Below are 41,050 nucleotides of genomic sequence, written 5' to 3' on the forward strand. Positions count from 1 at the left end.
GCCGCCATCTATCTCAATACCCGCGACAGTCAACTCGGCCGCGGCGAACCGGTGGAAGATGCCGGTCAAGTGATGTCACGCATGTGCGACATCATCATGATCCGCACCTTTGAGCAAGAAATGATAGAACGTTTCGCCGCCAATTCACGCGTACCGGTGATCAATGGGCTGACCAATCAGCACCATCCATGTCAAGTGCTGGCCGATGTCTTTACCTACATCGAACATCGCGGCTCGATTGCCGGCAAAAAAGTGGCATGGATAGGCGACGCCAACAATATGCTTTATTCGTGGTTGCAAGCGGCGCGCATTTTCGGCTTCCATCTGCATGTCTCTACCCCCAAGGGTTACGACATGGACATGAGCTTGGTCGGCCCGGAAACTGCTCACTACACGCTGTTCGATCAACCATCCGATGCCTGTGCCGGCGTTGACCTGGTCAACACCGACGTCTGGACCAGCATGGGCTATGAGGCGGAAAATCAAGCGCGCTTACAAGCCTTCGATGGCTGGATCGTCGATGAAGCGAAAATGGCACGTGCCCATCCCGATGCCTTGTTCATGCACTGTCTGCCAGCCCATCGCGGCGAAGAAGTCTCGGCCGGCGTGATCGACGGCCCGCAATCGGTAGTCTGGGACGAAGCGGAAAACCGCCTGCATGTGCAAAAAGCCCTGCTCGAATATCTGGTGGTCGGCGAAATTAGCTGAAGCCCGCGCGCCTGACATACATCAATCAGTTTCACTAAAATTTTTTGAAAGCGAACTATGAGTGATATTAAAAAAGTTGTCCTCGCCTATTCCGGCGGACTCGATACTTCGGTCATCCTGAAATGGTTGCAAGATAATTATCAATGCGAAATCGTGACGTTCACCGCCGATCTCGGCCAAGGTGAAGAGCTCGAACCGGCGCGTGCCAAAGCGATCAAATTCGGCATCAAACCGGAAAACATTTACATCGACGATGTGCGCGAAGAATTCGTGCGCGATTTCGTCTTTCCTATGTTCCGCGCCAATACGATTTATGAAGGCGAATACCTGCTCGGCACCTCGATTGCGCGTCCGCTGATTGCCAAACGTCTGATCGAGATCGCCAAAGAAACCGGTGCCGATGCGATTTCCCACGGTGCTACCGGCAAAGGCAATGACCAAGTCCGTTTCGAACTCGGTGCCTATGCCTTGATGCCGGGCGTGAAGATCATCGCCCCATGGCGCGAATGGGATTTGCTGTCGCGTGAAAAATTGATGAAATATGCCGAAGATGCCGGCATCGCCATCGACCAGAAGCATAAAAACGGCGGTGCGCCGTATTCGATGGATGCCAATCTGCTGCACATCAGTTTCGAAGGCCGCCATTTGGAAAACCCAAGCGCCGAAGCGGAAGAATCGATGTGGCGCTGGACCGTCAGCCCAGAACAAGCACCGGACGCGCCGGAATACCTCGATTTGGAATTCGAACGCGGTGACATCGTCGCCATCAACGGCGTACGCATGTCGCCTGCCACCGTACTGACCGAACTCAATCGTGTCGGTGGCAAGCACGGCATTGGCCGGCTCGATCTGGTCGAAAACCGTTATGTCGGCATGAAATCGCGCGGCTGTTACGAAACCCCGGGCGGCACCATCATGCTGCGCGCGCATCGCGCCATCGAATCGATCACGCTCGACCGCGAAGTCGCGCATTTGAAAGATGATCTGATGCCGCGTTACGCCAGCATGATTTACAACGGCTACTGGTGGGCTCCGGAGCGCGTAGCACTGCAAACTTTGATCGACCATACACAACATACAGTCAACGGCTGGGTGCGTCTGAAGCTGTACAAAGGCAATGTCATCACGGTCTCGCGCGATTCCAAAACTGATTCGTTATTCGACATGAACATCGCCACCTTCGATGAAGATGGCGGCGCATACAACCAAGCCGATGCCGGTGGGTTCATCAAACTCAATGCGCTGCGTCTGCGTATTGCCGCCAATGCCCGCGCTAAACGCGGTCAATAATCGAGCGACAGCACTGTTTCTCTCCTGAGCCCGCGCAACACTGATGCGGGCTCTTTGTTTGGATAAAAAATGAGCACACAATTCGATCAAGTCAGCGTCGTCAAAAAAGCCAATCTGTATTTCGATGGTAAATGCATCTCGCATACCGTCCTGTTCGCTGACGGCAGTAAAAAAACCATCGGTGTGATTTTCCCATCGAGCTTGGTATTCAATACCGGCGCGGCGGAAATCATGGAACTCAATGGCGGCCAGTGTCGCATACGCTTGGCTGGTGACAGCGCTTGGCATACCTACCAAGGCGGCGAACAATTCAGCGTTCCGGCCAATTCCAGCTTTGAAATCGAAACACTGGAAACGCTCGATTACGTTTGCCATTTCGTGTAAGTTGTCCTTCACGAATAAGCAAAAAGCGCAGCCACGGCTGCGCTTTTTGCTTATTCAATCAGATCTCAATCGCGATGATCGCCACGGCCGCCACGGTCACCATGATCGCCGCGATCGCCACGGTCACCATGATCACCACGGTCATTGCGCCGCTCATCACGTCGTTCATCATGCCGTTCATCACGGCGCTGTTCAAAATGCTCTTCGCGGCGTTCCTCATGACGCTCTACCGCGCGGCCATTGTTCCACTCACGCCCACGTTCACGGTACTGCGGTACGAATACATTGTTGTACCAATTATTGTGAACGAAATACACTTGACGGCCGCATGCACCGTAATTGCCACAATACCGACGCCAGTTACGCGACTGCGCTTCCGGTACCCGCAGATACATTGGCTCTTCAACATATCCATACGATGGGCGAGCAATCAAGATCGGCTGATTGTAAATCAACTGCGGGCGACCGCCATTGCCGATATCGATTTGTCCATAGAAACCCGGTTCACCGATAGACACGGAAACACCGACGTTACCGGCAAATACAGGGCTGACTGCCAAAACGGTCAAGGCAGCAAGTAGTAATTTTTTCATGATGGTCATCCTTTGACTGGTTATTGACTTAACGCAACAGCAAGGCAATCCGATGACAAGAATGGAAAATAAGTGCCTCGGCATAGCGGGTCAGGACCAAGGGATGTTGACGTATTGCTGCCTGCAGGAGTAGGATTGAATCCTATCGAATCGGAGATTCAACATGCGAACTACCCGGCAATTGAATATCACTTTGCCAAATGAACTGGCGGATATCATCAAAACGAAAGTGGCGGCAGGCGAGTATGCCACCGAGAGCGAAGTCATCCGTGACGGCTTGCGCGCCCTGATAGCTCGTGACCATGCTGTGGATAACTGGCTGATCCAAGAAGTGGGACCCTCCTATGATGCCCTGAAAGCAGACCCGGCACGGGCAGTAACGATCAAACAATTACGGGCATCCCTCGCGGCGGAACACAAAAAGGTCAAAGCAATAGTGTGATGCAATCTCAGATCTTGGCGAGCTTACGGAAATCGCGCGGCCGAAAGCCCATCACACCGAGCGCCGCAAAATAACTGCCGGCAGACGCCACGATCAGCCCCAGCAATATCGCCGCGCGCAGCAACGGTGCCTGCTTCATACCCAGCCAATCGACTTGATCTGAAATCAGCGAGGCTACTGCCGCCATGAGCATGAGTGCGGCAGCCAGCTTAAGTAAAAACATAGGCCAGCCTGGTTTCGGGGTAAAAATGCCGCGTCGACGCAGGCCGATGAACAAGAACAAAGCATTGATACAGGCACCCAAACCGACCGACAAAGCCAGGCCGGCATGAGCAAAGCGCGGTACGAAGATGAGATTCATCAATTGGGTGGCGATCATCACCGTAACAGCAATTTTCACCGGCGTGCGGATGTCTTGACGTGCGTAAAATCCCGGTGCCAGAATTTTCACGACAATCAAACCGATCAAGCCCAGACCATAGGCGACCAAGGCATGCGACGTCATCTGCACCGCATGGGCATCAAATTTACCATGATGGAATAAGGTCGCCGTCAAGGCTTGCGGGATCGTTGCCAGCGCCACGCCAGCCGGCATCGCCAACAAAAATGTCAGGCGCAAACCCCAGTCGAGCAAAGCCGAATACTCGACGGTATCGCCATCGGCATTGGCTTTCGACAGACCGGGCAAGAGAATGGTGCCGAGTGCCACGCCCAGCAAGGCGGTCGGAAATTCCATCAAGCGGTCAGCACTGGCCAGCCAACTGGTACTCCCGGCCGCCATGTTCGAAGCTAAGCTGGTATTGATGAGGATGCTGATTTGCGAAGCCGACACGGCGAGAATCGCCGGCAGCATATTGCGCAAGATGCGGCGCACGCCCGGGTCTTCCCATGCCGTACCGGGACGCCAACCTATGCGTGGCAACATGCCGATCTTGATCAGTGCCGGCACCTGTATCGCCAATTGCAATACCCCGCCGACAAACACGGCAATGGCCAGCGCATAAATCGGTTGCGCCAGATAGCGCGATAAAAACAAGGAACCGGCAATCGAGCTGAGGTTATACACCACCGGTGTGAAGGCCGGTACTTTGAATTCGCGCCAAGTATTCAAAATCCCACCGGCCAGCGCCACCATGGACATGAAGCCGATGTAGGGGAACATGATGCGCGTCATCACCACGGTCGCATCGAACACGCCGGGCTGGGAAGTCAGGCCACTGGCGGCGAAATACAAGATCAGCGGTGCGCCGATGATGCCTAGCACACAGGTCAACAGCAAGGCCCAAGTCAGCAAGGTGGCGACATGGTCGACCAATTGTTTGGTCGCGCGCGCGCCCTGCTGGCTTTTGTATTCGGCTAAGATAGGCACAAAGGCTTGGGCAAACGCCCCTTCGGCGAACAGGCGGCGCAACAGATTCGGAATGCGAAACGCGATATTGAAGGCGTCGGTCAGCGCATTGGCACCGAATTGCGTGGTAATGAGCACATCGCGCGCCAGACCGGTGATACGCGAGAGCATGGTCATGCCGCTGATGGAAGCGAGGGTTTTTATTAAATTCATGGTGCCGCATTATATATCGTGCACCGCAATATCTTTCGAAACTGCGTGGATTTGCTACACTGGAGTCTGTCCATCACCTACTGGAGTTCATCGATGTCGCGTTTTCAAGCTGCTTTGCGCTGCATACTGTTACTGGCCACGTTCTGTTGCAGTGCCGCCCGGGCTGCGGCACCCGTAACAACGCCGCTCGACGCCGCGGCACAAGCGCTGTTTCAATCAGGCTTTCAAGGTGCGGTGCTGGCCGCACGCGGCGAGCGCATCCTGCACCAGAGCGCCAGTAAGAACTTCGGCCCACTCACGCGCAGCTTCCGTTTCGCCTCTATTACCAAGCAAATGACCGCGATCATGCTGATGCAAGAAGTCGAGGCAGGTCATCTGCAACTCGATGCGCCGCTGTCAACTTGGTGGCCCGATTATCCGAATGTGGCCGCGCGTGCGATCACGCTGCGCCAATTCATGATGCATTATTCCGGCCTGGCTAATGACAATGCCGACCCCGGCTTTCACATGCAAAATGCCGGCAATGGTGACGACATGCAGAAATTTGCCACCGGCTTGTGCGCCGCTCCGCTCAAGAGCGTGCCCGGCAGCAGTTTCGATTACAATAATTGCGATTATCTGGTGCTCGGCGCTTTACTTGAACGCGTGACTGGTCAATCCTTCACCGATTTACTCACACAGCGGATCTTCCAAGTGGCCGGCATGCGCCATGCCGGCTTGTACAGCGCCGCGCATGTCGACGATGCCAGCCATCTGCATGGCATCCTCGATGGCAAACCCGAGCCGGCCGTGAATTTCGCCAGCTATGCGGCGGCCGGCGGCAGCTATGGCACGCTACAAGATTTGCTGGCCTTCGACCGCGCCTTCCTCAATGGCAAACTGCTGTCTTCCTCTGCCCGCACCGTGATGACCACGCCCAATGCTGTCGGTGGTGCGCTCGGAGTGTGGGTCTATCCTTTCCGCGCAGCCAATGCCGAGCAGCCTAGCGTGATCGTCGAACGTCAGGGTTGGATCGCCGGCGTGCGCATACTCAATCTCATCGATCTGCAGAGTGGAAATATTCTCATTCTGGTCAGCGCCGATGGCGACCTCGATCTGAGCCAAACCTGGGCCGAGCACGGGCCGGCTGCGCCCTTGCTCAAGGCTTTGTTGCTGAGCAAGTAAGCGAAAAAACCTGCCAGCGTCCCGGATTTTGCCTACGGCGCGGTCGTTGCTTACTGTTTTGAACGCATACGATACAATAGATTCAGTAGCCTGTAAAAATGAGCTGACAGTAGTATGCTTGTTTTTTAAAACTCGCTAAGCTTGACGCTTGTTACAAATGATGAAAGGTAACACCATGATTGATTACCATCCAATTATCACCATGGAGCCAGGAAAACGTTCCGGTAAGCCATGCATTCGAGGCCTGCGCATCACTGTGCAAGATGTTCTCGACTGGTTGGCCTCGGGCATGACTACCGAGGAAATTTTGCTCGACTATCCGGAATTACAACGCGACGACGTACTCGCTTGTCTTGCCTATGCGGCAGGAAGGGAACGCCATGGTGCTATCTTCCAAATGACAGCATGAAATTACTACTCGACGAGAATCTGTCATATCGCATTGTCGCATCGCTGCAAGGAAGCTATCCTGGCACGACGCATGTCAGGCTGACAGGCTTGGAACGTGCCGATGACAAGGCGATTTGGCAGTTCGCCAAAGAAAACGATTATGTAATCGTCACCAAAGATGAAGATTTCCACGGTTTATCCGGGCTGATCGGCCATCCTCCTCGAGTGGTAAGCCTATGCTTAGGCAACAGCTCAAACCAAGCCGTCGTCAATACCCTGCTCAATAATGCCGATACCATCATTGCTGCTTTTCTCGATCTGGACATTGGTTTTTTGGAAATCAGCTGACTTTTTTCACTTACCCGATCATACGCTCCCCTTGCGCTTGTCGGTTGGATCAGATACGGGCATGAGCAAGATCTGAACGCCGTCCGTATATGGCGATCGAACGAGCTGCACGAGAAGACCGCCTGTACACTATGCTGCAAGTGCCCCTCAAGCCATCCCCTCCGCCATCAGACTCACCGCAATTTGATGCGTATCTTTCAGTGTTTGCAAGACGATGTTAGAGCGGATATCAAGCACGCCGGTGGTTTTATACAGGCGCTCGAGTACGAAGCTGGAATAGTGTTTGAGATTTCTGGCGCGCACGCGCAGCAAATAATTGGCGTCACCGGTGATGATGTAGGAACCGATCACTTCCGGCCACTGCTGCAAGGCTTGCGAAAAATTTTCATGCCATTGCTCTACATCGCGCCGCATCGTCACCTGCACAAAGGCATCGACCTCAAGGCCAACCGCTGCCGCATCGATCACTGCGCAGTAATGGTGAATAATGCCGCCCTCTTCAAGCATGCGCACGCGGCGCAGACAAGCGGAAGGTGAGAGGCACACGGTATCGGCTAATTCTTGATTGCTGATGCGGCCGTCGCTTTGTAAGCTATGCAGAATTTTTAAGTCGGTGGCGTCGAGTTGCATAGTCATTTTTTCCTGAAGTGTGCGCTGCATCAAGTCATTTTCAATTTATATTTTAAAATAATACTTATTCTTCGCAGTATATTCGAAATAAGGCAAAATTCACGCTGCAGTTTGCAAGAATTCTCCAAGCATTCCGGCATAAAATAAGGGTATTCCCTATTTACAAAGAGCGGAGCGTTTTTCATGCAACAGCAAATCCTGTGGGACATCAGTCCGACGCTGCGGCTCGGCATGCCGGTCTGGCCTGGCGACAGCGCCTATACCAGTGAAACCACGTGGCAGATTGCTGATGGCTGTCCGGTCAAGGTCAGCAAGCTGAGTATGTCGACCCATACCGGCGCGCATTGCGATGCGCCTTCACATTACGATGCGCACGGCCGCGCCATCGATGAAGTCGCGCTGGACAGCTATCTCGGGCCCTGCCGCGTGATTCATTGCCTGGGCGTGAAACAAGTCGATATGGCACAGATTCTGCCATTTCTCGCGCAACTGCCGCCACGCGTTGTATTTCGCACCTATCAAACGGCGCCGCAAGCGCACTGGGATCCTGACTTTGCCAGCATCAGCCCGGCCGCCATCGATTTACTCGCCAGCCATGGTGTGCGCTTGGTTGGCATCGACACGCCCTCGCTCGATCCGCAAGAAGCCAAAGTACTGATGGCACATCAGCGGGTACAGGCACACGGCATGGCCATCCTCGAAGGAATAGTGCTCGATGAAGTCGCCGCCGGCGACTATGAATTAATTTGTTTACCTTTAAAGCTAGCCGGCCTCGATGCCAGTCCGGTACGCGCCCTACTCAGGAGATTCGTATGAACCCCATTTTGACCCGAGACGATTGTGAGCAGCTCGATCGCGACGATGCGCTGGCCGCCTTGCGCAATGAATTTCTGTTACCACCAGAGGTGATTTATTTGGATGGCAATTCGCTCGGTGCCCGCCCGAAGGCGGCACTCGAACGCGCGCGCCAAGTCATCGCCGACGAATGGGGCCAAGATTTAATCAAGAGTTGGAACAGTGCCGGCTGGTTCGATCTGCCATCGACCTTGGGCGACCAACTCGCCCCCTTGATCGGTGCCGCCGCCGGTGAAGTGGTGGTGACCGATTCGACTTCGATCAATTTGTTCAAAGCCATCGCCGCTGCACTGCAGATGCAAGCCGCTGACAGCCGTCGCAAAACCATCATCACCGAGCGCAGCAATTTTCCTACCGATATTTACATGGCCGAAGGTTTGACGCGCTGGTTAGATCGCGGTTACCGGCTGGTGCTGATCGACCAGCCGGAACAATTGGCCGAGGTGATCAATGAAGAAACGGCGCTGGTCATGCTGACCCATGTTAATTATCGCAGCGGTTATCTGCACGACATGACGGCAGTGACTGCTCTGATTCACGCCCACGGTGCGCTGGCACTGTGGGATCTGGCGCATTCAGCCGGGGCCGTGCCAGTAACGCTCAATGCCGCCGCGGCCGATTTCGCGGTCGGTTGCACTTACAAGTACCTCAACGGCGGCCCCGGTGCACCTGCCTTTATCTGGGTACCCGCGCGCCATCAAGCGGCGTTTTCGCATCCGCTCTCGGGCTGGTGGGGGCATGCCAGCCCCTTCGCCATGGAAGCGGGCTTCACGCCGACGCCAGGGATTCGCCGCGCGCTCTGCGGCACCCAGCCTATGCTGTCGTTGGCCTTGGTCGGCTGTGGTTTGGATGTATTCGGCCACACCGATATGACGGCGATTCGGGCTAAATCGCTGGCACTGACCGACCTCTTCATCAACTTGGTCGAAGCACGCTGCGCCGCCCATGGGCTGGAACTGGTAACGCCGCGCGCGCATGCGCAACGTGGCAGCCACGCCAGCTTCAAGCATCCGCATGCGTATGCGCTGATTCAGGCGCTGATAGGACGCGGCATCATCGGTGATTACCGTGAGCCAGCGGTGATGCGCTTCGGTTTCACCCCCTTGTATCTGCGTTTCGTCGATGTCTGGGATGCGGTCGAAGGCTTGCGCGACATTCTCGATCATGCCGCCTACGATACCGATTTGAAACGCAATGCAGTTACCTGAGAAAGCACAGCACATGACCGATACGACTCCAACTGGAAAATGCCCGATGGCTTGGCATGGCGCGCAACTCGATTTTTCGACATCGATGAGCTATGGCGACTATCTCGGCCTCGACCAGATCCTGACGGCGCAGCATCCGCGTTCGCCGAATCATAATGAAATGCTGTTCATCATCCAGCATCAAACCAGCGAATTATGGATCAAACTGATGCTGCACGAATTGCACGGCGTGCGCCGGCATATCCATGACAATGATTTGCCACCGGCTTTCAAAATGCTCTCGCGCGTGGCGCGCATCATGGATCAATTGGTGCATGCCTGGGATGTGTTGGCGACCATGACACCGAGCGAATACACGGCGATCCGCCCCTACCTCGGGGCCTCGTCGGGTTTTCAATCGCATCAATATCGCGAACTGGAATTCTTATTGGGAAACAAGAATGCCACCATGATGGCAGTCCATGAAAGTCATCCCGGCAACTATGCCACGCTCGACGCGGCGCTGCGTACACCATCGATTTATGATGAAGCGATCGCCCTGATGGCGCGCCAAGGTTTTGCCATCGACAGCCATTGTTTAGAACGCGATTGGGCGCAGCCGCTGGCCGCTAACGAATCCGTCAAAGCCGCCTGGCTACAGGTGTATCAAGCGCCGGAACAGCATTGGACGCTGTATGAATTGGCGGAAAAACTGGTCGACATGGAAACCGCCTTTCGCATCTGGCGCTTCCGTCATGTCACCACGGTAGAACGTATCATCGGCTTTAAAACCGGTACCGGTGGCACGGCCGGCGTCAGCTATCTGCGCAAGATGCTCGACGTGGTGCTGTTTCCGGAACTGTTCTCGCTGCGCACCGCCCTATAAGCGGACACAAATAAGCGGACGCAAGCGAGACGGCGCTCAGGCTTCGGCCATGCGACGCAGCCGGTCTTGTTCATCAAGAATGGCTGATTCGATTTCCTCGAGCACAGCATCGAGATCGACCGGTGTGGTATCGGCGGCCACTTGGCCGCTGAGCACCACATCGGGGTTCAGTTCGCCGGCAATATACAGACTCCAAATTTCCTTGCCATACTGGGTAGCTGTCAATTGCGGCGCAAATTGCCCGAAATAATTGGCCAAGTTAGTGACATCGCGTTCCAGCATGACGGCCGCTTCGGTATTGCTGGCCGCATCAATTGCCTGCGGCAAATCGATGATGACCGGGCCTTCGCCATCCACCAAGATATTGAACTCGGACAAATCACCGTGGATCACCCCGGCGCACAGCATCAGCACCACTTGTTGCAGCAACTGAGCATGGTATTGCAACGCCATTTCCGGCGACAGTTCGACATCATTGAGACGCGGCGCGGCATGGCCATCGGCATCGGTCACCAAATCCATCAACAGTACCCCTTCGAAGCAGAGATACGGCGTCGGCACTTTGACACCGGCGGCGGCGAGCTTATAAAGCGCATCGACTTCGGCGTTCTGCCAGACTTCTTCTTGCATCTTGCGACCGTAACGACTGCCCTTTTCCATCGCACGCGCCTGCCGGCTGTTCTTGACCTTGCGTCCTTCCTGGTACGAGGCAGCCTGTTTGAAACTGCGCTGACTGGCTTCCTTATAAACTTTAGCGCAACGAATTTCTTCACCGCAGCGCACCACATACACGGTCGCTTCCTTACCGCTCATCAATTGACGCAAGACTTCATCGATCAATCCCTCTTCTACCAGAGGGGCGAGTCGTTTCGGTGTTTTCATCGCATCCGGCCGCTTAAGGCTTGCGCGACTTGCGCTGTGGCGCGACGTGAGCGCGCGATTTATTGCGCAGATCGTAAATTTTCTGGGCATCCTCTTGCGCGCGCTGTGGCGTGCGCATTTCCGGCATATCGTCATGCAGGGTAAAAAAATCGCCGGCTTGGGCGCGCATGACGTGTTTGATCGCATCTTCATCGGTGAGATCAAATTTTTCCGTCATCAGGGTTGTGACTTCATCGAGATACGCTTCATAGGTCATCATAGTGGCAGTTCCTTGCTATACGGCGCATGCTGCGCCGAAATAATTAATCACAATGCAGTGTGGCATACTGAAAAAATCTCTTCACGCCACAGCAAAACATGCCATTGTACACGGCTGCGCCGACAGATCAGCATCTGCTGACCATGTTGTGCTGCGGAAAAGCATCGCATTCTCAGCTACAATGCCGCTTCCCTTGCAACATGCCAGACCATTGCTCCGGCCTCAGCGTGCCGAAGATTTACAGGAAGAATGACGATTATGATTATCCACGAAGCCTTACGCGCCTATATCGACCCGCTGACTGAGCAAGAATTTGCCGCGCTCGAACGCAGCATCCTGACCGAAGGCTGTCGCGATGCCTTGGTATGTTGGGGCGAAGTGCTGATCGATGGTCATAACCGCTATGCAATCTGCCAACAGCATGCCCTGCCCTTCAAAATCGTACAAAACGAACAATTCGCGAATATCGAAGATGTCCAACTGTGGATGATAGACAATCACCTCGGTCGCCGCAGCGTTTCTGATTTTCAGCGCGGCATGTTGGCTATACGTAAAAAAGAAATCATCACGGCGCGTTTACAATTGCAAGAATCGGCAGCAGCGGTCACGCTGTCAGAAAACGAGGTCGCGCAACCGATTATCAAAGCCACCCAAAGCCGCCAAGATATCGCCCGTGCCGCCGGCATCACCAGCAATGCCGTGGTGCAAATAGAAAAAATTCAAAGGACTGCCGCGCCGGAGTTGGTGCGTGCGGTACGCAACGGTACTATTTCCATCAGCGCCGCCGCCGCCGTGGCTTCCCTGCCCGAAGCCGAGCAAGTGGCAGCAGTCGCCGGCGGACGAAAAGAGTTACAGCAAGTCGCCAAGCAAATTCGCGATAAAGCACGCGCGCAAAAGAGCCCGACTGCCAGCGTGCCTGAGGCCGAGGCTGCGCCGACACAAACAACGACAGCTGGCGCGAGCGGGCACAGCAGCCCGTGGCATGACCGCGTCAGCGAACTCGAAAGCGCCAACGCCGTATTACATGCCCGCATAGCCGAGCTGGAAGCCGCTTTGGAACTGGCCCGCGCCGCGTAAACGAACTCGCCATGCAAACAGCCAAACCGAGTTTAGCGCGCCTGTTTCTGAATCGACCATCGACCGCCGAAGCGCTGCATCAAAAGCATTTGCAAGCACTGTCACAAGCCCGGCAGGGACGGCCCTTTCTGTTCGACGACGAGGGCTTGCGCATGCTGTATTTGAACCCGCAATGCATGCAAAGCGCGCTGTTGATCGATCAGCCCGAGCGCTTACTGTGCGCCTATTCGCGCGCGATGATGGCGTTTCTGCTGGCTTGCCCGGCCCCGCGCCATATCATACTGATCGGTTTGGGTGGTGGCTCTCTGGTCAAATACTGCTACCATCGTCTGCCAGACTGCCGCATCACGGCGATAGAAATCGATGCCGATGTGATCGCCTTGCGCGAGCAATGCCAGATTCCGCCCGATGACGAGCGGCTGCAGATCATTCATGCCGATGGCCGAGCCTGGTTGGCAGCCAATACCGACCAAGCCGATGTGATTTTGCTCGATGCCTATGACCAACAAGGTCTGGTTGCCGAACTCAATACCGCCGAATTTTACGCCTCGTGTCATCGCAATTTGCATGCCGACGGCGTGCTGGTGGCCAATGTCTGGGGCAAACCATCGACGCTGGCACCGATGCTGGCGCGACTACACACAGCGCTGGCGCGAACTGTGCATTTTTTCAAGTCTGCCGACAGCTATAACCTGCTGGTTTTCGCCACCCCCACCCCTTACATCAGCGCCCCATCGGCAGCACTGTGCGCCGCCCACCCGACACTGGGATTAGCGGAGCTGGCGCAAGACTGGCCGCTGCCACTTGATAACTATGAAGCAGCGAGCTTGCAGCGCTTGCGCAGTATTTTGGTAGCTGACGAAAATGTCCCGAATGACTATGCAGCGTGGAAGAAGCAAATTCTGAAAAAATTGGCTGACGTGCCGCTGTGACCGGGCTCATTGGCAATGCTGATGAATCCGCTTGTCTGCGGCCATCCAGCGCCATACGCAGCGCCAGTCCAGCCTGCATCCTTCCCGCATGTCTTTGGCGCCAAGCTAGCGTCGTTTTTAACACCGAAAATTCCATCATTTCTGGCTAAGGAACGCTGCGGGATTCCTGCCAAAAGCTCGCAGGAAGGACCTTACGAGCATTTAGGGTAATCATCTGTCTATCGCCCAAAGCAGCACAGGTCGATTGTCAAAAGCGCTGATTTCTGGCAAGCTGGCAATATATGTTTTGCCGCAACACATAGTCGGCAACCACCATTGAGGAGCTTGCCATGTATGATGAAAATGACTTTTTTGCCGTTGCCAAATTTTTGAAACTCGGTGTCAAAATCACCGTTAAAAATCCTATGGGGCAGAATCCAGCCTTTGAAACCAGCTTCCCTACCCCCAAGGGCGAGACCGTGCATTTGAATGAAAGCAGCTTGTACGATATCGAACGCAAGTTACGCGTCTTACTCAAGAGCGATGTCACGGTCAAAACCAAGCTGGCACCGTTCGTCTATCTCGGTACCAACTTCCGCGGTCTGCTGTTTTGTACCAAGGGATCGAACGAATATATTGTGCAAGAAACCCACGACCTCTTCGGTACCGCCTCGAAGCGCATCGTGCGTCAAGCCGATGAGTTCAATCAATTGCTGAGCTGAGCCGATAATTGGCAGCGGTCAATTCCACTACGATGAAATCGGCGTCTCCTTAACGGTGTAAATTGATGCTGTCGCGTGTTTCCAGTGCAACACGCCGCGCCGCCGCCGCATAGCTTTCACCGGCCGTGGCTTGCGCATACAGAATCGCGCGCGAGGAATTGATCATCATGCCATTGCCATCGGCCGTTTTGCCAGCTGCCACCGTTGCCGCAATATCGCCGCCTTGGGCACCGATACCGGGAACCAGCAAAGGCATGTCACCGATAATTTCACGCACGCGTGCCAATTCTTGCGGGAAGGTAGCACCGACTACCAGCGCACATTGGCCATTGGTATTCCATTTTTCCGCCACCAAGGCGGCGACATGCTGATACAAGGGCTTGCCATCGACTTGCAGAAATTGCAGATCGGAGCCGCCGGCATTGGAAGTCCGACACAGCACGATCGCGCCCTTATCTTTCCATTCCAGATACGGTGCCACCGAATCAAAACCCATGTACGGACTGACGGTAACGGCATCGGCTTGATAACGTTCAAACGCTTCACGCGCATACTGCTCGGCCGTGGCACCGATATCGCCGCGCTTGGCGTCGAGCACGACCGGAATTTGCGGATAGCGTGTTTTGATATACAGGCAAATGTCTTCGAGTTGGTCTTCGGCGCGCAAGGCAGAAAAATACGCGATTTGCGGCTTGAAGGAGCAAGCCAGATCGGCCGTGGCATCGATGATCGCTTTGCAAAAAAGCGTGATTGCATCAGGCTGGCCGGCCAATTCAGCCGGAAAACGGTTGACGTCTGGATCGAGCCCCACACACAGTAATGATTGATTGCCGGTCCATGCGCGGTGCAGTTTATTAATGAAAGTCACGGTTACCTCTGAATTTGCAGTATTTTTTTGGAATCAGCCATTATACCGTGGAGCAGCTGCAATAAATGCCGCCACCGACAACGACAAACTTGATTATCATGTAGTCTGAACCCATGCTTTGCTTCCCTTACCCGATTCCAGCCACACGATGACCGACTCCCTGCCTAAAGACCTCCCCATGTTGGCGCTGGATAATCAGCTATGTTTCGCCCTGTATTCGGCGTCCCTGGCCTTGACCAAAACTTACAAACCGCTGCTCGACAGCCTCGGTCTGACCTATCCGCAATATCTGGTGATGCTGGTATTGTGGGAACACGACGATATTCCGGTCAAACAAATCGGCCAAGCCTTGTTTCTCGATTCCGGCACCCTGACTCCGCTGCTCAAACGCTTAGCCAGCTCGGGCCTGCTGAGCAGAAGCCGCGATGCTGACGATGAGCGTCAAGTCAGAATCACCTTAACCGCTGCCGGTCGCCAGCTACGCCAAGCGGCGGCAGCGATTCCGGCACAAATTCTGTGTGCCAGCGGCCAAACCCCCGATACGCTCTGCACGCTACGTACACAATTGGGCGATTTGCGCGAGGAATTGCAAAAAAAGTTAAACTAAGTTGTTTCATCCCTATCGGCTCGATAGAGATATTCAATGGGTATTTAGATTGCACACAATTTAATTGTGTACTATTATTACTGCATCGTACTACCCCCTGTTGTTTCATTAACCTGTTTGGAGAATTCACATGCAAGTCATTTATACTGCTCATGCTACCGCCACCGGTGGCCGCGATGGCCGCGCCGTTTCCAGCGATAATCACCTCGACGTGCAACTGAGCACGCCGAAAGAATTGGGCGGCGCTGGCGGTGCTGGTACCAATCCGGAACAAATGTTTGCGGCCGGTTATTCGGCCTGCTTTATCGGCGCGATGAAATTCGTTGCTGCCAGCGGTAAAATCGCCCTGCCACCTGATGTATCGGTGAACGGCTCGGTCGGTATTGGCCCAAATAGCAGCGGCGGCTTCGCCATCAGCGTCGCTTTGGAAGTCAATTTGCCTGGTATGGAACGCAGCGCAGCGCAAGCCTTGGTCGATCAAGCGCATCAAGTCTGCCCATATTCAAATGCAACACGCGGTAATGTTGATGTCAGTATAACGTTGATTTAATTCAATTAAATAAGGTGAGCGCGATGCCGCGTTCACCTCAACGGCTGTTTGAACCAGTCCAAATTGATGTGTATGATAGCCGGAGCACTGTTACCGGAGCCCATGCCATGATCCCCTATTTGAATCAAGAACAAGTCACCGCAGCGCTGCCTTGGGCGGCCCTGATCGATGCCTTGCGTGCCGCATTTTGTGAAGTCATTTCTACCCCGGCGCGCCATGTCCACCACATTTCACCGAGCACCGATACCACCTTGCTGTTGATGCCAGCTTGGCAGAGCGATGGCCACACCGGCGTGAAACTGGTCACGGTCGCACCGCGCAATACCCACTTACCGGCCGTGCAAGCGCTGTTCATTCTGCTCGATTCGCACACTGGCGCACCGTTGGCGCTGATGGATGGCGAAGCATTGACAAAAAAACGTACCGCCGCCGCCTCGGCCTTAGCGGCCGATTATCTGGCGCGCCGCGATAGTCGCAGCTTGCTGATGGTCGGCAATGGTCATTTAGCACCGCATCTGGCGCTGGCCCACTGCGCCGTACGGCCTATCGAGCACATCCGTATCTGGGGCCGTGCAGCTGAAAAATCGGCCGCCTGTCGCGCTGCCATTCTGGCCGATCCAACTTGCCCACCCGGTCTGCGCATCAGCCTCTGCGAGGATTTGGCAAGCGGCTGCGCCGATGCCGACATCATCTCCTGTGCCACCACCAGCAGTGTGCCCTTGGTCAATGGTACCTGGGTACGCGACGGCACACACATCGACTTGGTCGGCGGCTTTCGTCCCGACATGCGCGAAGCCGATGATGCCCTGATGGCGCGCGCCGAAGTCACGGTCGATACCTATACCGGTGCCCTGGCCGAAGCCGGCGACCTGCTGCAGTGCCTGGACAATGGCAGCCTGCAACGCGCTGCCATCGTCGCCGAGTTGGCGGAACTCTGTCGCGGCCGGCATGGCGGACGGCGCTCAGCGAACACTGTGACGGTATTCAAATCGGTCGGCACGGCACTCGAAGATTTGGCTGCAGCCAATTTGGTTTGGCAGTTACACAGCGCTCAGCAATAAAAAAACCGGACAAGTCCGGTTTTTTTAAGGAAGCGCAGATTTAATCGCTGTGGAATTGTCCGTTGCCAATGAGGATGCAATGCAAGGCGCCTTTTGCTGTCAATAGCGAGCTATTGACAGCAAAAGGCGACGCAAGTGCGCCTCAGTGGCGACGGACAAACCGCTTGGATTAAATCTGCGCTTCCTTAAATACGCTGACACCAAGAGTTATTCCGCACTGACTTTCGGCCGTCCGCCCAGCAAAGCAGCACGCGGCTTGGTGGGGGCCGCACCATTCATCGCCAGTTCGACTGCCGTCGACAGCGACGGCAGAGTACTGGCACTCGGTTCATAGGGTTTCAAAAACCACGGATCAACTTTTTCACGCGCTGGCAAAAAGCCGCGGCCACTGCTGCGCTCCGGACGGTCAGTACGCTCAGAGCGTTCCGGCCGTTCGCTGCGCTCAGGACGGGCACTGCGCTCGCCACGTTCAGCCGGCTCGCTGCGCTCGCTACGAACCGGACGGCTGCGTTCGCTGCTGATGCTCGAGGTAGCAACAAACCCGGCCAAGTTCAGACAAACGATTTTCTGCTTAATCAATTTTTCGATATCGGCCAGCAAACGTTCATCTTTATCGGTAAGCAAAGAAATCGCATCACCCTTGGCACCGGCACGACCAGTACGACCGATACGATGAACATAATCTTCGGCGTTGTAGGGCAGATCGTAATTGATCACACACGGCATTTCCGAAATATCCAGACCGCGCGCAGCCACATCGGTAGCCACCAGCACTTCAACGCCACCGCGCTTGAAATCTTCCAGCGCCTGCATGCGTTCCGATTGCGATCTGTCACCATGAATCGCCGTGGCTTTGACACCTTGCTTAACCAAGTGCAACGCCAAACGCGAGGCGCCGATCTTGGTATTGGAAAACACGATGACTTGCTTAAGACCGCGCTCGCGGATGATGAAGGAAACCGCATCGCGCTTCTCTTCTTCCGACACCTTGTACAAAATCTGCGTGACATTGTCGGCCGTGGCATTGCTGCGCGCGACTTCGATGGTTTGCGGATCATTGAGGAAGCTGGCCGCCAGCCGTTTGATTTCGGGTGAAAAAGTCGCCGAAAACATCAGGTTCTGTCTTTGCTTAGGCAAGAGATTGATGATGCGTTGCAAATCAGGCAAGAAACCCATGTCGAGCATGCGATCAGCCTCATCCATCACTAAAATCTGTGTCTGCGACAAGTTAATGGTTTTTTGCTGCACATGATCGAGCAAGCGGCCCGGCGTAGCGATGACGATTTCCACCCCGCCGCGCAGTGCCACCGTTTGCGCGGTCATATCGACGCCACCGAACACCACGGTCGAACGCAGCGGCGTGAAGCGCGCATACGATTTGACATTAGCGGCAACTTGATCGGCCAGCTCACGGGTCGGCGTCAGTATCAAGGCGCGCACCGGATGGCGCGCCGGTGAGGCACTGGTGCTGGCATGGGCGAGCAAACGCTGAATGATAGGCAGAGCGAAACCGGCCGTTTTACCGGTACCGGTCTGGGCTGCACCCATCACATCACGACCTTGCAAAACCACCGGAATCGCTTCGGCTTGGATAGGCGTAGGATGCACATAGCCCTGCTCGGACAAAGCGCGCAATATATCGGGCGAGAGGCCGAAATCTTCAAACTTCACAGGATGTTCGGTTTGCTCGTCAGGGGAAATAGAGGGGGACTTGATATCAGTCATGGTCAATGGTGGGCCTTCCGTGAATCAAACACGGTACCGGCACGGTCAGTCTGCCGAGAACACCAAGTTTCTGAGGAAGTCAATGTTAAGTGGGTATAGATGAGGAAAGACAAGAGTATATTACAAATCAAGGGCTTACGGGAATCTATAGCGTAAGCGCGCGTCGCACACGGCGACAGCGCGCGATTTTCAAGCGGAGAACCCGAACAAGGCCGCCGGACTGTCACGCAGCACGATGCGGCGCGCTGCTTGATTCGGCAAGTATTGTTCCAACATCAGCGTTTGTTGGCCGTAATGTGCGCTGGCCTCGTACAAGGTGTGCGGCCAGTCGCTGCCCCACAATAATCGTTGCGGACCGAATTGCGCCAGCAATAAGGGCATAGCAGCCAAGGCGATTTGCTCGCCGCGTCCCTCTGCACCGTTGCGATAGGCGGCCGACAATTTCACCCATACGTTTTGGCTGGCCCCCAGCGCGAGCAAATAGCGAAAGCCGGGATCGGTAATCCCCAGCAGCGGATCGGGTCGGCCGAAATGGTCTACCACAACATTGAGGCCGGCGGCCAGCAAAGGTTCCAATACTGGCTGCAAGGCCTGAGCCAGTTGATGGACTTCGACTTGCATGCCTCGCACCTTAAGCATTGCCAGCAGCCGCACCCATGCCGCAGCGCTGAACATGCCCGTGGCCGCACCGGCAGTGGTGATTGACAGGCTGGCGTTCGGCTATGATCGCCAGCCGCTGGAATGACGCCGCTCGCGTGGCGCGGCGGCGGATTTTCGTTACCAGATTGAGATACGCTGAGCGGAACTGCGAGCAGCGCGCGCTGGTGTAACAGCGAAAAAAGAATTACCCGAGCTGATCCATCGCCGTCCGATACGTCTCGCGACAAGTCGCAACCGAAGCGGCAGAAATCAGCGCCGTCACGGTCACAAATACTGCCACTGGCATCCAACCGTTCGGGCCTGGTTGCAAGATCGAGGCGCTGATGGTCGGTGCAAAGCCGCCAAGGGCAAAGCCGATCTGGGTGCCGATCGCCATACCCGACAAACGTACCCGGGTGCCGAACATTTCACCGTACAAGGATGGCCAAACACCATTGGCGGCGCTGTAGACCACACCTGACAACAACAGACCGAAGGTAAAAATCAAGCCGATGTTAACCTGACTGATCGCCCACATGTAAGGCCAGATCAAGGCCGCCGAACCGAGTGCACCGAAAATGAACACCGGCTTGCGGCCGATACGATCAGACAAAATGGCAAAGGCCGGAATCGCCGCCAGCGCGACCACATTCGCCAACACCAACACCGTGAGCATGGTAGCGCGCGGAATATGCATGGTGTTGACGGCATACGAGAGCGTGAAGACGCTGAAAATGGTACTGACCACCGACACCAGCGCGGCAAAAATCACGCGCACGACATTGGCCTTGTTACTGGTAAACAGCATGGTCACCGGCATTTTCTCCGACTTGTCGTGATGTCCTTCAAAGGCTGGCGTTTCTGGCAAAGTCCGACGTACCCACATGCCGACGGCAACCACGATGGCGCTTAAAAAGAAGGGAATACGCCAGCCCCAAGACAACAACTGATCTTCCGGCAGTGCCGAAATCGGCAAAAACACCAACGTCGCTAAAATCAAACCAGCTTGCGTGCCGCTCAATGTGAAGCTGGTGAAGAAGGCACGCCGATGCGCCGGTGCGTGTTCCAGCGTCATCGAATTGGCACCGGCTTGTTCGCCGGCGGCCGATAAACCCTGCAACATGCGCAAGACCACCAGCATGATAGGTGCAGCAATGCCGATCTGTGAATACGTTGGCAGCAGGCCGACTAAAAACGTCGACACGCCCATCAACAGCAAAGTGAACGTCAGTACCTTTTTGCGACCGTATTTATCACCGATGTGACCGAGCACGACCGCGCCGATAGGCCGAGTGACATAAGCGACGCCGAACGTGGCAAAGGCAGCAATGGTGGCAGTAGCCGGATCAAAGGCAGGGAAAAATATTTTCCCGAACACCAAGGCGGCAGCCGTGCCGTAAATAAAAAAGTCATAATATTCGACCGCGCTGCCGATCCAGCTGGCGAGCGCGGCTTTGCGCGACGAGGCGGAGGAAGTGGACGCCGCTTGGCGCTTACTGGTAAATGTAGACATACGTTTTTCTCTATCAAGGTGAAGTGGCACAGCGCGTCTGGCGGTGTACCAAAAGTTTTTCGGGAAGCCCGGTTAAAGCGGCAGATCCTTAAAACTTATGCACAAACCCGGTTTGCAAACCGCTCAAACGTTGACCATTGACATCGGCACCAGCCAAGTTGGCAGCCGGTGCAGCCGAACCGCTGAAACGGAAACCGGCATTGGCTGCATTACTGAGCACACTGGCAAAGGTATATAAAGTGGTGCGTTTCGAGAGATCATAAAACACCCCGATATTGCCGCCTTTGGCACCGGCATTCCCGCCAGTCGTATCTTTGATCACCCCGTACAAAGCGCCGACGCGGACTTGCTGATTGATGCGATAGTCGCCCGACAGCTGATAAATATTGAAGTAGCGATTCGCGTTCTTATCGGTACCGGCGAACAGATTATTCGGATTAGCGACATTGCTCAGTATCGTCGCGGCCGTCAAACCATTGGCGCTGGCGGTATTATTATTGCTGTGCACGTAGGCGAAATACACTTTACCTTGGCCATAATCATAATCGGCATACACATTGTGATATTGAATTTTTTCTTGCACGCTGCCGCTCGGTGCCGGTTTCGCACTCAAACCGGCATAACCGATGCGATACGGGCCTTGACTGAAATCGAGCGAGAACTGCATCACCGCGCTCTGGCTCACACCACCACCAGCCTGCTCACCGAGGGCATAATGCAGCGCGCCCTGGAAACCGGCCAGGCGCGGCGTTTTATACGACATATCATTATCGTAGCGCGAAGGAACGCCGAAAGTATTGACGACCGAGCCGAAGGTCGTCCGCTCGGTGTAATCAATCGCTCCACCGATGAAGAAAATTTCGGTATTCTGGCGGCCCAAACGGAATTCACCGAGCGGCGTATTGATGCCGACCCAAGCTTGGCGATCAAACAAATGATTGCTATCGGCCGAGGCACCGGTATCGGCATTCAAGCCTTGTTCGAGATTGAATTTAGCCTGGTAACCGTCACCGAGTTCTTCGACGCCGCGAAAGCCAAGGCGGCTACGCAGTACCGAGCCGTCATTGATACCGAACACGTGCGTGCCGCTGGTGCTGCTGATATAGCCAAGATATTGATCGAGCGAGCCGTAAATAGTGACGTTGCTTTGAGCCTGAGCCAAGGATGTACCGCCGGCCATCAGTGCCAAGGCAATGACTTGTTTGTTCATAGTGATCTCCAAATTATTTTAGTGATTTCAAATTTTTTATTTCCCCCCAAGTAAAGCTGGAAGTGAGGGGGCTTCTTGCCAACTTACTCGGTGTGTTTGCGGTAAGCGTAAGGAATCGCCAGCCACGATAAGGCCGCGAGTAACACAGCCAGACTCAGCATGGTCAACACCAAAGTCTGGGACGCGCGATCATTGCTGTGAGAAATAATTTACCCCACCGTGAAGGCGCTGACGCTGAACAAAAATCTGTACAGGGCTACGCTCACCTTCACTTGCGTAGCCAACAGCATTACGAGACTGATCAGATGTTCGGGCGGCGGCACGCGTGTCATGTCTGTCCTTGCGAGCGCAACAGTTCCGCCATGGCGGCGACGGCCAGCACATAACCGGCCGTGCCGAAGCCAAACAAAACGCCCGCTGCCACTGGCGACAAATATGAATGCTGGCGAAACGCTTCGCGCGCATGCACATTCGAAATATGTAATTCAATCAAACGCAGCGCCGCGCCTTTGACGGCATCGGCCAAAGCGATCGAGCTGTGGGTGTACGCCCCGGCATTGAAAATCACCCCGACCACCCGACCGGCAGCTTGTTCTGCGCCGGCTTCCTGTATCCAATCGAGCAGCACGCCTTCATGATTCGACTGGCGAAAATCACAAGCCCAGCCTTGTGCGGCGCACGCGGCCGCGCACGATTGGCCGACTTCAGCCAAGGTTTGTGCACCATACACGCCTGGCTCACGCGTACCGAGCAAGTTGAGGTTGGGGCCATTGAGTATCAACAGGGTTTTCATCATCGCAATCGCATTCAGTTAAATCAAGCCATCATCGGATGACCGGGTACCGGCGCACGCATATTCAAACTACGTCGCAATACCTGATCGGTGACCCATTTCGCCGAGGCATGCGCGCGTGCCGCCACGACTTCGGGTGACAACTGCAGATAGTCATCATTGAAGACTTCAAAACTGTAATCGCCGCGATAAGCGTTTTTATCTAAGCGGCGCAACAAGTCGCTCAATTCTTGCGAGTGCGTGCCCTCACCCGGAAACACGCGCAGATGACGCGCGGTTTCGAGTCTTTCTTCGGCACTGCGGATATCACGCCACATATAATCCGACAACTGCACCATGGCGATTTTTCCACTTGGGATATCATCGATGGCATCGAAGTTGGCTTGATTGGCGAGCATGTGAAAGCTGTCGATCACTACACCGAGGTTGGCATGATCGGCCAATTCAACGGCTTGCCATGATTGTTCATACTGATTGATATGCCGCCCCCAAGACAGCGCTTCAAAGCCGACCCGCACGCCCAGCGGCACGGCCAGCGTCGCCAGTTTGGCCAAATGCCGGGCAATCACCTGGATATCGCCGCTGGCATGACTGGAAGTACTGGAACACACCATCAACAAAGGCGCGCCAACTGCGCGGCAAATCTGCAGCATGTTTTTGGCGATATCGAGCTTGTATTCGTGCAGCGGCCCGCTCAAGCCCTCAAAATCGCGCATGACTTGAATGCCGGTGACGCGCACACCGCTGGCGCGCACCAGCCGCACCGCCTGCTCCAAGCCACCCGGATACGAGGCCAAGTCTTTGGCCCACAGCATGATTTGCGAAAACCCGGCGGCTTTCGAGGCCGCCAGTTTCGATTCGAGCGGACCGGCCAGCGTGATGCTGTCCATACCGAAATTACTCAGATTCATAAAGTCCCCAGCGCCCGAAAAGCCGCCGCATCCACATCGGGCCAGCCGAACAATTCCAAGTACAAGGGTGCTTGTTCGATCAACATCTCGCGCCCTTTCTGGATACGGCAACCACGTGCTGCGGCGGCTGTCAGCAATTTCGTCATTTCGATTTTCATGCCGCAATCGGCGACGATACACTCGGCCGACAAGCCAGTGAGATCGAGCGGCAAAGGATCATCGACATGCATGCCCAGTGGCGTCGAGTTGACGATCAAATCATAGCCGCGCGCCTGTGGTGCCACCACACTGACAGCCGTAGCCGGGAAAGCGAGCTGCAAACGCTGTTGCAAGGCCTCGGCCTGTTCCGTGCGGGTGTCATATACACCGATCTCAGCAATCCCGCGCGCCGCCAAAGAAGCGGCAATCGCGCACCCGACTCCACCGCTGCCGACCACCAGCGCACGTGCCTGCGCCCAATCGAAGGGCTGGGCGGCACAAGTACGATCCAAACCACGCACAAAACCTTCGCCATCGATCAAATCGCCGACGATACGGCCTTGCAGATCGCGGTAAATCGCATTGCAAGCACCGGCCATTTGCGCGCGCTCAGTGACGATATCCACACTGCTGACCGTCATCGGCTTATGTGGAATCGACACGAAGATGCCGCCGACATTCTCGATTGTCATCAACTGCCGCACCGTCGCGGTATACGCGTCCGGCGCGACCTTGAGCGGGATCACGCGCGCATCCAAACCATGCTGCTCAAAATAGGCATTGAACAAAGCCGGTGCCTTAACCTGCTCGACCGGCCAACCGATGACGAAAAAAATACGGGTCGTTCCTGAAATTGCGCTCATGCTGTGTGCTCCGGATGGCTGACGACCAGTTCGAAACAAATGCCGCCTGTATAAAGTTGGGTCAATGCGCCTTTTTCGCTCGCACCGGCAGCGGCGCGATCAACAAACACAATGCCGCGTTGTTGTAAGCTACGCACCGCAGCAGGCACGTCCGGTGCGCCGATGCCGATGCGTACTAATTGCTCATCCCACTGCAAACCGGCAGCGCCTTCCGGCGGCTCAATCAATTGCAAGTAAAAGCTATGGCAAGGACTTTCCAACAGCATGCCCTTGGGTAAAACACCAAAGAAGCGCCCTTCCGGCAGCGGCCGAAAATCCATCAATTGCTGATAAAAATCGATCCATTCCGGCGTCCGCTCGCGCCCTATGGTTTGCACCACACCGAAGAAATGCATGCCAGCCAGTGCCGGCGGTGCCGGGTCAACTTGTGGCAGCGCTTTGAAATCGACATCGTAAATCGAGAAATCGCGCACGCGGTCGACGAAGTACAAAATCGAATCACCGACACCATGCACGCCGGGGATATTCAATTCCATCACACCGGCACGCGTCTGTATGCCCCAGGCACCCATAGCGATGGTATGGCGGTAGGCGGCATCGGCATCGCGCACGCGCAGCGCGATGGCGCTGATCACGGTCGATTGCGGCGCATTGTCAGCCGGTGGCAATGCTGCCGGGTCGGCGTTGACGATGATATTCATGCTGCCCTGGCGATACAGCGTCACTTCGCGCGAACGGTGCCGGGCGATAGCGACGAAACCCATTTGCTCCAGCAAAGCACCGAACACCAACGGACGCGCGGTCGCATATTCGATGAACTCGATGCCGGAGATACCGAGCGGATTGTCCGGCTCGGGATGATGTTGTTGCAGATTCATTGTTGGCGCACCTTGATAGGAAGATGCAGTCAGTGTAAAAAAGAGCGGTGCGAAAAAACAGTGCCAAAAAACGCGTTTGCTGCGACAATCGCTCAGTTCGCGCGATCAGCGCACAAAGCCAAGGAAATTTCAACATGTCACGCGCCCAACTCGAAGCCGTCGAAGTCGCCAAACGTGATTTGATTGATGGCCTGATCACCGGCATCGATGTCATCACCGCCTTCAACGATGATGCGGCCCGCCTGAGTGCGAGCGAACTGGCGGAAAAAATCACCATCAGCCGCAGCGCCGCGCGCCGCTATCTGCTCACGCTGGTGCATATCGGCTTGGCCGCCACCGATGGCAAAAGCTTTTGGCTCACCCCCAAAGTACTCAATCTCGGGCGTTCGTACATCAATTCGGCACGCCTGCCGCGCGCCATCGTGCCGTTCTTGCAGCGCCTGACTTTGCAGTTGCAAGAGTCGAGTAATTACTCCTTATTGGAGGGCGATGATGTGGTGTATGTCAGCCGGGTCAATGCGCCGCGTTTGCTGACCACCGGCTTTGAACCGGGCACCCGCTTACCGGCGTATACCTCGACCGCCGGCCGAGTGTTACTGGCGGCATTGAGTGAGCTGGAATTACAGACGTATTTAGCACGCGTCGAACTGGTCGCCTATACCCACTTGACCGTCACTGACAAAACCGTGTTGGCGGAAGAATTGGCGACGATCCGCGAACAAGGTTTCGCGGTGACTGAAAATCAGTTTGAAATCGGCTTGCGCGGCATCTCGGTGCCGCTCAAGAACCGCCGCGGCATGTTGGTCGGTGCCTTGAGTATTTCCATGATGATCGCCAGCAGCTCGAAAGCCGAAGCCAGTGCGCGCTGCTTGCCGGCGCTGCAGGCGGCCGCTAACACCATGATGCAGTGGGTGTGAGGGATAGCAAAAAGAGCGGACAGCAGCGAGCCCTGCCGTAGCTATGCACGGCAAGGCTCGCTGTTTGAAAAACCTCTATTGGGTTTGCAGTTGCTCGGCCAATTGCTGCAGCACGCGATAACATGGCAGTACCAAGGCGACACTGGAATTCGGTTCGCGGCCTTCGCGGATAGCGGCAAAAAATTCGCGATCCTGCAGCTCGATGCCATTCATCGATACGTCAACCTGACTGACATCGATTTTTTCTTCCTTGCCGTTGTACAGATCATCGTAACGTGCCAAGTAGGTCGCGCTGTCGCCGATATAACGGAAGTAAGTACCGAGCGGTCCATCATTATTAAAACTCAAAGACAGGGTACAAATCGCGCCGGTGCTGCTTTTGAGCTGGATCGACATATCCATGGCAATCCCGAGCTGCGGGTGGATCGGCCCTTGCATGGCATTGGCCGCAATGATTTCACCGCCACTCTGATAAGCGAACAGATCGACCGTATGGGCCGCATGATGCCAGAGCAAATGGTCAGTCCAGCTGCGTGCCTCGCCGAGCGCATTCATATTGCTGCGCCGGAAAAAATAGGTTTGCACATCCATTTGCTGCAAGCGGAAGGCCCCGCTGCGCATCTGTTCGTGAACATATTGATGACTGGGATTAAAGCGCCGAGTATGACCACACATCGCCACCAACCCGCTGCTGCGCGCCGCTGCAGCCACCGCTTCGGCACCGGCCAAACTATCGGCCAAGGGAATTTCGACTTGCACATGTTTGCCCGCCTTCAGACAAGCGATGGCTTGCTCGGCGTGTAACTGGGTCGGCGTACACAGAATCACCGCATCCACTTCCGGCAAGGCCAAACTCTCGGCCAAGTCCGTCGTCACATGGGCGATCCCGTAACGCGCCGCGATCTGCGCGGTTTTTTCCAGGTCGCGACTGACCAAGGACACCACTTCCACACCCTCGATCAAGCGAATGCCATCGAGATGCTTGATGCCGAAGGCACCGGCACCGGCCAGTGCGACTTTGATGGTCTTGCTCATGCTTAATTCTCCAAAATCAAATGACCGACCGCCGTATTCGAGGCCGGCACATGGTAAAAGCGCTGCACCAGTTTTGCTGCGGCGGCACCGGCGACATCATCCATCGCGCCACGCGCAATCAACCACATCACCAATTCTATGCCTTCCGAACCGGCTTCACGCAGGTAGTCAATATGCGCGAGATCGGCCAAACCATCGGGCTCGGCGATGAGGCGATCGAGAAAAGCATTGTCAAATTCACGGTTGATCAAGCCGGCGCGTGCGCCCTGCAATTGATGACTCATGCCACCGGTACCCCACACCTGTACCTTGAGCGGCTTGTCATAGGAAGTGATGGCACGGCGCAGTGCTTTGCCGAGCTCGAAACAGCGCCGTCCCGACGGTGCCGGATATTGCACCACATTGACGGCGAAGGGAATCACGGCACATGGCCATTGTTCGGGCTGACCGAACAGCAGCGACAGCGGCACTGTCAAACCATGATCGACATCCATTTTATTGACGATGGTCAGGTCAAAATTTTGCTGTATCACCGATTGCGCAATATGCGCTGCCAATTCCGGATGCCCGTTCACTACCGGCACCGGACGTGGCCCCCAACCTTCATCGGCCGGCTGAAATTGCGCCGCGCAACCGATCGCGAAGGTCGGTATCATTTCCAGGCTGAAGGCCGTGGCGTGATCGTTATAGACCAAAAAAATCACATCCGGCGTGTTCTCTTTGAGCCATTCCTGCGATGGTGCATAACCATCAAATACCGGTTTCCAATACGGCTCAGCACTCTTGCCAAGATCGAGAGCGGCACCGATGGCCGGCACATGCGAGGTGTACACACTGGCAGTAATACGGGCTTGCTGATCACTCATTTCTTTTCTTCTCCGATATAACGATTGCCATCGATATGGCGACCGCCGGCCAGCATCATAGCTGCATAGTCTGACTGGCTCATGCCGGTCATGCTGGCGGCCATGTATTGAAACGACAAGCCATCGGTGGCACCGATTTTGGCGAGGAAATAAATATTTCCGCCGGCCGCCAAACAACGATTCAAGTCCCGCGTCAGCACACCCTGCTTCTGCTCTTCCGTCATCGGCCATTCATCAAGGTAAGCGCGCTCGTCGGCTTTGAAACGCAGACGGTTAGCGGCCTTCATCAGCGACATGCAGAATTGATTGAGGTGATAACCAAGACGCGATTGTTCGGCATCGAAGATCGTCGTACCGGGAATATCTTGATAGGGTTTTTCCAAGGCCATGATCTAACTCCAATACAAACGTTGGGGATTATCGACCAGCAATTTCTGCTGCAGTTCAAGGCTACTGGCGATCTGCGGAATAAAGTCTACCAGCAAACCATCGTCGGGCATATGCCCCTTCAGATTCGGATGTGGCCAGTCGGTGCCCCACAATACCCGATCCGGAAATTGCTCGATCAAGCGACGCGCAAACGGCACCACGTCGCGATACGCCTGGCGTTCGCCATTGAGCGCCGGCGGGCCGCTGATACTGAGCCGCTCCGGACAACTGACTTTGCTCCAGATATGCGGATGCTCGCGCATCATGGTTTCGAACAAGGCGAACTCGGGGCCATCGACCGGCAAAGACACATCGGGCCGGCCCATATGGTCAACCACCACGGTGGTCGGCAAGCTGGTGAAAAAATCGTACAACTCGGGCAAATCCTGCGCTTCGAAATACACTACCACATGCCAACCGAGTGGCGCGATGCGGCGGGCGATATCGACCAGCACTTCGCGCGGGGTAAAATCGGCCAAGCGTTTGACAAAATTGAAGCGCGTGCCACGTACCCCGGCCGCATGCATGGCCAACAATTCGGCATCGCTGATGTCGCGATGTACCGTCGCCACGCCGCGCGCGCGCCCTTCTGCTGCCTGCAAGGCATCGAGCAAGGCGCGGTTATCGGTGCCGTGGCAAGTAGCTTGCACGATCACATTTTTTGCGAAACCCAAATGATCGCGCAAGGCGAACAATTGTTCTTTGGAGGCGTCGCACGGGGTGTATTTCCGTTCCGGCGCATACGGAAACTGCGCCGCCGGGCCGAATACATGGCAGTGCGCGTCGACCGCGCCGGCCGGTAACACAAATGCCGGCCGCGTCGGTGCCGGATGGAAATCGAGCCAACCCGGTGTTTTGATGAAATCAGTTTGTTCAGTCATAGCCGTTGTGTGTATCCGCTCTGTCAATCAAGATAAGTCAAACCGGCTTGTTCCAGTCCAGCGCGCATTTTATAATAGTCGAGGCCGAGCACACCGGAAGCGAAAATCGCCCGTTTATCGCCCTCGTTAGCTTCGCGCGCCGCCGCCGCATCGGCGACCTGCTGGGCGAACGCCGCCGGCACCACCACCACCCCATCGATGTCAGCAATCACGACATCACCAGGATTGACCTGGGCACCGGCACACACAACCGGAATATTGACCGAACCGAGCGTAGCCTTGATGGTGCCCTTGGCATTGATAGCGCGAGAAAACACTGGAAAACCCATCTCAGTGAGATCACGCACATCACGCACGCCGCCATCGATGATCAAGCCGCGTGCACCGCGTGCTTGAAACGAAGTCGCCAACAAATCACCGAAGAAGCCATCTTCATTGTCGGTGGTGCAGGCGGCCACCACCACGTCACCCGGCTGTATCTGTTCCGCGGCGACATGCATCATCCAATTATCACCCGGTTGCAGCAACACGGTTACGGCCGTGCCGCAGATACGCGCACTGCTGTAAATTGGCCGCATATACGGCTTCATCAAACCGACCCGCCCCATTGCTTCATGGATGGTGGCCACACCGAATTGTGCCAGTTGGGCCACTGCCGCCGGGTCGGCGCGTTCGATACGGCGACGGACTACGCCAAGTTGATTGATTCTGTTGCTCATGATAGTTTTCCTTGAATTGTTCGAACAATCTCGCTGTTTCAGCGGCCGGCGGCCGTCAGTGCCGCATCGAGACGGGGGAACACGCGGCGCGCATTGGCTTCGTAAATCTGGTGCCGGTCCTCGGCGCTCAGTAGCGTCGAGGCTTCAATATAGCGTTTGGTATCATCGAAATAGTGGCCGCTCTCAGGATCAATACCGCGCACGGCACCAATCATTTCTGAAGCGAACAAGACATTCTTGACCGGGATAACGGTATTGAGTAAATCGATGCCCGGCTGATGATAGACACAGGTATCGAAGAATATATTATTGAGCAAATGATCTTGCAACAAAGGTTTCTTCAATTCCTGCGCCAAACCACGGAAACGACCCCAGTGATATGGCACGGCACCGCCGCCATGCGGGATCAAAAATTTCAGGGTCGGGAAATCGCTGAACAAATCCGAGGTCAAACACTGCATGAAAGCGGTGGTGTCGGCATTGAGATAATGCGCGCCGGTGGTGTGGAAGCAGCTATTGCAACTGGTCGACACATGGATCATGGCCGGGATATCAAACTCGACCATTTTTTCGTAAATCGGGTACCAGGACTTATCGCTCAGTGGCGGCGAGGTCCAATGACCGCCGCTAGGGTCAGGGTTCAAATTAATACCGACGTTACCATATTCGCGCACGCACTTTTCCAGCTCTGGAATGCAGCTGGCCGGATCGACACCGGGCGATTGCGGCAGCATCGCCGCCGGCACGAAATGATCGGGAAACAATTGCGCTACCCGGTAACACAATTCATTGCAGATCGCGGCCCAAGTCGATGACACTTGAAAATCGCCGATATGGTGCGCCATAAAACTGGCGCGTGGCGAGAAAATTGTCAGATCAGAACCACGCTCACGCATCAGGCGTAACTGATTGTTTTCTATCGATTCGCGCAGCTCGTCGTCGCTGATACTCAGCTCGCTTACTTTGGGCATCGATGCCGGGTCGGCAATCCCGGCGATCTGACGCATCCGCCATTGTTCCAGAGATTTCGGGGCGGTCGTGTAGTGACCGTGACAATCGATGATCAATGATTTTTTTTGCATGACATAGGTCTCGTGTTTATTTTGTTAATCAAGTATTCGTGGGCTGCCACAGCGCGGCTGGCACCATCACTTCGCCGCGCATGATCAGCCGCGCAGTACGCAGCAAAGCCGCGCGCAGCACTTTCTGCGGATCCGCCGGATCGAGCCCGAGTTCGACACAAAACTCGCCACTCGGATGCTCAACCGATACCCGTCCAGCGGCATCGGCCGACAACTGCGCCACCCCGTCACACACCGAACCGGCCAACACGCAAGCGGTGCCAACGGTAACCGCAGCCAGTACGCCGATGGCATCATGACAAACGTGTGGGATGAAACTGCGCGTGCAAATACTGCCCCCCTCACGCGCTGGCGCGATCAAGGTCATCTTCGGGTAATTGCGCGCACTGACATCACCCAAACCCATCAAGTGCCCGCATTGCAGACGCAAGGCTTCCAAGCGCTGTTTGAGAGCGGCATCGGCATTGAGCTCGGCCACACTCTCATAGCCGCTGTAACCGAGGTCGGCCGCGCGGAATAACACCAGCGGCATGCCGTTATCGATACAAGTCACATCGATGGAAAATGGCGCAAAGCCGACACCATCGACTTCGACGCGGTCGCGTACCCGACCAGTCGGCAGCAACGAGGCGCAGACCGAGCCGGCGGTATCAAGAAAATTAATACTGACCGGCGCAGAACTGCCGGGCACGCCATCGATACGGGTGTCGCCGGCATAACTGACCTGACGCTGGCTGCCAAAAAAAGGCGTCTGAACCGTGATATCGCACTGCATGCCTGTATTTAACGTCAACACGCGCGCCGTGGTGGTATCGCCCTGCGCCGCGATCAAGCCGCGTTCGAGTGCGAACGGCAGCACGGCTGCCAGCATATTGCCGCAGTTAGGCGTGGTATCGACCGTACTGCCATTCGGCTGCAGTTGCGCGAACAAAAAATCGAGCGTGACACCAGACGTGCTGCTGAGACTGACAATCCCCACCTTACTGGTCAGCGGATGCGCCCCGCCCATGCCGTCGATTTGACGGGCATCGGGTGAACCCATGATGGCCAACAGCACACGATCGCGCGTCGCGATATCGGACGGTAAGTCCGAAGCCAGGAAAAAAGGACCGCGGGAAGTACCGCCGCGCATGAACAGGGAGGGAATAGGGGTTTGCATGACTGGCATTATGCAAGTCCGCACACAATAGAAAAAGAGGCAGAGAGCACTAGCAGATATAACAAACTGGCATAATAGTGCATACCTTATTCATTTCACGTCGGGAATGCCATGGATCTCAAACAACTCGATTATTTCGTCCACGTGGCGGAACTCGGCAGTTTCACGCGCGCGGCGGCCGTGCTCGCAATAGCCCAACCGGCGCTGAGCCGACAGATACGGCAGCTCGAAGTCGAGCTGCGGCAGAATTTATTAACCCGCAATGGACGGGGTGTCACTACCACCGAAGCCGGACAATTATTACTCGAACATGGCCGTGGGATTTTGCATCAGGTCGCGCGTGCCAAGGAAGATCTCGGGCGCATACGCGGTGCATTGGCCGGTCGGGTCAGCGTCGGTCTGCCGCCGAGCGCCTCAAAAATTCTCACCGTGCCACTGACGCGCGCATTCCGCCAGCACCTGCCCAATGCGACCCTGTCGATCAGCGAAGGCTTGTCAACCTCGATGCAGGAATGGCTGTTGACCGGCCGACTCGATATCGCGCTCTTGTATAACCCGACCCAAACCAGCGAACTGGCACTGACGCCGCTGGCTGAGGAACGCCTGTATTTTGTCAGTCCGGGCCATGCTAACGACGCGGCCGCACCGATCACACTCAAAGACATCGCCGCCCTGCCGCTGGTGATACCGAACCGCCCGAATGCGATTCGCATGTTGATCGAAGCGCACATGGCAACGATAGGTTGCAAGCCGCTGATCCATTTGGAAATCGACAGCGTGGCGGCGATTCTCGATTTAGTCGCCGACGGTGCCGGCCATGCGATTCTGACCGAATACGCCGTCACCACCAGTACGCAGCCGGAAGCTTACCGCATGCGCCCCATCATCGAGCCTGGCTTGGTGACACGCTTAACCATGGCCACCGCAGCCGGACGCATTACCACGCTGACGCAAAATGCCATGATGGCCTTAATCAAGGACGTCGCGGCCACCATGTATACGCCGCTTTAAGTCGGCCTCGACGGTACCACTGTAACAGGAAATTCTTCGGTATCGATTTCTGCTTGAGTGGCTGGGTTGTAACGCGCCGCCACCACGGTGCGCTCATTGATCAGTGCATCGAGTTGACTCAGCACTTGCGGTGCCAAGACCAAACTGGCTGCCGCCAAGTTTTCTTCCAAATGGGCCAGGCTGGTGGTACCGGGAATCGGAATCACATGTGCGCCGCGCGTCAGTAACCATGCCAGCGATAATTGCGCCGCGCTGCAGCCAACTTGTGCGGCCAGCGCCAGCAATTCTGTATGCCAAGGCAAATTCGCGGCGACCTGTGCGGTGCTGAAGCGTGGCATGCTGCGACGAATATCATTCGGTTCAAACGCCTGCACATCAGGCAACTGCGCCGTCAGAAAACCACGCCCGAGCGGACTGAAAGCGACCAAGGCCACATCGAGTTCACGACAAGCCTCAAGCACGGCGATTTCCGGGTTACGCGTCCATAAAGAATACTCGGTCTGCAGCGCCGCAATCGGATGCACCGCCTGAGCCCGTCGTAAAGTGACGGCCGACACTTCCGACAAACCGATGCTGACGATTTTCCCGGCCTGCACCAAATCGGCCAGCGCACCGACGCTGTCTTCGATAGGCACACTCTTATCCCAGCGATGCAAGTAGTACAAGTCGATGACATCGGTACGCAAACGGCGCAGACTGTCTTCGCAAGTACGACGCAAAGTCTGCGGCCGCCCATCGATACGACGCTGACCGTTTTCTTGAAAAATTCCGCATTTACTGGCCAAAGTAAAGCGACTGCGCTGCCCCGCCAGCACGCGGCCGACTAATTCTTCATTGGCACCATAGCCGTACAAGGCCGCCGTATCAAACAGCGTCACCCCGAGATCCAAGGCCCGCAACAAGACCCGCTCAGCCGCGGCAGCCGAGGGTGCCACACCGTAAGCGTGACTGAGATTCATGCAACCGAAACCGAGGGCCGTAACCTGGTGTTGCGCGATGCGACGTTGTTCCATGTGTGCCCCTGTGTCTGAATGCTGTCACCGCCAGCGCAAGGAATTTCGCGCAGAGATAGCCGACAGCTTGCGCATGATGAGGGTCTGCGCGTGTTTTGGCTAGTGTTACTGGGCACCAGCAGTTATAGCAATCGGGTATAGGTGAATACTCACCGTTAGCTAAGGAGATTTTGCAGCCGATTACTCCGCAGTCCGACAGACTATTGGTCTGTGCCGCCGTCACGCGTCAGAATTGCTCGTAAAAAGAGGCTGTCGCAAAAGCCTGATCATTACCCACAAGTTAGGTCGATTGCGCGCCCACCCATTCGCCCAATTCGTCATTGCCGCGCAGGCGGCAATCCAGTGGCGCGTACGCGCCTTTTATTTTTGACCAGACCGTGATGGAATTGAATTGGGGTAGTGATCCGAAAGAAACTACCCAAGAAACTACCCGGTAGCCAAACTCAAAACTAAATCAAAAGCAGCAAGCGCTTCTGGCATATTTACGACTGCACCCGTCAGCCTCTCGTAAAGAATTGAGTCAGGCACTGAGCGACATGAGCGAAGACGGCATTAAATACAATTTAAAAGTGCTGCAAGAGCAAGGCTTGATTGCCCGAATAGGTTCAACTAAGGCGTGTCACTGGAAAATAAAAGCGTGAGAAAACCTTGCCTCGCGAGAAAGTAACAAATCGCAATCAAGGCAGCACATGCATCCCATCCTCAGCCCAGTCCAGCGGCCCTTGGTAAGTCTCAGCAATCGCCGCCTGCACTTCATCGCGCGCATGCTCAACCGCCGGTGACAAATGGCTGAGCAACACGCGGCCAGCGCCGACTTCATGGACTAACTGACCGATCGCGCGCGGTGGCGTGTGCAAGGTGTACAGCACCGCTGGTGAGCCGGGTGGGTCGCGTACCACGGTGTTAAAGACTAGCAAGTCCGTGCCTTTTGCGATGCGGCGTAAATCGGGCCAGCCTTGGGCATCGATATCGCCGCTGAAGCTGATGCTTTTGCCGGCGTAATCGATGCGATACAACAGCGCCGGCGCATCGCGGTGATGGCCGGCGATGGCCGTGATCAACAAGCCATCTTGTTTGTACACCTGTCGTAGCACGCTGCGCGGGCCCAGTGCGGCCGGCACGTCGTGTGCTTCAAGCTGCAAGGGGGCCGCAAAATCCTGTAAATACGCATAGGCCCCGGCTGGCCCGAACAATAAACGCAGCAAAGCCGAGGTTGAAGGAAAGTAGGCATGCTGTGCATCGGCGGTATGGCCGTCCGGGCCGAACACGCGTAAGCGCCGCGCACCCTCGCCGGATACCGCGCGCGCCTTGAGCAAACCGGGTAAATCACCGACATGATCGGCGTGCAAGTGCGTCAGCAGCACGATGTCGGTCTGGCCCAAGGATAGGCCGCTTTCACCGAGACGCACAAAGGCACCCGGGCCGGCATCGACGAGTATGCGCGCTACCCCATCAACCAAGACCAGGTAACTCGAGGCGGCGCGTCCGGTGGCACCGGGGCCGCCGGAACCGAGCACCACCAATTCCAGCGGCGCGCTGGCAGCCGGTGCCGGTGCGGCCGTAGCCGTGCCTAGCCAGAGCAGCGTGATGCTACAGAGTAAAAGTTGTTTGCCTATGTTTTTCATCACAGCCTTATTCCGCCGAGGCGCTTGATTTGATTTAATTAAAACAAACATCGAATGATGTTCAAACGCAGTGTGCACGCACGCTGCGGCTGCGGCAAGAAGAGAAAATGCGGTCTGCTGCCGTTTTTTGTCGCATTGTTTATTGGCGTTGCGCAATTTAGGTACAAGTGCTACATTGGAAAACAACAAGAAAACAAACTAAACACAACGAGACGCAGTGCACCTTGCTTTCGAAATTCCCTTTCGTCAATTCGTACTGTTACCAGTTATATCAAGCCCTACCCAACAGCTTGGAAATATCATGTCCGCACTTGGCGCGCTTTCTGCTTCCGATGGTTCTATCATGATAGAAAAATCCCATCAACGTTCTTTGGCATTCGGTCTTTCCGATCAGGAAAATCCCGACTACAGCAGCGTTGCAGCCTCCGATTTTTCTGTATTGCTCGATCAAAATCGCGCCTTGCATACGCATGCGCTGCCAGTGATGGAAACCCTGTTCGAACAAATCATCAATACCCATAACATGGTCATTTTGACCGATGTCAATGGCTGCATCTTGCATTCACTCGGCGACGATGATTTTTTGGAAAAGGCCAACCGCGTCGCGCTCAAGCCCGGCGTCGCTTGGTCGGAAGCCAGTAAGGGCACCAATGCGATTGGCACCGCGATTGCCGAACAAAGCTCGGTGCAAATTCATGCACAGCAACATTTTTTACGCGCCAATCATTTTCTGACCTGTTCCGCCGCGCCTATCCTCGATCATCGTGGTAATGTCATCGGCGTACTCGATGTGACGGGCGACCAATGCAGTTACCATAAACACACGATGGCCTTGGTCAGAATGTCGGCGCAAATGATAGAAAATCATTTGTTTTTAGCCTCTTTCAGTAATGGCCTGACCCTGCACTTCAACACACGGCCGGAATTCATCGGCACGCTCATGGAGGGCATCGCCTCATTTTCTGCCGACGGTCGTTTTTTATCCGCCAATCGCAGCGGCTTGTTTCAGCTCGGCTTGCCTTTGCAAGCATTGCAACTCAATACCTTCAGTTCCTTGTTCGGCATCTCGATTTCGGCCTTGTACGACCACTATCGCACCGCTGCGCCGGCTTTATTGAATCTGTGTATGCCCAGCGGCGTACACGTGTATGGCCGGGCCCAACTGCATTCGCTCAATACGGCCTTCCACCAAGCGGCCGGCTTGGCGCGCGCCATCGATGGCGCTGAGCGAGCGCCGCCGCCAGCCGCTGCGACACCACGCCAAACCGCCACACCGACGCGCAAAATGTCGGGCTTGCGTTATCTTGACACCGGCGACACCAAGGTATCGGCCTTGATAGAAAAAGTCAGCAAGGTACTGGGTAAAGATATACCGATACTGATCATGGGCGAAACCGGTACCGGCAAGGAGTTATTGGCGCAAGCAATCCATAATGATTCGCCGCGCGCACACGGCCCCTTTGTCGCCGTCAATTGCGCCTCGATACCGGAAACCTTGATCGAATCGGAATTGTTCGGTTATGAAGACGGCGCATTTACCGGCGCACGAAAAAAAGGTGCGACCGGCAAGATTTTGCAAGCCAATGGCGGCAGCTTGTTTCTCGATGAAATCGGCGATATGCCATTGAGTTTGCAAGCGCGTTTACTGCGCGTATTACAAGAGCGCATGGTCACCCCCTTGGGCAGTAACAAGTCCATCACCGTCAATGTAGAATTAATCTGCGCCACCAATCGCAACTTGCGCGAGCAAATCGCCAAAGGCTTGTTTCGTGAAGATTTGTATTACCGTCTCAATGGCTTGGTGGTGCGTTTGCCGCCGCTGCGTGAGCGCAGCGACATTCAAATCGTGGTCGAAAAAATTCTGATGTCGGAAGCGACTACGCAACGGTATACGGTGGCACCGGAAATCATGGACTTATTCAAACGCCACAGTTGGCCCGGCAATTTCCGGCAACTGACCAACTTATTGCGTACCGCTATCGTCATGGCGAGCGAGGGACAGATTATACAAAAACAGCACTTGCCTGATGATTTTTTCGAAGACATGGAAGTGCCTGCCAGCGCGATCAGCGCAACACGACCACCCTTGATGGCCAGCGAGAGTCAGAATCTGGAACAGCTAGGAGTGGCATTAATACAACAGTCACTGACTACCCATCGCGGCAATGTCTCTGCCACCGCCCGCGCATTAGGGGTGTCGCGCAACACGATTTACCGTAAATTGTCCGCATTAAAGCCAGCGTCCAGCATTTAAGCGCGCCAAAACAACATCAGCTTGCTGTATCAGTTCTCAGATAAGTACTCCCTTCTCTTACACTTGTTGCCCGCTCAATATCCACGCCTACTTTTGCCCGTAATGCGGCGCACTCGCGCTGCCGTCGCTGCGCGTTTTAGCGCAACAACTTAATGGATCGTCGCAAGCGACGATGGAAAAGCCTCTGGAAGGGGTTTGCATCCCCTCCAATCGGGTCGCTCCTTCGTCGCTCTCCGGTCTGAAGAGGCTGTCGCAAAAGGGTATTGAGTCGGTATCATTACCCTAACTGGTGGCCGCGTCATTCCTGCGCGCTTTTGGCAGGAACCCAGCGGCGTTCGTGGTTAACTGAAAATGCCAGAAATTGTGGCATTTTCAGTGTAAAAAACGACGCTGGGTTCCCGCTAAAAGCATGCGGGAATGACGAGGTATGCGGTGTTTCAGGTGTAAAAAACGTCTATCAGGCTTTTGCGACAGCCTCTGAAGGCCGGGGTTTCAAACCCTAGTCAGATTTTTGATGAAACAGAGACTAATTGTGACTTATTGCAAATAGGCAAACTCCGTCAGGCAGGCTTTTTTTGCTCATAAAATGCGCATTTTCAGCCCGCCATCATAGCGCCACACCGATTTTTTCTGCGTTTGGCAAACTGCTTTGCCCTACCCTTAGCGTAGGGCAATGCCCACCCGATTATCAGCCTCCCCTGATGGGTGTTTTTTTAGTATTCGACAATACTGCGTTCAAGGACATCGATGCTGATTTCCTCATTACGGCAGCACAGACGATTTATCTACCCTACTTAAAGGAGCGCATCATGGCGCTGGTCAAGAAGTTTTCCTCAGCGGTTTCCGCTACATCAGTCGAAGGCGGTAAAGCGTCGGCTAGCTCCACACGTGATGCGGAGGTTCAACGCAAACGTGCGCGCACGCTGGCGAAGCAGCAGCAAGCGGCCGAACGGATCGCCGCTGCGACGGCACAGCTTTCTTCGGGGATAAACGAAGCCTCGACGGCAGCCGAAGAATTGAAACGCGCCGCAGATCAAATCGCTACCGGTGCCGAAGAAGCCTCGGGTGCAGCGCAAGAATCACTGGCGGCCTTAAAGCAGGTCGAAGGCGCGATCGCCCGCCAGTTGCAAAATGCCGATATCAGCCAAACCAAGGCCGAAGCCACCGTTTCACTGGTCGGACAAATCAATAGCGAAGTGGCGACGCTGGTGGCCAATGTCAATGTGGCAGCAGAACGTCAGGGTGCTTCGGTAACCATGGTGGTTGAGCTGGAAAAACAAGCGGCCAATATCGGTGAAATCGTCAAAGCCGTCGCCCGCATCGCTGATCAAACGAATTTATTGGCGCTCAATGCCGCCATCGAAGCGGCCCGTGCCGGTCAACACGGTAAGGGCTTCGCCGTGGTGGCCGACGAAGTGCGCACGCTGGCGGAAACTTCGGAAAAAAGCGCCAAGCAAATCCAAGATTTAGTCGGACAAATACAAAAAGAAGTGCAAGTCATCGCCGAAGGCATGGGGGTGTCGGTCGAAGTCGTGCTTAAGGAAGTAGAAAACGGTAAAACCATTACCAGCCAGCTCGAACAAATTCGCATCGATGCGATAGAAATTGTGCGCGGCGTGCGTGAAATTGCTGTTGGTGCACAACAATCAACCAATGCCGCCAAACAGGCTTTGCGCGGCTCGGAAGATATCGCAGCTGCGGCCGAAGAGCAATCAGCAGCGGCGGAAGAATCGGCCAAAACGATTACCCAGCAAAGCCAGGCACTCGGAGAATGCGAGCAATCGTCACAGAGTTTGGCCGAACTATCGGAAGAATTGAAAAACTCCACCGATGTCGCCAAGAGCGCCGAAGAAGTCGCCTCTGCGGCCGAACAACTGTCGTCAGCCGTGCAAGAAATCAGCCGTTCCGGCGCTCAGATCATGGCCGCGATCGAGCAAATTTTAAAAGGTGCGCAAGTGCAGTCAGCCGGCACCGAAGAAGTCGCCGCCGCCATTTCACAGATAGAAAAAGGCGTCGAGGTAGCGCAAGTGTTGGGCAAGAGCAGCGGTGAAAAGGTCAATGCCATCAAAAATTTATTGGGGGTCAATAAGCTCAGCTAAAGTGGCCCCCTAAGTCCAGACAATTATCCAAAGAGTTTAAGATAGTGCCTGTTTCTGCCACAGCTGCGCGGCGC

At 55.3% G+C, this 41,050-nt stretch carries 44 protein-coding genes (1 of these 44 running past the window's edge); 21 read left to right on the forward strand and 23 right to left on the reverse strand.

Going from position 1 to position 41,050, the window contains the following annotated elements; translation table 11 throughout:
* The 3 genes from argF to QN359_RS02250 form a co-directional block, all read left to right on the forward strand.
* On the forward strand, positions 1-708 hold the 3' portion of the coding sequence (gene argF / locus QN359_RS02240) for an ornithine carbamoyltransferase (RefSeq protein WP_322249095.1). 207 nt of this gene lie to the left of the window's left edge; 708 of the gene's 915 nt are visible here — the last part of the coding sequence; its start codon lies beyond the left edge, outside the window; the stop codon is at positions 706-708.
* A 57-nt stretch (positions 709-765) separates the two neighbouring features.
* Entirely contained in the window at positions 766-1,998 is a 1,233-nt protein-coding gene (locus tag QN359_RS02245; protein WP_322249096.1) for an argininosuccinate synthase, read from the forward strand.
* 69 nt (positions 1,999-2,067) lie between these two features.
* Complete coding sequence (locus tag QN359_RS02250) at positions 2,068-2,382, forward strand: pyrimidine/purine nucleoside phosphorylase (RefSeq protein ID WP_322249097.1); 315 nt, start codon at positions 2,068-2,070, stop codon at positions 2,380-2,382.
* 65 nt (positions 2,383-2,447) lie between these two features.
* Here QN359_RS02250 and QN359_RS02255 read toward each other — a convergent pair whose 3' ends face one another.
* Positions 2,448-2,975 carry a hypothetical protein gene (locus tag QN359_RS02255; RefSeq protein ID WP_322249098.1) on the reverse strand — a complete coding sequence of 176 codons (528 nt, stop codon included), beginning with the start codon at positions 2,973-2,975 and terminating at the stop codon, positions 2,448-2,450.
* A 163-nt stretch (positions 2,976-3,138) separates the two neighbouring features.
* On the opposite strand from QN359_RS02255, the gene QN359_RS02260 reads away from it, so the two are divergent.
* Positions 3,139-3,417: a ribbon-helix-helix domain-containing protein gene (locus tag QN359_RS02260; RefSeq protein WP_322249099.1), complete on the forward strand. Its 279-nt coding sequence runs from the start codon at positions 3,139-3,141 to the stop codon at positions 3,415-3,417.
* A 7-nt stretch (positions 3,418-3,424) separates the two neighbouring features.
* Here QN359_RS02260 and murJ read toward each other — a convergent pair whose 3' ends face one another.
* On the reverse strand, positions 3,425-4,978 hold the full coding sequence (gene murJ / locus QN359_RS02265; RefSeq protein ID WP_322249100.1) for a murein biosynthesis integral membrane protein MurJ: 1,554 nt from the start codon (positions 4,976-4,978) through the stop codon (positions 3,425-3,427).
* A 93-nt stretch (positions 4,979-5,071) separates the two neighbouring features.
* Here murJ and QN359_RS02270 point away from each other — a divergent pair, with 93 nt between their 5' ends.
* The 3 genes from QN359_RS02270 to QN359_RS02280 all read left to right on the forward strand — a co-directional run bounded on the left by QN359_RS02270 (position 5,072) and on the right by QN359_RS02280 (position 6,880).
* On the forward strand, positions 5,072-6,142 hold the full coding sequence (locus tag QN359_RS02270; RefSeq protein WP_322249101.1) for a serine hydrolase domain-containing protein: 1,071 nt from the start codon (positions 5,072-5,074) through the stop codon (positions 6,140-6,142).
* A 178-nt stretch (positions 6,143-6,320) separates the two neighbouring features.
* Positions 6,321-6,551: a DUF433 domain-containing protein gene (locus QN359_RS02275; RefSeq protein WP_369124404.1), complete on the forward strand. Its 231-nt coding sequence runs from the start codon at positions 6,321-6,323 to the stop codon at positions 6,549-6,551.
* The gene (locus QN359_RS02280; RefSeq protein WP_322249103.1) at positions 6,548-6,880 is read left to right on the forward strand and encodes a DUF5615 family PIN-like protein; all 333 of its coding nucleotides are present in this window, start codon (positions 6,548-6,550) and stop codon (positions 6,878-6,880) included. Before QN359_RS02275 ends, QN359_RS02280 begins: the two co-directional genes overlap by 4 nt.
* Before the next feature lie 147 nt (positions 6,881-7,027).
* On the opposite strand, the gene QN359_RS02285 is transcribed toward QN359_RS02280, so the two are convergent.
* Complete coding sequence (locus QN359_RS02285; RefSeq protein ID WP_322251146.1) at positions 7,028-7,510, reverse strand: Lrp/AsnC family transcriptional regulator; 483 nt, start codon at positions 7,508-7,510, stop codon at positions 7,028-7,030.
* A 183-nt stretch (positions 7,511-7,693) separates the two neighbouring features.
* On the opposite strand from QN359_RS02285, the gene kynB reads away from it, so the two are divergent.
* From kynB to kynA, 3 genes are read left to right on the forward strand one after another with little or no spacing between them, the layout of a single operon-like run.
* A complete protein-coding gene (gene kynB, locus QN359_RS02290) occupies positions 7,694-8,326 on the forward strand; it encodes an arylformamidase (RefSeq protein ID WP_322249104.1) in 633 nt (210 codons plus the stop codon).
* A 5-nt stretch (positions 8,327-8,331) separates the two neighbouring features.
* Positions 8,332-9,573 (forward strand): kynureninase, encoded by a 1,242-nt coding sequence (kynU, locus tag QN359_RS02295; RefSeq protein ID WP_322251147.1) that lies wholly within the window; start codon positions 8,332-8,334, stop codon positions 9,571-9,573.
* A 13-nt stretch (positions 9,574-9,586) separates the two neighbouring features.
* Complete coding sequence (kynA, locus tag QN359_RS02300; protein WP_322249105.1) at positions 9,587-10,438, forward strand: tryptophan 2,3-dioxygenase; 852 nt, start codon at positions 9,587-9,589, stop codon at positions 10,436-10,438.
* A 36-nt stretch (positions 10,439-10,474) separates the two neighbouring features.
* Here kynA and QN359_RS02305 read toward each other — a convergent pair whose 3' ends face one another.
* The gene (locus tag QN359_RS02305) at positions 10,475-11,320 is read right to left on the reverse strand and encodes a PA4780 family RIO1-like protein kinase (protein WP_322249106.1); all 846 of its coding nucleotides are present in this window, start codon (positions 11,318-11,320) and stop codon (positions 10,475-10,477) included.
* Between the two features lie 13 nt (positions 11,321-11,333).
* Positions 11,334-11,579, reverse strand: a complete 246-nt coding sequence (locus tag QN359_RS02310; protein ID WP_322249107.1) for a hypothetical protein — start codon at positions 11,577-11,579, stop codon at positions 11,334-11,336.
* Positions 11,580-11,828: 249 nt separating this feature from the next.
* On the opposite strand from QN359_RS02310, the gene QN359_RS02315 reads away from it, so the two are divergent.
* The 3 genes from QN359_RS02315 to QN359_RS02325 all read left to right on the forward strand — a co-directional run bounded on the left by QN359_RS02315 (position 11,829) and on the right by QN359_RS02325 (position 14,289).
* Positions 11,829-12,656, forward strand: coding sequence for a hypothetical protein (locus QN359_RS02315; protein WP_322249108.1), 828 nt, complete (start codon positions 11,829-11,831; stop codon positions 12,654-12,656).
* Positions 12,657-12,667: 11 nt separating this feature from the next.
* The gene (locus QN359_RS02320) at positions 12,668-13,588 is read left to right on the forward strand and encodes a fused MFS/spermidine synthase (RefSeq protein ID WP_322249109.1); all 921 of its coding nucleotides are present in this window, start codon (positions 12,668-12,670) and stop codon (positions 13,586-13,588) included.
* A gap of 329 nt (positions 13,589-13,917) precedes the next feature.
* A complete protein-coding gene (locus QN359_RS02325) occupies positions 13,918-14,289 on the forward strand; it encodes a hypothetical protein (protein ID WP_322249110.1) in 372 nt (123 codons plus the stop codon).
* 49 nt (positions 14,290-14,338) lie between these two features.
* Here the strand turns inward: QN359_RS02325 and pyrF are convergent, their stop codons facing one another.
* Positions 14,339-15,157, reverse strand: coding sequence for an orotidine-5'-phosphate decarboxylase (pyrF, locus tag QN359_RS02330; protein ID WP_322249111.1), 819 nt, complete (start codon positions 15,155-15,157; stop codon positions 14,339-14,341).
* 148 nt (positions 15,158-15,305) lie between these two features.
* On the opposite strand from pyrF, the gene QN359_RS02335 reads away from it, so the two are divergent.
* The 3 genes from QN359_RS02335 to QN359_RS02345 all read left to right on the forward strand — a co-directional run bounded on the left by QN359_RS02335 (position 15,306) and on the right by QN359_RS02345 (position 17,375).
* Entirely contained in the window at positions 15,306-15,764 is a 459-nt protein-coding gene (locus QN359_RS02335) for a MarR family transcriptional regulator (protein ID WP_322249112.1), read from the forward strand.
* A 130-nt stretch (positions 15,765-15,894) separates the two neighbouring features.
* Positions 15,895-16,314, forward strand: coding sequence for an organic hydroperoxide resistance protein (locus QN359_RS02340; protein ID WP_322249113.1), 420 nt, complete (start codon positions 15,895-15,897; stop codon positions 16,312-16,314).
* A 107-nt stretch (positions 16,315-16,421) separates the two neighbouring features.
* A complete protein-coding gene (locus tag QN359_RS02345; RefSeq protein ID WP_323493553.1) occupies positions 16,422-17,375 on the forward strand; it encodes an ornithine cyclodeaminase family protein in 954 nt (317 codons plus the stop codon).
* 207 nt (positions 17,376-17,582) lie between these two features.
* Here the strand turns inward: QN359_RS02345 and QN359_RS02350 are convergent, their stop codons facing one another.
* Together QN359_RS02350 and QN359_RS02355 are read right to left on the reverse strand one after the other, a co-directional pair.
* The gene (locus QN359_RS02350; protein WP_322249115.1) at positions 17,583-19,100 is read right to left on the reverse strand and encodes a DEAD/DEAH box helicase; all 1,518 of its coding nucleotides are present in this window, start codon (positions 19,098-19,100) and stop codon (positions 17,583-17,585) included.
* 189 nt (positions 19,101-19,289) lie between these two features.
* Positions 19,290-19,721, reverse strand: coding sequence for an amidohydrolase family protein (locus QN359_RS02355; RefSeq protein ID WP_322249116.1), 432 nt, complete (start codon positions 19,719-19,721; stop codon positions 19,290-19,292).
* Between QN359_RS02355 and QN359_RS02360 the strand changes: the two genes are divergently transcribed.
* Positions 19,720-19,845, forward strand: coding sequence for a hypothetical protein (locus tag QN359_RS02360; protein ID WP_322251153.1), 126 nt, complete (start codon positions 19,720-19,722; stop codon positions 19,843-19,845). The two genes, QN359_RS02355 and QN359_RS02360, sit on opposite strands and share 2 nt — an antisense overlap.
* Before the next feature lie 99 nt (positions 19,846-19,944).
* On the opposite strand, the gene QN359_RS02365 is transcribed toward QN359_RS02360, so the two are convergent.
* The 6 genes from QN359_RS02365 to QN359_RS02390 form a co-directional block, all read right to left on the reverse strand.
* Positions 19,945-21,252, reverse strand: coding sequence for an MFS transporter (locus tag QN359_RS02365; RefSeq protein ID WP_322249117.1), 1,308 nt, complete (start codon positions 21,250-21,252; stop codon positions 19,945-19,947).
* Positions 21,253-21,340: 88 nt separating this feature from the next.
* The gene (locus tag QN359_RS02370; RefSeq protein WP_322249118.1) at positions 21,341-22,462 is read right to left on the reverse strand and encodes a porin; all 1,122 of its coding nucleotides are present in this window, start codon (positions 22,460-22,462) and stop codon (positions 21,341-21,343) included.
* Between the two features lie 328 nt (positions 22,463-22,790).
* Complete coding sequence (locus tag QN359_RS02375) at positions 22,791-23,258, reverse strand: type II 3-dehydroquinate dehydratase (protein WP_322249119.1); 468 nt, start codon at positions 23,256-23,258, stop codon at positions 22,791-22,793.
* A 20-nt stretch (positions 23,259-23,278) separates the two neighbouring features.
* The gene (locus tag QN359_RS02380) at positions 23,279-24,166 is read right to left on the reverse strand and encodes a sugar phosphate isomerase/epimerase family protein (RefSeq protein ID WP_322249120.1); all 888 of its coding nucleotides are present in this window, start codon (positions 24,164-24,166) and stop codon (positions 23,279-23,281) included.
* Entirely contained in the window at positions 24,163-25,008 is an 846-nt protein-coding gene (locus QN359_RS02385) for a shikimate dehydrogenase (RefSeq protein WP_322249121.1), read from the reverse strand. Before QN359_RS02385 ends, QN359_RS02380 begins: the two co-directional genes overlap by 4 nt.
* A complete protein-coding gene (locus QN359_RS02390) occupies positions 25,005-25,886 on the reverse strand; it encodes a 4-hydroxyphenylpyruvate dioxygenase (RefSeq protein WP_322249122.1) in 882 nt (293 codons plus the stop codon). Before QN359_RS02390 ends, QN359_RS02385 begins: the two co-directional genes overlap by 4 nt.
* 134 nt (positions 25,887-26,020) lie before the next feature.
* Between QN359_RS02390 and QN359_RS02395 the strand changes: the two genes are divergently transcribed.
* The gene (locus tag QN359_RS02395) at positions 26,021-26,803 is read left to right on the forward strand and encodes an IclR family transcriptional regulator domain-containing protein (protein WP_322249123.1); all 783 of its coding nucleotides are present in this window, start codon (positions 26,021-26,023) and stop codon (positions 26,801-26,803) included.
* A 75-nt stretch (positions 26,804-26,878) separates the two neighbouring features.
* On the opposite strand, the gene QN359_RS02400 is transcribed toward QN359_RS02395, so the two are convergent.
* The 7 genes from QN359_RS02400 to QN359_RS02430 are packed head-to-tail and all read right to left on the reverse strand — an operon-like array spanning position 26,879 to position 32,974.
* Positions 26,879-27,838, reverse strand: a complete 960-nt coding sequence (locus QN359_RS02400) for a Gfo/Idh/MocA family oxidoreductase (protein ID WP_322249124.1) — start codon at positions 27,836-27,838, stop codon at positions 26,879-26,881.
* A 2-nt stretch (positions 27,839-27,840) separates the two neighbouring features.
* Positions 27,841-28,704 (reverse strand): class III extradiol dioxygenase subunit beta, encoded by an 864-nt coding sequence (locus QN359_RS02405; RefSeq protein WP_322249126.1) that lies wholly within the window; start codon positions 28,702-28,704, stop codon positions 27,841-27,843.
* Entirely contained in the window at positions 28,701-29,093 is a 393-nt protein-coding gene (gene ligA, locus QN359_RS02410) for a protocatechuate 4,5-dioxygenase subunit alpha (protein WP_322249127.1), read from the reverse strand. Before ligA ends, QN359_RS02405 begins: the two co-directional genes overlap by 4 nt.
* Before the next feature lie 3 nt (positions 29,094-29,096).
* On the reverse strand, positions 29,097-30,014 hold the full coding sequence (locus QN359_RS02415) for an amidohydrolase family protein (RefSeq protein WP_322249128.1): 918 nt from the start codon (positions 30,012-30,014) through the stop codon (positions 29,097-29,099).
* A gap of 23 nt (positions 30,015-30,037) precedes the next feature.
* Positions 30,038-30,733 carry a 4-carboxy-4-hydroxy-2-oxoadipate aldolase/oxaloacetate decarboxylase gene (ligK, locus tag QN359_RS02420; protein WP_322249129.1) on the reverse strand — a complete coding sequence of 232 codons (696 nt, stop codon included), beginning with the start codon at positions 30,731-30,733 and terminating at the stop codon, positions 30,038-30,040.
* A gap of 38 nt (positions 30,734-30,771) precedes the next feature.
* Positions 30,772-31,800: an amidohydrolase family protein gene (locus tag QN359_RS02425; RefSeq protein WP_322251148.1), complete on the reverse strand. Its 1,029-nt coding sequence runs from the start codon at positions 31,798-31,800 to the stop codon at positions 30,772-30,774.
* A 43-nt stretch (positions 31,801-31,843) separates the two neighbouring features.
* Positions 31,844-32,974: a 4-oxalomesaconate tautomerase gene (locus tag QN359_RS02430; RefSeq protein WP_322249130.1), complete on the reverse strand. Its 1,131-nt coding sequence runs from the start codon at positions 32,972-32,974 to the stop codon at positions 31,844-31,846.
* A 111-nt stretch (positions 32,975-33,085) separates the two neighbouring features.
* Between QN359_RS02430 and QN359_RS02435 the strand changes: the two genes are divergently transcribed.
* The gene (locus QN359_RS02435) at positions 33,086-33,985 is read left to right on the forward strand and encodes a LysR substrate-binding domain-containing protein (protein WP_322249131.1); all 900 of its coding nucleotides are present in this window, start codon (positions 33,086-33,088) and stop codon (positions 33,983-33,985) included.
* Here the strand turns inward: QN359_RS02435 and QN359_RS02440 are convergent.
* Together QN359_RS02440 and QN359_RS02445 are read right to left on the reverse strand one after the other, a co-directional pair.
* Positions 33,982-34,998 carry an aldo/keto reductase gene (locus QN359_RS02440; protein WP_322249132.1) on the reverse strand — a complete coding sequence of 339 codons (1,017 nt, stop codon included), beginning with the start codon at positions 34,996-34,998 and terminating at the stop codon, positions 33,982-33,984. The genes QN359_RS02435 and QN359_RS02440 overlap by 4 nt on opposite strands.
* A gap of 677 nt (positions 34,999-35,675) precedes the next feature.
* Complete coding sequence (locus QN359_RS02445) at positions 35,676-36,623, reverse strand: MBL fold metallo-hydrolase (protein WP_322249133.1); 948 nt, start codon at positions 36,621-36,623, stop codon at positions 35,676-35,678.
* 301 nt (positions 36,624-36,924) lie between these two features.
* Here QN359_RS02445 and QN359_RS02450 point away from each other — a divergent pair, with 301 nt between their 5' ends.
* The gene (locus QN359_RS02450; RefSeq protein WP_322249134.1) at positions 36,925-38,877 is read left to right on the forward strand and encodes a sigma-54-dependent Fis family transcriptional regulator; all 1,953 of its coding nucleotides are present in this window, start codon (positions 36,925-36,927) and stop codon (positions 38,875-38,877) included.
* A 701-nt stretch (positions 38,878-39,578) separates the two neighbouring features.
* Positions 39,579-40,976 (forward strand): methyl-accepting chemotaxis protein, encoded by a 1,398-nt coding sequence (locus QN359_RS02455; RefSeq protein WP_322249135.1) that lies wholly within the window; start codon positions 39,579-39,581, stop codon positions 40,974-40,976.
* Positions 40,977-41,050 lie beyond the last annotated feature (74 nt).

The organism is Undibacterium sp. 5I2 (assembly GCF_035019605.1).
Classification (GTDB): Bacteria; Pseudomonadota; Gammaproteobacteria; order Burkholderiales; family Burkholderiaceae_D; genus Undibacterium.

Coding starts and splice junctions, on each gene's coding strand:
- QN359_RS02245 (WP_322249096.1), top strand. CDS start 766: ATGAGTGATATTAAAAAAGTTGTCCTCGCCTATTCCGGCGGACTCGAT.
- QN359_RS02250 (WP_322249097.1), top strand. CDS start 2,068: ATGAGCACACAATTCGATCAAGTCAGCGTCGTCAAAAAAGCCAATCTG.
- QN359_RS02255 (WP_322249098.1), bottom strand. CDS start 2,975: ATGAAAAAATTACTACTTGCTGCCTTGACCGTTTTGGCAGTCAGCCCT.
- QN359_RS02260 (WP_322249099.1), top strand. CDS start 3,139: ATGCGAACTACCCGGCAATTGAATATCACTTTGCCAAATGAACTGGCG.
- murJ (WP_322249100.1), bottom strand. CDS start 4,978: ATGAATTTAATAAAAACCCTCGCTTCCATCAGCGGCATGACCATGCTC.
- QN359_RS02270 (WP_322249101.1), top strand. CDS start 5,072: ATGTCGCGTTTTCAAGCTGCTTTGCGCTGCATACTGTTACTGGCCACG.
- QN359_RS02280 (WP_322249103.1), top strand. CDS start 6,548: ATGAAATTACTACTCGACGAGAATCTGTCATATCGCATTGTCGCATCG.
- QN359_RS02285 (WP_322251146.1), bottom strand. CDS start 7,510: ATGCAACTCGACGCCACCGACTTAAAAATTCTGCATAGCTTACAAAGC.
- kynB (WP_322249104.1), top strand. CDS start 7,694: ATGCAACAGCAAATCCTGTGGGACATCAGTCCGACGCTGCGGCTCGGC.
- kynA (WP_322249105.1), top strand. CDS start 9,587: ATGACCGATACGACTCCAACTGGAAAATGCCCGATGGCTTGGCATGGC.
- QN359_RS02305 (WP_322249106.1), bottom strand. CDS start 11,320: ATGAAAACACCGAAACGACTCGCCCCTCTGGTAGAAGAGGGATTGATC.
- QN359_RS02310 (WP_322249107.1), bottom strand. CDS start 11,579: ATGATGACCTATGAAGCGTATCTCGATGAAGTCACAACCCTGATGACG.
- QN359_RS02315 (WP_322249108.1), top strand. CDS start 11,829: ATGACGATTATGATTATCCACGAAGCCTTACGCGCCTATATCGACCCG.
- QN359_RS02320 (WP_322249109.1), top strand. CDS start 12,668: ATGCAAACAGCCAAACCGAGTTTAGCGCGCCTGTTTCTGAATCGACCA.
- QN359_RS02325 (WP_322249110.1), top strand. CDS start 13,918: ATGTATGATGAAAATGACTTTTTTGCCGTTGCCAAATTTTTGAAACTC.
- QN359_RS02335 (WP_322249112.1), top strand. CDS start 15,306: ATGACCGACTCCCTGCCTAAAGACCTCCCCATGTTGGCGCTGGATAAT.
- QN359_RS02340 (WP_322249113.1), top strand. CDS start 15,895: ATGCAAGTCATTTATACTGCTCATGCTACCGCCACCGGTGGCCGCGAT.
- QN359_RS02345 (WP_323493553.1), top strand. CDS start 16,422: ATGATCCCCTATTTGAATCAAGAACAAGTCACCGCAGCGCTGCCTTGG.
- QN359_RS02350 (WP_322249115.1), bottom strand. CDS start 19,100: ATGACTGATATCAAGTCCCCCTCTATTTCCCCTGACGAGCAAACCGAA.
- QN359_RS02360 (WP_322251153.1), top strand. CDS start 19,720: ATGCCTCGCACCTTAAGCATTGCCAGCAGCCGCACCCATGCCGCAGCG.
- QN359_RS02355 (WP_322249116.1), bottom strand. CDS start 19,721: ATGCAAGTCGAAGTCCATCAACTGGCTCAGGCCTTGCAGCCAGTATTG.
- QN359_RS02365 (WP_322249117.1), bottom strand. CDS start 21,252: ATGTCTACATTTACCAGTAAGCGCCAAGCGGCGTCCACTTCCTCCGCC.
- QN359_RS02370 (WP_322249118.1), bottom strand. CDS start 22,462: ATGAACAAACAAGTCATTGCCTTGGCACTGATGGCCGGCGGTACATCC.
- QN359_RS02375 (WP_322249119.1), bottom strand. CDS start 23,258: ATGATGAAAACCCTGTTGATACTCAATGGCCCCAACCTCAACTTGCTC.
- QN359_RS02380 (WP_322249120.1), bottom strand. CDS start 24,166: ATGAATCTGAGTAATTTCGGTATGGACAGCATCACGCTGGCCGGTCCG.
- QN359_RS02385 (WP_322249121.1), bottom strand. CDS start 25,008: ATGAGCGCAATTTCAGGAACGACCCGTATTTTTTTCGTCATCGGTTGG.
- QN359_RS02390 (WP_322249122.1), bottom strand. CDS start 25,886: ATGAATCTGCAACAACATCATCCCGAGCCGGACAATCCGCTCGGTATC.
- QN359_RS02395 (WP_322249123.1), top strand. CDS start 26,021: ATGTCACGCGCCCAACTCGAAGCCGTCGAAGTCGCCAAACGTGATTTG.
- QN359_RS02400 (WP_322249124.1), bottom strand. CDS start 27,838: ATGAGCAAGACCATCAAAGTCGCACTGGCCGGTGCCGGTGCCTTCGGC.
- QN359_RS02405 (WP_322249126.1), bottom strand. CDS start 28,704: ATGAGTGATCAGCAAGCCCGTATTACTGCCAGTGTGTACACCTCGCAT.
- ligA (WP_322249127.1), bottom strand. CDS start 29,093: ATGGCCTTGGAAAAACCCTATCAAGATATTCCCGGTACGACGATCTTC.
- QN359_RS02415 (WP_322249128.1), bottom strand. CDS start 30,014: ATGACTGAACAAACTGATTTCATCAAAACACCGGGTTGGCTCGATTTC.
- ligK (WP_322249129.1), bottom strand. CDS start 30,733: ATGAGCAACAGAATCAATCAACTTGGCGTAGTCCGTCGCCGTATCGAA.
- QN359_RS02430 (WP_322249130.1), bottom strand. CDS start 32,974: ATGCAAACCCCTATTCCCTCCCTGTTCATGCGCGGCGGTACTTCCCGC.
- QN359_RS02435 (WP_322249131.1), top strand. CDS start 33,086: ATGGATCTCAAACAACTCGATTATTTCGTCCACGTGGCGGAACTCGGC.
- QN359_RS02440 (WP_322249132.1), bottom strand. CDS start 34,998: ATGGAACAACGTCGCATCGCGCAACACCAGGTTACGGCCCTCGGTTTC.
- QN359_RS02445 (WP_322249133.1), bottom strand. CDS start 36,623: ATGAAAAACATAGGCAAACAACTTTTACTCTGTAGCATCACGCTGCTC.
- QN359_RS02450 (WP_322249134.1), top strand. CDS start 36,925: ATGTCCGCACTTGGCGCGCTTTCTGCTTCCGATGGTTCTATCATGATA.
- QN359_RS02455 (WP_322249135.1), top strand. CDS start 39,579: ATGGGTGTTTTTTTAGTATTCGACAATACTGCGTTCAAGGACATCGAT.